The sequence below is a fragment of the Streptomyces sp. NPDC004126 genome, from assembly GCF_050275515.1.
Classification (GTDB): domain Bacteria; phylum Actinomycetota; class Actinomycetes; order Streptomycetales; family Streptomycetaceae; genus Streptomyces.
In genome coordinates this window covers 132573-173154 of the sequence record NZ_JBNNPF010000013.1, presented here as the reverse complement: position 1 = coordinate 173154, position 40582 = coordinate 132573, and the positions used below count along the sequence as shown (strand labels likewise).

The window sequence follows — 40582 nt, the reverse complement described above, 5'->3', positions numbered from 1 at the left end:
CCTACTTCGCGGCGGCCGCGGCGGGGGACGCGGCGGCCGGGGCCGCCTGGCCGGCGGCGTGGGCCGGGGCCGAGGCCACGGCGGTGCGCCGCAGGCCGAGGACCGACACGGCCGCGATGGCCGCGGAGAGGGCCGTGGTGAACCAGAAGGCGGCCTGGAACCCGCTCACCGGAATCGCCGCGGCGGTCCCGTGGACCACACCGGCCAGGGCCACGCCCAGCGCCAGGCAGAGGCCGACACCCAGCTGGCGGCTGGAGTTGAACAGGCCGGAGGCCAGACCCATCTGCGGCCCGGTGACGCCGCTGGTGCCGGCGATGGCGGTGGCGATCATCATGACCGTGACGCCGAGGCCGATCAGCACACCGCCGGGCAGTACGCCGAGCAGGTAGGAGCTGTCCGCCGTCACCTGGGCCAGCAGACCCGAGCCGAGGGCGAGCAGCAGACCGCCGGCGATCAGCACGTTGCGGGCGCCGAGCCGGTGGGTGAGCTTGACGACCGGCAGGCTGAACAGGAAGACCACGAACGCCTGCGGGAAGAAGCCCATGCTCGCCTTCAGCGCGGAGTACCCGAGCACCTGCTGCATGAACATGGTGATGAAGAAGGTCGACACCGACATCACGCCGCCGGACAGGAACGCGATCCCGTTGCCCGCGGACAGCGCGCGGTTGCGGAAGATGGACAGCGGGACGAGCGGCTGGGAGACCTTGGTCTGCACGATCAGGAAGGCGATCAGCAGGGCGGCGCCGCCGCCCAGCGAGGCGAGGACGGGGGTCGCGTCCCAGCCCTTGTCGGAGGCCGCGGTCAGCCCGTACGTCAGGGCGCACATCGCCGAGGTGACCAGGACCGCGCCGGGCAGGTCCAGGCGGGAGGAGCGGGTGGCGTTGTGGTCGGCGAGCAGCCGCTTGGCGGCCAGCGCCACGAGCACGATCCCGACCGGGACGTTGACGAGCATGACGGCACGCCAGGTGAGGTACTCGGTGAGCAGGCCGCCGGCCACGACACCGCCGGTGAACCCGGCCGAGGAGACCGCGCCGAAGACGCCCATGGCCTTCACGCGCTCCGGCCCCTCCGGGAAGCCGCCGGCGATCATCGCCAGGACCGCGGGGGAGACCGCCGCGGCCGAGAAGCCCTGGACGGCACGGGCGAGCACGAGCACCCACGGCTCGGAGGCGATGCCGCCGACGAGCGAGGCGAGGGTGAACACGGCCAGACCCGTCACGAACATGCGCTTGCGGCCGAAGACGTCACCGGCACGGCCGCCCAGCAGCAGGAATCCGCCGTAGAAGAGTGCGTACGCGCCCACCACCCACTGCAGACCGCCGGCCGAGAAGCCGAGGTCGCGCTGCATGGCCCCCAGGGCGACGTTCACGATGGCGAAGTCGAGGACGAGCATGAACTGTGCGGCACACAGCAGGAGGAGCGGCGGCCTGGCGCCGGCTGCGGCGTTGGTGCTGGTCATGAGTTTCCTTTCACAGGGGAGGGAACGCGAGCGGGGGATACCGGCGAATGCGGTTGGCCGGTAGGGTCTGGGGAATGGCCGAACCCAAGCGCGTACGTCAGCCCGGCGACCGTGAGGTGGCCCCCGGCCGGCTCGCGGTGGTCCAGTCCTTCGTCAACAGCGTCAATGTCGAGTTCGGGCCCGACGAGTTCGCGACCGGGGCCGGGCTCGTCGGGTGGATGGCGGGACACGGGTTCCCCCCGGGCGCCGCGGCCCCCTCCGGCGCCGACCGCGCGGAAGCGGTCGCCGTACGTGAGGCGCTGCGCGCCCTGATGCGGGAGAACAACGGTGCGGGGGCCGATCCGGGGGCCCGCGCCCTGGTCGAACGCGTCGCCGCGCAGTGCCCGCTGGTCCTGGCCTTCGACGGCACCGGAACCCCCGGACTGCGCCCCGCCGGCTCCGGCACCCGGGGCATGATCGCCCAGGTCCTGGCGATCGTCGTCGAGGCCGCCGTCGACGGCACCTGGCAGCGGCTGAAGGCCTGTCACGAGCACCGCTGCGAATGGGCCTTCTACGACCGGGCCCGCAACCGGAGCGGACGCTGGTGCTCCATGGCCGTCTGCGGAACGCGCTCCAAGATGCAGACCTACCGCCAGGGGCTGCGCACCGCGGCCGACGCCCGCTGACAGCAGGGCGGCCACGGACCGCACGGCGTCCGCCGACCGTAACGGCCCCGCCGGGCCCTCGGCGACCGGGGCCGTCACGGCGCGTACTCCTTGCCGAGCAGCAGCCGGGCCACGGTCAGCTTGGTGGCCGCCGCGGTGCCGTCCGCGAGCTGGAGGCCGATGACGTCACGCAGCCGCTGGGCGACCGGTCCGTCCTCGCTCCACCCCTGGTGGCCCATGGTCAGCAGAGCCTGGTGCACCGCCTCCACCGCCGCCTTGGGGGCCCACCACTTGGCCATGTTCGACGGGATCCGGGGGTCCTCGCCCCGGTCCGCCCGCCACAGGGCCTCGAAGCACACCAGCCGGGCCGCGTGCAGCAGGGTGGTGTGCTCCACCAGCGGGAACGCCACGGACTGGAAGCGGCTGATGGGCTGCCCGAACGCGGACCGCCGCGACGCGTGCGCGTACGCCTCCGCCAGCGCGGCGTCCCCGACTCCGATGGCCATCAGCGCGATCAGCGCCCGGGACACCCCGAAGCCGCGCATGACCGCGGTGAACCCGCCGCCCAGCGTTCCGACGAGGTCCTGCGGTCCGACCCGCAGCCCGTCGAAGACCAGCCGTCCGCGTCCGCCGGCCCGGCAGCCGAGGTCGGTCAGCCGCTCCTTGCGGACCCGGTCCGCGTCGAGCGGGGTGTAGAAGGCGCTGATGCCGTGAGCGCCGTCGCCACCGGTCCGCGCGAACACCAGCGCGTGGGTGGCGTACGCGGTCACCATGATCGAGGTCTTCTCACCGGAGAGCAGCCAGCCGTCGCCCTCGGGCTCGGCGCGCATCCCGATGCCCGCCGCGTCCGTGCCGTGACCGGGCTCGGTCAGCGCGAGCGCCACCAGTGCCCCGCCCCGCGCGATCGGCGGCAGCCAGCGCTCCAGCTGCTCCGGACTCCCGCTGGAGGCGAGGACCCCGCCGATCAGCGCGGCGTTGAGCACCGGGAAGCACACCGACAGATCGGCCGCGGCCAGCTTCTCCAGCGCGATGCCCGAGCTCACGGCGTCCAGACCGAGGCCGCCGTACTGCTCCGGCACCCGCAGGGCGAACAGCCCGGCCTCCGCCATCGCCTCCAGCTGCCCGTCGCGGTAGGCGCCGCGCCGGTCGTTCCCGAGGCGGTGCGGAGCCACCTGCTCGTCGGCGAACGCCGCGGTGCGCTTGCCGAGTTCCTCCTGTTCCGCGGTGAAGCCGAAGTTCATGAGACCATCCCTCCTTCCCGGGCCCGCAGCCGGTCCCGCAGCTCGAATTTCTGGATCTTTCCCGACGGGGTCCTCGGCAGCGAGGGCACCAGTTCCAGCCGCTCGGGCCAGTACGTGCGGGCCATGCCGAGCCCCGCCAGATGCGTGCGTACGTCCTCCAGGCCCGGCGCGTCACCCGTGGTGACCAGGAACGCGCAGGCGCGCTCCCCGAGCCGGCGGTCCGGGTACCCGACCACGGCCACGTCCTTGACCGCGTGGTGCCGCAGCAGCGCCGCCTCCACCTCCAGCACCGGGATGTTCTCGGCGCCCCGCATGATCACGTCCTTGACCCGGCCGGTGATCCGTATCCCGCCGTGGCCGTCGTCACGGGCCAGGTCGCCCGTGTCGAACCAGCCGTCGGCCGTCACCGAGGCCTCGTAGACCTCCTGCCGCCGGAAGTAGCCCAGGCACTGGGCGGAACCGCGCACCTGGAGCAGCCCGGGAGTCCCCGGCGCCACCGGCACGCCGTCCTCGCCGACGATCCGGACCTCCATGCCGGGCACGGGGGTGCCGTCGCTCTCGGCGGCGCGCAGCGCCGGCTGCCCGGGACGGGTGACCGTGACGCAGCCGTTCTCCGTCATGCCCCACAGCGCGTACACCCGGCAGCCGAGCACCTCGCGGGCGTCCTCCACCAGCAGCGGGGCTATCGGCGCGCTGCCGGTGGCGAAACTGCGCAGCGCCGACAGGTCGTGCGGGGTCCCGCGCTGGGCGTCGATCAGGTCGGAGAGGAAGGTCGGGGCCCCCATGAAGAAGGTCACCCGCTGCTCCTGGAGGGTGCGCAGCATCTGCCCGGCGTCCCAGCGGTCCACCTGGACGGCGGTCGCGCCGAGCAGCAGCGGCATCACGAAGTTCCAGGTGAAGCCCGCCTGATGGGTGGTGGGGGAGCCCATCGCGGTGACCTCGGAGCCGGTCAGGCCGAGGGTGCCGGCCTGCGCCCGGTTCATCGAGTACAGGGTGTTGTGGCTGTGCAGCACGCCCTTGGGCTCACCCGTGGTGCCGGAGGTGAACATCACCTGGGCGGCGTCGTCGGGTCCGGCCTCCAGCGCGTCCAGGGAGGCGAGCAGCTCCGGGTCGGGCTCCGGCCCGTAGAGGTCGCGTACGAAGTCCAGCGCGCCGTCGCCGTCCGCACCGGTCCCGCCGAGGAGCACCCGGTGGCGCAGCGTGGGCACGGCGGCGGCGACCTCCGCGCTCATCTGCGCGTAGGAGAACCCGCGGAACGCGGCGGCGGCGATGTAGACCGGGCTCTGCGTCAGCCGGGTCATGAACTCCACCTCGCGGCGGCGCATCACCGGGACCACCGGTCCCGCGACCGCCCCGACCCGGGCGGCGGCCAGGCAGAGCGCCACCAGCTCCCAGGAGTTGGGCAGTTGCAGGGTCACCACGTCGCCGGGGCGCACCCCGAGCCGGAGCAGCCCGACCGCCAGCCGGTCGACCCGGCGGGCGAGCTCGGCGTAGCCGACGGTCTCGTACGCGTCCCCCCGGTAGCAGACCAGGGCGGGCTTGTCGGGCTGCTCGCGGGCCCAGCGGCGCAGGTCGTGCAGTACGGTCCGGTCGCGCCACCAGCCGGCGGCGCGGTAGGTGTCGGCCGTGCTCAACGGGTGCCTCCCCGGCTCGTCCCGACGGAAGTCCGGGCGCGATCGGCGATCGCCCGGGCGCTGACCCCGCCCCGTTCGAGCAGGTGGCGCTGGCTGCCGGCGACGGGGACGAACTCGTCCGGGAGGGCCATCCGGTGCACCCGCACCGGGCGCACGTCGCTGAGCGCCTCGGCGACCGCCGAGCCGAACCCGCCGGACCGCCAGTGCTCCTCCACGGTGATCACCGTGTCCCGCACGCCCAGCGAGCCCAGCAGCGCCTGGGTGTCCAGCGGCTTGACGGTGTGCAGGTGCAGCACGTTCGCCGAGATTCCCTCGGACTCCAGGAGATCGGCCGCCTCCAGGGCCGCCAGGACCGGGTAGGGCCCGCAGGCGGCCAGGGTGACGTCCGTGCCGTGCCGCAGCTGCTGGGCCTTGCCGAGCCGCAGCGGCGGGCCGGCGGGCAGGTCGGGCGTGGCGCCCCGGCCGAGCCGGAAGTACACGGGGCCGCCCAGGGTGAGCGCCTGGCGCAGCAGTTCCCCGGTGCCGGCGGCGTCGCCCGGCACGACCACGGTCATGTGGGGCAGCGCCCGCATCACCGCGATGTCCTCCAGCGCGTGGTGGGTCGGGCCGAGGTGCCCGGCGGAGACGCCGCAGTGGGTGGCCGCGATCAGCACCGGCAGGTTGCCCATCGCGATGTCGATCTTCACGGCCTCCACGGCGCGCGAGGACGCGAAGGCCCCCATCGTGTTGACCAGCGGGATGCGCCCCTCCCGGGCGAGGCCGGCCGCAGCGCCCATCAGGGTGTGCTCGGCGATGCCCAGGTTGAGGTAGCGGTCGGCGGCGGAACCGAAGTCCACCCCGCCGAACAGTCCGGTGTCGCTGTCCAGGACGACGAGCCGGGGTTCGCCCGGCAGCAGCTCGGCCACCGTGTCGCGGTACACCTCGCGGGCGGACCGGGCCGGGGCGGGCGCGAGTGCCGTGCCCATCACCGGTCACCTCCCGCCGAGGCCCGGACGGCCTTGAGCGCCCGCAGGTACTGGCGGTCGCTCAGCCGCGCGTAGTGGCTGCGCGCCTGCCCCTCGATGAAGGGCACGCCCTTGCCCTTGACGGTGTGGGCGATGACCACCGTGGGACGCGCCGGGTCGGCGGGCCGGGTCAGCTCCCGGGTCAGGGCCCCGGCGTCGTGGCCGTCGGCCTCCAGGACCCGCCAGCCGAAGGCCTGCCAGCGGTCGGCCAGCGGCTCCAGGGAGTTGACGGTCTCGGTCCCGCCGGTGATCTGCAGGCCGTTGCGGTCCACGACCGCGGTGAGAGCGCCCAGCCGGTGCGCGGACGCCACCGAGGCGGCCTCCCACACGGAGCCCTCCTGGAGCTCGCCGTCGCCCATCACCACGAAGCAGCGGCGGTCCGATCCGTCCAGCCGGTTGGCCAGGGCGTAGCCGACACCGAGGGCCAGGCCGTGGCCGAGGGAGCCGGAGGCGATCTCCACGCCGGGGATCTCCGGGTGCGGGTGGGCCATGAAGTGGCTGTCGGGCCTGGCGTACTCCTCCAGCGCCCGCGCCGGGAAGTAGCCCGCCTCGCAGAGCGTGGCGAACAGGGCGATGCCGCCGTGTCCCTTGCTGAGCAGCAGGACGTCGCGTTCGGGCAGCCCGGGGAAGCGGGGGTCGTGCCGCATGACCCGGAAGTAGAGGACGGAGAGGATTTCGACGAGCGACATCGACCCGCCCAGGTGGCCGCCCTCGGGTCCGGCGCACATGGCGAGGACGTGCTCCCTGATCCGCCCGGCGATCACCGCGAGTTCCGCCGCGTCGGGGGCGGACCGGTCGGGGCCGGCTGGGCCGGCGGGGCCGGCGCCGTGCGGGCCGGTGCCGGTGGTGTCCGTGCGGGCGGGCGCGCCCCGCAGCAGTGGCGGGCTGCTCATGCCTGGTCCTTTCACTGGGTACGTGGTGGGTGGGGGCGGTCAGTTGGGGTGCAGGCCGGTGAACTCCAGGCCGCGTTCCTCGGGCTCCCCGAAGCGCACGTTCATGCACTGCACGGCGTTGCCCGCGCCGCCCTTGACCAGGTTGTCCAGCGCCGCGATCACGGTGACGGTGGAGGCGCCCCGGTCCAGGGCGAAGCCGATGTCGCAGAAGTTGGAGCCGGAGAGGATCTTGGCGTCGGGGAAGCGGTGCATCCCGCGCCGGGCGGCGACGATCCGTACGAACGGCTCGCCCGCGTACCGGCTCCGGTAGGCGGAGCGGATGGCCCGCTCGTCGACCCCCTCGGCGAGGTTCGCGCGGCTGAGCAGCTGCACGCCCCGCACCGCCTCGACCCCGGTCGCCGACATCCGCACGGTGTGCCCGGTGGCCTGGGATATCTCCGCCTCGTGCCGGTGCCGGGTGGGGGCGAACACCCGCAGCGCGCCGCTGCGTTCGGCGTGCAGGTTCTCCGAGCCGGCCTTGGCTCCGGAGCCGCTGGAGCCCGTCCTGGCGTCCACCGTGATGTCCCCGGTGATCAGCCCGGCCTCGGCCAGCGGCACCAGGGACAGGATCCCGGCGGCCGCCATGCAGCCCGGCACGGAGATCCGGTCCGCGGCGCGCAGCCGTTCGCGGTGGAGCTCGGGGAGCCCCTGGACGAAGCCGCCGATCAGCCCGGCGGCCTCGTGCGGGGTGCCGTAGTAGTCCTCGTAGACCGCCGGGTCGCTCAGCCGGAAGTCGCCGGACAGGTCGATGACCACACCGGCCTTCTCCACGAACTCCGGCATCCGGTGCATGGTCTCGCGGTGCGGGGTCGCCAGGAAGAGCACGTCGCAGCGGGTGAGCTGGTCCTCCGCCGAGAACGTCAGCTTCGTGCGGTGCCGCAGGTTGGGGTGGACGCCGTCGACCTGGCGTCCCTGGAGGGTGCGGGAGGTGGCGGCGACCACGTCGACCTGGGGATGGCCCACGAGCAGCCGGAGCAGTTCCCCGCCGATGTAGCCGGCCGCTCCCACCACTGCTGCGCGGATCATGACTCTGCCTTTGCCGTCAGGAGGGCGGCCAGGGCGTCCGCCACATCGAGGTCCGTTCCGTGTGCCGACTGCAGGCCCCGGAACTCGACCCGGTCGTTGACCTCCAGGACCGTGAGCCGGCCGCCCGGCTCCTCCAGGAGGTCCACCCCCGCCACGCAGGCGCCGACGGTGTCCGCCGCCGCCACCGCGAGGGCGGTGAGGTCGTCCGTCAGCGGGCAGCGTTCGCTGACCGCGCCGCGGGCCACGTTGGTGCGCCAGTCCTCGCTCCTGCGGTACGTCGCCCCGACCGCGCGGCCGTCCACCACGAGGACCCGGATGTCCCGGTCCGCCTTGGCGACCTCGCGCTGGACGTAGACGACGTGCGACTGGGGGGAGGGCAGGGCGGCGACGTGTTCGAGCACCGCCTCGGCCATCGCCCGGCCGGTGACCCGCGTCACCAGCCGGCCCCAGGACCCGACCAGGGGCTTGATGACCGCCGGGTAGCCCATCTCCTCCAGGGCCTTGAGGGCCGCCTCCGGGGTCAGGGCCAGGAGGGTCTCGGGGGTCGGCAGACCCGCGGCGACCAGGGCCGCCGAGGTCTGCCACTTGTCCCCGCAGACGGCGGTGGCGGCGGCGCTGTTGAGCACCGTCACCCCGGCCGACTCCAGTGCGGCAGCCGCGTACAGGGCGCGGTAGTGGCCCACCTCGCGGTTGAGTACGGTCCGCGGACCGTCCCAGGGCTCACCGGCCCGGACCGACAGGGTGCGGGGGTCGATGTGTTCGCATGCGACGCCGCGCCTCTCCAGCGCGGTCAGGATGTTCTTCTCCTCGAACCGGACCCGGGAGGCGAGGACACCGAGTCGCGCTGCCGCAGGGCTCATCAGGCTGATCTCCTTCTCGATTGCGGTGGCCGGCCCGTCTACTCGCCCCAGTCCTCCTCGACCTCGGGGGCGAGCAGCAGCCGCGGCGGCTCGACGGATTCGATTTCCAGTTCCAGCCGGCACTCGGGGCACTCGACTATTTCGCTGACCCGGGCGTCCGGCCCCAGGGAAACCTCGGCGTCGCACTCGGGGCATTCGGGGGCAATCAGTGTTTCCTGCACGGCGATTTCCTCAATTCTTCGGAGAGATGGCGAATCGGGAATTACTGTAGGGCCGCTTTTCCGTCCGTCCGGCCGGATCCGATGAATGCTCGGGATCGGAACGGGGGCGGACGCTTATGGGGTGGGGGAGCGGAGCGGGGGGAGGGGCGAGGGGGAGGGGCGTGGGGGGTGACGGCGTGACCGTCAGGCGAGGGCGCCCGCGAGCACGGGGCCCGCCTCGTCCGTGCTGCCGTCCGTGCTGCCGTCCGGGCGCTCGTTCCCGGGCCCGGCCCCGGCCGCCGCGGCCTGCGGCCCGGAGGCCGGAGGGGAGACGAGCGGGTAGGACCGCAGGGCCTGGCGGAACGCCTTCTCCGCCATGCCGGTGAAGCCCTCCGGTACGGCCCCGGCCGCCATCGCCATCGTGACCGGCAGCGGCGCGGGCGGTGACGGCAGTCCGGGGCGCACCGTCGGGGTCAGCCCCCACAGCTCGTCCCCGTTGGCGATCAGGCAGGTCATGCCGAGGCCGGCCTTGGCGGCCGACCGCAGCCCGATCAGCTCGCCGCTCTCGTAGGAGATCCGCCACGCGATGCCCGCCGCGTCGAGGGCGTCGCGCACCCGGCCGCGCAGGGTGCACGGCTCGGGGAAGAGCGCCAGCGGCAGGGCCTCGCGCTCGCCGTGGGCCGGCCGGCCGAACCAGGCCAGGCGCATCCGGCCCAGTTCGAGGCTGTCCGTGCCCGGTCCGGGCGGGTCGGCCTGGAGCAGCAGCGCCGCGTCGAGCTGACCGCCGGTCAGCTGCGCCGCCAGTTCCTCGCTCGCCCCGGTCCGCACGCTCAGCTGGACCTGGGGCATGCCCCGGTTCAGCACCCGCAGGAACTCCGGCAGCACCTCCGCGAGCTGGCTCGCCACGCCCACGGAGAGCATGACGTGGCCGGCCTGCGGGATGAACCGGTCGACCGCCTCGTCGTTGAGCGCCACCATGCGCCGGGCGTATCTGAGGAGCTCCTCGCCCCGCGGACTGAGCCGCAGGTTGCGTCCCGTGGAGGCGAACACGGGGCTCCTGATGAAACCGCTCAGCTGTCGTATCTGCTGGCTGACGGCGGGCTGGGTGATGTGCAGGGACTCCGCCGCCCGCCGGAAGCCGCCGAGTTCGACGACGGCGACCAGGGTCCTCAGCCTGTTGATCTGCAAGTCGTGATGCATGCTCCCACCCACATCGTCGGGGACGTTCCTGCCTCCGGGTTCCGCGGTGCGCTTTGCGTGCCGCGAGTTCCACGAGGTCTGCGATGCAGCGTAGGTCCGGGCCTTTCGGTGCCGCCACGGATGTGCTCACGGACCGGATGTGACATCGTCATACCGTTCGTGTGCACCGCTCAAGAACGGGGAATCAACCCGCCTTATTCGAGCTATAAACACACGCCATCGTATTTCTCCCCGGGAATTCCGGTGGGTGCCTAATGTGAATCACCCAACGAGTGATTTCATGGAAATCCGAGGAGACGTCATGCTGGCAGCCACCGCCGATTCCGCAGTGCAGCAGGGAGTGCAGATACAGCTGGCCGACCCCGCGCTCACCACCCGCAGCCCGGGCGAGGAGTTCGCCTGGTCGGTGCGGGCCGCCGGCCGGGACCAGGACCAGGTGGTGCCCTTCCGGGCCCATCTCCCGGCCGTCTTCCCGCTGTTCGCGACCCGGCCGCGGTACGCCGTCCGCCACCTGCTCAAGACCGCCTCGGTGGCCGACGCGCCGGTGACCTTCGTGCACGAGCCGCCCGCCGCCAAGCTGGCCGCCGCCGGCACCTCGTACCAGGCCACCCCCGAGGGCGCGTTCGCCCCGAGGCTGGAGCAGGCCGAGCTGACCGACCTGACGGTGCGCGTGCCGCTGCCCGACGGCCTGCTGGACCAGCCCGCGCTGCTCGCCTCCTTCGTCGACTACCGGGTGCTGGTGCGCCTCTCCGTGGTGGAGAACGAGACCCTGCTGCACGGCAGCGCGGACAAGGCGATCAGCGGCCTCCTGAACCTCCCGGAGATCCGCCGCGGCCGGCTCGGCGAGGACGTCCACGCCTCCATCACCGAGGCCGCGGCGGAGGTCGAGGAGACGGGCGGCTCCTGCGACGGGATCGTCGTCCACCCCTTCACGTACTGGGAACTGGTCCGGGCCGGCGTGCTGGGGCAGCTGGGCGCAGCCGGCATCACCGTCTCCCGCACCCGCATGATCCCGCGCGGCCAGGTCCTGCTGGGCGACTTCCGGGCCGCCGTCACCCTGCTCGTCCCGGGCGTGGCCTCGCTGACGCTCCGCCGGGGCGCGGGCCCCGGCGGCTCCGACGCCATCGAGGCGAGCAGCCGCATCGGTCTCGCCGTCCACCTGCCCCAGCACTTCCTGCTGCTGTCCCGCGACTGACGCGCGACCGACCCGGGACCGACCCGCCGCCGGCCGCGACGACCGCGCCGACGGCACCACGAAGGGACCCCACCACCATGACCGGCCCCTCCCCGGCAGACGGCCCCCCGCCGCGCGTCCTCTACATCACCGGATGGATGCGCAGCGGAAGCACCCTGCTCGGCAACGTCCTCAACGAGATCCCCGGCGTCCGGCACGTCGGGGAGCTGTACTACCTCTGGCGCAACGGCGTCCTCGGCGCCGGCACCAACTCCAGCTGCGGCTGCGGCCTGCCGGTCCGGGCGTGCCCGCTGTGGTCGGAGGTCCTCGCCGGGCTGCCCGAGGGCTCCGTCGAGGCCACCGCGCACCGGATGACCACCCTCCAGCAGGCACTGCTGCGCACCCGGCACACCCCGGCCCGGCTCGCCGAGGCCCGCGGCGAGCGGCCCACCGCCCCCGGCGTGGAGGAACTCATCGGCCGTTCGGCCGCCGTCTACCGGAAGGTGGCCGCCCTCGGCGGCGACCGCCTGATCGTGGACGGATCGAAGTACCCGGCGGAGGCGGCGGCCCTCCTCGGCCGCGGCGACCTGGACGTGCGGGTGCTGCACATCGTCCGGGACCCCCGGGCCACCGCCCTGTCCTACCGCAGCGCCAAGGACTACATCGACCCCATGTCCCCGGCCCGCAGCAGCGGTTACTGGACGGCCTTCAACCTGGCCTCCGAACTCGTCGGCCGCACGGCCGGCGGGCGCTACCTCCGCGTCCGCCACGAGGACCTGTCCCGCGGCCCGCGCGAAGTGACGTCCCGGGTGCTGCGGTTCGCCGGGCTCGACGACGACTCCCCGGTGGACACCTCCGGCCGGATCCCGCTCGGCGCCAACCACACCGTCACCGGCAATCCCGACCGGCTGCGCCGCGGCGTCACCCACATCCGGCCCGACGAACGGTGGCGCACCGCCCTGCCGGGCACGGCCATCGCCGCGGCCACGGCGGCGGCAGCCCCCCTGCTCTCCCGCTACGGCTACCCGCTGGCCCCCGTACGCCCCGCCCTCACGGGGGGATGGCCGTGAACCTGGGACTCACCGGACGGGCCGCGCTGGTCGCGGCGTCCAGCAGCGGAATCGGTCTCGCGGTGGCCCGCGTGCTGGCCGCGGAAGGCGCCGACGTGTCCATCTGCGGGCGCGATCCGCGACGGCTGGCCCGCGCCCACCGGGAGGTGGACGACTCCGGGGCAGGCCGGGTGCTGAGCACCGTGGTGGACCTGTGCGACGAGGACGCCGCGGCGGCCTGGGTGCGGCACACCGCCGAGGAGTTCGGCCGGCTGCACGTGGTGGTCACCAATTCCGGAGGGGTGCCCTTCGGCCCCGTGGAGGACTTCGACGTCGCCGAGTACCGGGAGGCCGTCAACGGGAACCTGCTGCCCCACGTGTCGCTGTCACTGGCCGCCTCGCCGTACCTGAGGGAGGCCGGCTGGGGCCGGATCGTCATGATCACCTCCGAGTCGGTGCGCCAGCCCCACCCGGGCAGCGGACTGTCCTCGGTGGCCCGGCTCGGCGTCCTCGGCTTCGCCAAGGGCCTGGTGCACGCCTTCGGCCCGGCCGGGGTCACCGTGAACGTGCTGGCGCCGGGCTTCCACCGCACCCCGATCCTCGACGTGCAGTACGGGGAGAAGGCCGAGGAGCGGCTGGCCGAGGTGGCCGCCGGGATCCCGCTCGGCCGGATCGGCCGTGCCGAGGACCTGGGCGCCCTGGTCGCCTTCCTCGCCAGCGAACAGGCCGCCTACGTCACCGGAGGGGTGCTGGTCGCCGACGGCGGCAACTCCCGCGGCATCGGCTGACCCGCTCCGCCCGCGCACGTCCGCCCGTACGCACCCCTCAGCGTGCCCGCCGCCCCACCGGCCCGCCCGCACACCGCCACCGTCCGAAGGAGTTCCGTACATGCAAGCCCTCGGGGAAGTCGCCAGTTCACGCGAGGCCGCGCTCTACGTGGTCAAGCTGGGCAGCGCCACTCTGCTCCACAGCCAGGTCTTCGACGAACTGCTCGAACTCAGCCGGCGCGGCGCGCGGCTGCTCGTCATCGCCGGGGGAGCAGCCGGCATCGCCGAGCACTACCGGCGCACCGGCCGCGAGATCCGCACCCTGGTCTCCCGCAACGGCGACGAGATCCGCTACTGCCCGCCGGAGGAGATGCGGCACATCGTCGCCGCGTACGAGGAGGTCACCCTCCCCCTGGTGGAGGAGGAGCTGACCCGCCGCGGACTCTCCGTCTTCGCCGCCGTCGCCCGCACCGGCGCCCTGGTCAAGGCCACCGCCAACGGCCCGATGCGGGTGCGGGAGGAGGGGCGGACGCGGCTGGTCCGCGACCACCGGGCGGGCACGGTCAGCTCCGTGGACGTGCCCCGGCTCAGCGGCCTGCTGGCCACCTTCGACGTGGTCTGTCTGTCCCCGCCGGTCGCCGACGCCGACGGCGGCACACCGCTCAACGTGGACGCCGACGTGCTCGCCGCCGAGGCCGCGCTGGCCCTGGACGCCGACCACCTGCGGCTGGTCACCGGCACCGCCGGACTGCTCAGCGACCCGGCCGACCCCGCCAGCAGCCTGCGGCACCTCACCGAGGGCGAGGGCCGGCACTACGCCAGGGGCCGGATGCGGCAGAAGGTCAGGGCGGCCGAGATCGCGCTGAAGGGCACCCCCGACACGGCCATCACCGGACCGCACACCCTCTCGGCGGCGGGCGCCACCTGGTTCTGGCGGGCCCCCGCCCCCGCCGCCGATCTCGAACTGCTCTCCCGCACCGTGGAGCTGTCCTCCGTCTCCCGCGACGAGCGCGAGATCGCGGAGTTCCTCGCCGGATGGTGCGCGGAGAACGGCATCAAGGCCGAGATCGACGCCGCGGACAACCTGGTCGCCACCAAGGGGGCCGGCAGCCGGCGGCTGCTGATGCTCGGCCACCTGGACACCGTCCCGCACCGCTGGCCGGCCCGCTGGGACGGCGAGGTGCTCTCCGGACGCGGCTCGGTGGACGCCAAGGGCAGCCTGGTCGCGTTCCTCCAGACACTGGCGGAGTTCGACCCGCCCGAGGGCGTCGAAGTACGGGTCATCGGCGCCGTCGAGGAGGAGATCACCGGCGCCGGCGCCTTCCACGTCCGCGACGCCCAGCCCGTCGCCGACGCGGTCATCGTGGGCGAGCCCAGCGGCGCCGAGGCCCTCACCCTCGGCTACTACGGACTGGTCAAGGTCCGGTACAGCGTGCGGGAGCCCACCGGGCACACAGCCGGCGAGGGCGTCCGCACCGCGGGCGACCGGATGGTCGAAACGCTCGCCGCACTGCCCGCCGCGGTGGCCGGACTGCACCCGGACGCCCTGACCGCCGTCCTCGGCGTACGGGCGCTCAACCAGGGCGACGCACAGGCCGGCGAGGCCGTCGTGGACGTCCGCGTGCCCCCGGGCCTGGACGTGGCCGAGACGGTGGAGGCCCTGCGGGCGCTCGCCGCCGCCCCGGTGCGGTTCGAGGTCCTGCGGGCCACCCCCGGAGTCTGCACCGGCCGCAGCAGCCCCCTGGTCAAGGCCTTCCAGCGGGCCTTCAGGGCCGGCCACGTCACCCCCCGGTACCTGATGAAGAAGGGCAGCAGCGACATGAACACGCTCGCCACCACCTGGCACGGCGTCCCCATGGTCGCCTACGGCCCGGGCGACGCGAAGCTGGACCACACCCCCGACGAACACCTGCACGCGGACGAATTCCGGCGGGCGCAGCGCCTGCTGACGGCCGCGGTCCGAGAATGGAGCTCGATGTGACCGTCATGACGGCCGCCCCCGGGCAGGACCTCGCGGCCCCTGCCGTCCACTGCACCTGCTACCCCGGATCCACCGTCTGGCTGACCGGACTGCCCAGCGCGGGCAAGACCACCCTCGCGTACGCCGCGGCGGACGTCCTGCGGGCGCGCGGCCGGCGCGTGGAGGTCCTCGACGGCGACGAGCTGCGCCAGACCTTCTCGTCCGGCCTCGGCTACTCCCGCACCGACCGGCGCAGCAACGTCGAACGCATCGGACGGGTCGCCCAGGTACTCGCCCGCAACGGCGTCACCGTCCTCGTGCCCGTGATCGCCCCCTACGCCGACGCCCGCGAACTGGTGCGCTCCTGGCACCGCGGCAGCGGCACCGACTTCCTGGAGGTGCACGTCGCCGCCCCCCTCTCCGTCTGCGCCCGTCGCGACGTCAAGGGCCTCTACGCCCGCCAGGCGGCCGGCGAGATCAGCGGCCTGACCGGCGTCGACGACCCCTACGAGGAGCCGGCCGCCCCCGACCTGCGGATCGCCTCTCACACCCAGACCGTCACCGAGTCCGCGCAGGAGCTGCTGGCCCTGCTGGCCGAAAGGGGGCTGGCATGACCGCCACCACCTTCACCGGGACGGCCGCGCCCGACGCCGCCGCACCGCCGTCCGCCCCCCGCCCCGGGAACGCCTACGGCCTCTCCCACCTCGACGCCGTCGAGTCCGAGGCGGTGCACATCTTCCGCGAGGTGGCGGGCGAGTTCGAGCGGCCGGTGATCCTGTTCTCCGGCGGCAAGGACTCCATCGTCATGCTCCACCTGGCCCTCAAGGCCTTCCGGCCCGCACCGCTGCCCTTCGCCCTGCTGCACGTGGACACCGGCCACAACTTCCCCGAGGTCCTCGCCTACCGCGACCGGGTGGCCGCCGAGCACGGCCTGAGGCTGCACGTCGCCCGGGTGCAGGACTTCATCGACGACGGCAGGCTCCGGGAACGCCCGGACGGCACCCGCAACCCGCTGCAGACCGTCCCCCTGCTCGACGCCATCACCACCGGCCGCTACGACGCGGTGTTCGGCGGCGGCCGGCGCGACGAGGAGAAGGCCCGCGCCAAGGAGCGGGTGTTCTCGCTGCGCGACGAGTTCGGCGCCTGGGACCCCCGCCGCCAGCGCCCCGAACTCTGGTCGCTGTACAACGGCCGGCACGCGCCCGGCGAACACGTCCGGGTCTTCCCGCTGTCCAACTGGACCGAGCTCGACGTCTGGCAGTACATCCAGCGGGAGGACATCGCCCTCCCGGAGATCTACTACGCCCACCACCGCGAGGTCTTCGCCCGTGACGGCATGTGGCTGGCACCCGGGGAGTGGGGCGGCCCGCGCGGAACGGAACGGACGGAGACCCGCCTGGTCCGCTACCGCACCGTCGGGGACATGTCCTGCACCGGAGCGGTCGACTCCGCCGCCGCCACCGTCGAGGAGGTGATCGCGGAGATCGCCGCCTCACGGCTCACCGAACGCGGCGCCACCCGCGCCGACGACAAGCTCTCGGAAGCCGCCATGGAAGACCGCAAACGCGAAGGGTACTTCTAGCCGTGAACACCGCCGAAGCACCGAACACCGGACCCCGCACCGCGCCGTACGGCCCGGGCACCACGGTGGACACCCTGCGGTTCGCCACCGCCGGCTCCGTGGACGACGGCAAGTCCACCCTCGTGGGACGTCTCCTGCACGACTCCAAGTCGGTCCTCGCCGACCAGCTGGAGGCCGTGGAACACGCCTCCCGGCGGCGCGGCCAGGACGCCCCCGACCTGTCGCTCCTCACCGACGGGCTGCGGGCCGAGCGCGAGCAGGGCATCACCATCGACGTGGCCTACCGCTACTTCGCCACCGCCCGCCGCCGGTTCATCCTCGCCGACACCCCCGGCCACGTGCAGTACACCCGCAACATGGTCACCGGCGCCTCCACCGCCGACCTGGCCCTCGTCCTCGTCGACGCCCGCAACGGGGTCGTGGAGCAGACGCGCCGGCACCTCGCCGTCGCCGCCCTGCTGCGCATCCGCCACGTGACCCTCGTGGTCAACAAGATGGACCTGGTGGACTGTTCGGAGGAGGTCTTCGCCCGGACCGCCGCCGCGTTCGCCGAGTGCGCCGCCGCCCTCGGCGTCGAGCGGGTCACCGCCATCCCGATCTCGGCCCTGGCCGGGGACAACGTGGTGCGCCCCTCCGAGCGCATGGACTGGTACGCCGGACCCACGGTCCTCGAACATCTGGAATCGGTGCCGGTGGGCGCCGACCCGCACACCGAGTCGGCCCGGCTGCCCGTCCAGTACGTCATCCGGCCGGCCACCGCCGCACACCCCGACTACCGGGGCTACGCGGGACAGATCACCTCGGGCGTGCTGCGGGTCGGCGAGCGGATCACGGCCCTCCCCTCGGGGGCGGTCAGCACCGTCGTGGGCATCGACACCCTGGACGGAACCACCACCGACACCGCCTGGGCGCCCCAGTCGGTGACCGTACGGCTGGCCGACGACCTCGACATCGCCCGGGGTGACCTGCTGGCCCCGGCGGCCACCGCGCCGATCGCCGTCCGGCGGTTCACCGCCACCGTCTGCCACCTCGGCGAGCAGCCGCTCCGCACCGGCCGCCAGGTGCTGCTGCGGCACACCACCCGCACCGTGCGGGCGGTGGTCACGGAGATCTCCTCACGGCTCGACGTGCAGGACCTCTCCGAGCGGCCCGGCCCCGACGCGCTCGGCGTCAACGACATCGGCCGGATCACGGTGCGCACCGCCGAACCCGTCCCACTGGACGGCTACGCGGACTTCCGCCGCACCGGATCGTTCCTGCTGATCGACCCCTCCGACGGCAGCACCCTCACCGCCGGCATGGCCGACGCTCCGGCCGACCGGGAGGGAGCGTGACGCCTTCGCGCGATGACCATGAGAACTTCATGCCCGCCCGGTGACACAGGCACTGTCGGCCCTTCGCGCGGCGCAGCAGACTCTTTCCCGTCAGCAAGCCGAAACCCATCGGGAAGGGCCGACATGAACCTCGACATCGCCGCCACCGCCGTCATCGCCGCAGCCGAGGACCTGGTCATCGAGGACTTCTGCGGACCGGCCGCCGAGGCGTACCAGCCCGGCACCTGCATCTGCTGGACGGGTGACGTGTCCGCCGAGTAGTCCCGCACGGCACCCCGCACGGCACCCCGCACGGCACCCCGCACCCCCCCGCACACGGCACCGGCACCGCACGACGCGCTCCCGAGCAAGGTCCACAGGCCGCACACCAGACAGGAGGAAACGGTGGCACAGCGCCAGGGCACCACGCACGGACTCGGATTCAAGCCGCATCTGAAGGCCGAAGTCGTCCCCGAGGAAGGTGTGTTCCTCATATCCGAACGCGGAGTGACCGCGCTGCGCGGATCGTGCGTCACCACCCTGGCCCCCCTGCTCGACGGCACCCGCAGCCTCGACCGGCTGGTCGCCGACGCCGGCTCCCTCCCCGCCGACCAGGTGAAGGAGGTCGTCAGCCGGCTGCTGGGCTCCGGCCTCCTCACCCATCGGGCCCCGGGCGCCGCCGGCGCCGCCGGCGAGGCGTTCTGGGAACTCGCCGGAGTGGACGGGGACGAGGCGGCCCGCCGCACCGGCAGCGGAACCGTCGCCGGCACCGGACGCGGCAGCGAGGCGGGCGCCGGCTCCGAGGAACTGCTCGCCGCGCTGGGCGCCGCCGGCCTGCGCATCCACCGGGCCGGCCAGGACACCGGGACCCCGGGGCTGGCCCTCGTCCTCTGCGACACCTACCTCGACCCCGCGCTGGCCGAACTGGACGCCGCCTACCGCGCCTCCGGCACCCCCTGGCTGCCCGTCCGCCTGACCGGCGAACAGCCCTGGATCGGCCCGGTGTTCCAGCCCGGCGACGGCCCCTGCTGGCACTGCCTGGCCGAGCCGCTGCGCCGCAACCGCCCGGCGGAGGCCTACCTGGGCCGGGCCCTCGGCCGTCCCGTCAGCGTCCCGCCCTCCGGCCTGGCGGCGGGCCGCGCCGTCGGACTCCACCTGGCCTGCCTCGAAGCCGTCAAATGGATGGCGGGCCACCGCCACCCGGGCCAGAACGCCCTGTGGACCATGGACACGCTGACCCTGGCCGGCCGCCACCACCCCGTCCGCCGCCGCCCCCAGTGCCCGTCCTGCGGCGACCCCGGCGTGACGGCCCGCCGCATCTGGGCACCCGTCCGTCCCGCCAGCCGGCCCAAGTCCGCCACCGGCACCGGCGAGCGCTCACTGACCCCCGAGGAGATGCTGGAGCGGTACGAGCACCTCGTCGACGAACTGACCGGCGTGGTCAAGGAGGTCCGCCGCGACCGGCGTGACCCCGGCTTCCTCAACTGCTACCACTCCGGACACAACCCGGCCTCTTCGCCCACCGGACTCGCCGCGGTGCGCGCCGGACTGCGCAGCCACAGCTCCGGCAAGGGCACCACCCCCCTCCAGGCCCGGGTCAGCGCCCTGTGCGAGGCCGTCGAACGGCACTGCGGCTACCGCCAGGGCGACGAGCCCACCCTGCGGGCCACCTACCGCGAGGTCGCCGACCGCGCCGTCCACCCCGACACCGTCCAGCTCTTCCACCCCCGCCAGTTCGGCCACCGGGCGGCCTGGAACGCCGAACACGCCCCGGCCCACCGGATCTGCGCGCCCTTCGACGAGGACACCCCCGTCGACTGGACCCCGGTGTGGTCCCTGACCGCCGGCCGGCACCGGCTGCTGCCCACCTCCATGCTCTACTACGACGCCCCCTGCCCCTCGGGCTTCTTCTCGGCCCACTCCAACGGCACCGCCGCCGGCAGCTCCCGCGAGGACGCCATCGTCCAGGGCTTCCTGGAACTCGTCGAACGCGACGCCGTCGCCCTGTGGTGGTACAACCGCACCCGCCAGCCCGGCGTGGACCTGCCCTCCTTCGGCGACCCCTGGATCGAGGAGATGAGACAGGCCCACCGGGGCCTGGACCGGGAGCTCTGGGTCCTGGACCTGACCAGCGACCTCGGCATCCCCGTGTTCGCCGCCCTCTCCCGGCGCACCGACAAGCCGGCCCAGGACATCACCCTCGGCTTCGGCGCCCACTTCGACCCCCGCGTGGCGCTGCGCCGGGCCGTGGCCGAACTCAACCAGATGCTCCCGCCGGTCGTCGCCGCCACGGCCGACGGCGACGGCTACACCTGCGACGACCCGGTCCCGCTGTACTGGTGGCAGACCGCCACCACGGCCAACCAGCCCTACCTGCTGCCCGACCGGGACGGCCCGCGCCGCACCGCCGCCGACTTCCCGTACACGCCCCGCGCCGACCTGGCCGCGGACGTGGCGGCGGCCGAGGAGCTGGCCCGAGGCCTCGGCAGCGAACTCCTCGTCCTCGACCAGACCAGAGCCGACGTGGGCCTGCCCGTCGTCAAGGTGATCGTGCCCGGACTGCGCACCTTCTGGACCCGGTTCGCCCCCGGCCGGCTGTACGACGTCCCGGTACGCCTGGGCCGCCTGGCCGCCCCCACCCGCTACGAGGACCTCAACCCGGTCCCGCTCTTCCTGTGACACCGTCGTCGTACCATCCGTGAGGTCCCGGCCATGAAGTCATCCGCCCCGCCCGCGCCGCAGGAAACCCGCCTGATCGAACTCTGGTCGCTCCGTGAGGACACCACGGTGCGGACGGCGGCTGACGCGGCCGGGACCGGCCTCGTCAGCACCCTCTGGGAGGACATCCGGCTGCCGATGACCGACCCGGTCGTCCCCCGGGCGCTGGAGCGCATGACCTACGGTCCGGTGTCGCTGGACAACGTCCTGCCCGGCTTCAGCGGCGCCGACGCCGTCCCCGGAGATCCGCGCCGCGCCGCACTGCGCTCCATGCTGGAGGCGGTCCGGCACGCCGTCATCCGCACCCTGGCGCTGACCGACGGCACCGAACAGGTGTCGGTGGTCCCGATCATGCCCGAGGCCCGCTTCACCCCCCGCATGCCCCCCGCGGACACCGTGCACCGGCTGTCCCGGTTCGCCACCCTGCGCCTCGGCACCCGGGACATGGTCCTCGAATCCCCGCTGAGCACGCACCGGGTGCTGCTGCACACCCCGCACGCCATGTGGCTGGTCGGCTGCTACGTCCGGCCCGCCTCCGTCCGCGAGACGGCCCGGCTGCTGGACGTCCCGCTGGAGGTGGTGCGCAAGGCGGTCGGCTACCTGGAGGCGTCCGGCATGCTGGTCCCCGGATCCGGCGGCCCGGAAGCCGGCCCGCCCTCCTTCGCCGAGGACCGGGACCCCGCACTGGAGCACTGGTCGCCGCGCGAGCTGATGCTGCACAACCGCAGCCGGCCCGGACTCCACGACGAACCGCTCGGCCTGGCCCGCCGGTCCACCGAGGACCCGGGCGACCCGGGCGACCCGGGCGAGCCGCGCCCGTGGGCCGACGGCACCCCCCTCGCCCTGCCGGTGCCCGACCTCGACCGGGTCCTCGCCGCCGACCCGCGCCTGACCACCGCGCTCGAAGCCCGCCGCTCGGTCCGCGCGGACGGCGGGCTGCCGCTGTCCCCGGCCCAGCTGGGCGAGCTGCTGTACCGCTCCGCCCGGGCCCGGCCCACGGCCGGCCGGCCCTATCCGAGCGTCGGCGGCGTCTACCCGCTGGAGCTGTACGTCACCCTGGCCGGCCCCGGCGAACCGAAGCGCGGCTGCTACCACTACGACCCGTCCGCGCACACCCTCCACCGGCTGGGCACCCGGCCGGCCCTGGTGGACGCCCTGCTGGCGGAGGCGGGCGCCGCCGCGGGACTGAGCGCGGAACCGCCCGTGCTGATCAGCATGACCGCGCGCTTCCGGCGGATCGGCGCCGCCTACCCGGGCATCGCCTACAGCGCGCTGCTCAAGGAGGTCGGCGCCCTCCAGCAGACCCTCTACCTGGTGGCCACGGCCATGGGGATCGGACCCTGCGCCCTGGCCTTCGGCGACACCGAGGCCTCGGCCCGCGCCTTCGGCCTCGACTGGCGCGCGGAGTCGGGCGTCGGGGAGTTCGTGCTCGCCGCGCTGCCGGGCGGGGCGCCGCCCGCCGGGCACGGCCGGAACAGCCACCCCTGAACGACAAATACCGAACGCTCACCGCTGCCCCTATGCTGCACACCACTCCGTGCCGCACCGCAGTCGAGTAGGGGAGCTCCCGTGGGATGGTCTCGGTCCGCAGATCCAGGCGCAGTTCGCGCGCACCGCCCAGTCGAGGGAGGCGATCTGGCACCGAGGGTCGCCGGCACCATCACCCTCGTCGTGATCCTCTGCTTCTTCGGTGTGGGCCTGACCTACGCCGTCGGCGCGGGGATGGGAGCGGGCCAGCTCGCCCTCTGCGGCGCGCTGATGCTGACGCTGCTGGTCCTCCAGCTCAGCCACTCCCTGCCGCTGTGGATACCCAGGGCGGCCCGCCACCGGGGGCTGACCCTGTCGCTCCAGGCGGTGCTCACTTTCGTGCCCTTCACCCTGTTCGGCGCCGCCTGGCTCGGCATGCCGGGGTTCCTCGCCGCCTCCGCGCTGCTCGTCCTGGGAGCGGCCCGGGGATGGACCGCCTTCGCCGGGGTGGCCGTCGCGACCGGCTTCGTGCAGTTCGCCGTGGGCTACGGGGTGGGCCAGCTCGCCTACAACAGCCTGGCCACCGTGCTGACCGGCCTGGTCGTGTACGGCCTCAGCCGGCTGTCCGGCCTGGTCCGGGAAGTGCAGATGGCCCGGGAGGAACTGGTCCGGCTCGCCGTGACCCAAGAACGCCTCCGCTTCGCCCGCGACCTGCACGACCTGCTCGGCTTCAGCCTCTCCACCATCACCCTGAAGTGCGAACTCGCCCACCGGCTGATGCGGGTCCAGCCGGAGCGCGCCGAGATGGAACTCACCGAGATCGTCCAGACCGCCCGCCAGGCGCTCACCGACGTCCGCTCCGTGGCCAGCAGTTACGTCCACATGACCCTGAACCGGGAGGTGGTGTCCGCCGCCTCGCTGCTCCGCGCGGTCGGCATCCGCACCGACATCCGGGTCACCAGGGCCCCGTTGCACGCCTCCGTGGACACGGTCCTCGCGACGGTGCTGCGCGAGGGCGTGACCAACCTGCTGCGCCACAGCAAGGCGCAGCACTGCGTGGTCACCGCGGACACCGGCGAGGACACCGTCCGGTTCTGCATCGCCAACGACGGTCTGAGCGAGAAGGACTCGGTCCACTGCGACACCGACCGCACCGGCGTCCCGGGCGGAGTGGGCCTGCGCAGCCTGACCATCCGCGCCGAGGCGCTCGGCGGCCGGCTCAGCTGGCGGGTACGCCCGGACGGCTGGTTCGAACTCGTCGCCGAACTCCCGCTCCAGCCGGCCACCGACACCCCCCAGGACCCCGACGGCGCCGTCACCCCGGCGTAGCCGGCCTCACAGCCAGCCGGCGTCCCGGGCGATCCGTACGGCGTCCATCCGGTTGCGGGCGTTGAGCTTGGTCACCACCGTGGTCAGGTAGTTGCGTACGGTGCCCGCGGACAGGAACAGCTTCAGGGCGATCTCGGGGGCGTCCAGGCCCTGGGCCGCCAGCCGCAGCACCTCGCTCTCCCGGGCGCTCAGCGGGCTGCTGCCGGCCTGCAGCGTGGCCAGCGCGAGCTGCGGGTCCACGACCTGTTCCCCGGCGACCACCTGGCGGATCGCGGCGGCGAGCCGGGTGGGGTCGGTGTCCTTCAGCAGGAAGCCGGACACCCGGGCCTCCAGCGCCCTGCGCAGGTTCCCCGGCCTGCCCAGACTGGTCAGAATGATCGTCCGGCACTCGGGAAGCTCCCGGCTGAGCAGTTCCGCCGCCCGGATGCCGTCGATGCCGGGCATGTCGATGTCCAGGACCGCCACGTCAGGCCGGGTGTCCAGGGCGACGGGGAGCACCTGGTCGCCGTCGCTGGCCTCGCCCACCACCTCCAGGTCCTCCTCCAGCTCCAGCAGCGAGACCAAGGCCCGCCGGAGCATCAGCATGTCGTCCGCGAGGATCACTCGGATCACTGTCGTCCCCCCTGACGCGCCCTCACGCGGGGCCCGTCCGCCAGTGAATATTACTGGCGGTAAAGCGAGTTGGAAGGTGATCGGCGCTCGCGCGCGGCCTCGGACGGCCCGCCGGCCAGGTCCGGCGCGACCGCCACGGCCGCGGCGTACCCGGAGGGTGCCGCGACGTCCGACAGCCTCCAGCCGTCCGGTCCCGGAGCCGGTGCGGGACCCGTGCCCACGTAGTCCAGGGAGGCCGAGCGCCCCAGTCCGGTTCCGATTCCCTTCAGGTACGCCTCCTTGCGCGTCCAGGCGCGGGCGAAGGCCGCCGGCCGCAGGGCCGCGTCCAGCGCGGCCAGCTCCGTGCGCTCCCGCGGATGCAGCGCCGGCGCCGTCTCCGCGGCTGCGGCCGGCTCCGGTACCCGCTCGACGTCCACGCCGAGCGGTACGGGCCCGATGCCCAGCAGCACCAGCGAACCGCTGTGCGACAGCGAGAAGTGGACCCCGCCGCCCAGGACCACCGGACGGCCGTGCGGCCCGCCGCAGCACGGGCACGCGGCCCGGCCCAGGCGGACCGCCTCCGGCGCCAGCCCCAGCCGGGCACCCAGCAGGGTCCGCAGCAGCACCCGGGCGACCAGGTGGTTGCGCCGGTCCCCGGTGCGCCGCAGCGAGTCCGCGCGGCGCAGCTCCCCGGCGTCCAGCAGCCGGGGAGCGAGCCGTCCGGCCCAGCCGGCCAAGGGCTCCGCCTCGACCAGCCGCACCGCCGTCCCCGACACCCGCCGGCCGGGCGGCGCGGACGGAGCGGAGGCCACGGAGGTCACGGACGCTTCCGGGGCCCGTTCGGCGGATCGCCGGCCGCCAGGCGGTCCACGTACACGGCGATCCTGCGCGCCCGGGTCTCCGGCTTCACCGCCTTCTCCACGTTGAGCAGGATCTGGTACCTGTTGCTCCGGCTCAACGCCTCGTACGCGGCCGCCGCGGCGGGGGAGGCGTCGAGTGCCGCCCGCAGATCGGGCGGCACCTCCGCCGTGCTCTGCGGGGCGTACGCGGCGTCCCAGCGTCCGTCGGACCTGGCCTGCTCGATCTGGGCGAATCCGGGGGGCCGCATCCGGCCGGCGGCGATCAGCTTCTCGACCTTGGCGCAGTTGATCTTCGACCAGGGGCTGCGCCGGGTGCGGGGCGAGAACCGCTGGGCCCACCAGCCCTCCGGCACGTTCCCGGAGTAGGCCTTGCCGTCGATCCAGCCGAAGCACAGGGCGACGTCCAGGGCCTCGTCCCGGGTGAGGGAGGGCACCGGTGTGCCCTTCTTCGGCAGGGCGATCCACACCTCGGACGCGGTCTCGTGGTGCGCGTCCATCCAGGAGACGAACTCCTCCACGGAGACGCAGTGCAGATTGCCGTTCGTCATCGTCCCGCTTCCGCTCATGCGGCCGTCTCCACTTCCACCGGCCCGGCGGCCGGCGCGCCCGAACGGGCGGGCTCGGCGTCGCGCACCCGGACCGGGGGCCGGTTCTCCCGTTCGGCGGCGGCCTTGACGCGCTCCAGGGTGGTGCGGATGCCGTCGCGCAGCTCCTGCGTGTGGTTCTCGAAGCCGCCCAGCACCGAGTTGGCGAAGGAGGCGGTCCGCTTGCGCTGGCCGGTGTTCTGCCCGGAGACGTCCCACACCTCGGTGAGCAGGGTGCCGCCGGTGCCGTCCGGTTCCAGCCGGTAGCCCCAGCGCACCCCGTTGGTGGTGGTGTGGAAGGCGAAGGACTTGCCGCGTTCGGCCTGCTCCACCGTGTTGGAGGTGATCCACCAGACCCAGCCGCGGCGGTTGAACCCGATGAAGCGCGCACCGGCCCCGCGGCCGGCACCGCGCCAGCGGCAGCTGCGGCACTCCGGGCTCCACTCGCCCATCCGCGTCACATCGCTGATGAGGTCCCAGACGGCCTCGGGGGAGGCGTCGATCCGGATCGACATCTCCTCCGGGCCCGGGACGGCCGTCGTCCCGGGCGCCTCCCTGCCCGCCTTGCGTGCCAGTCTGGCCCCCTCGCGCCGGGCGCCCCGCAGCTCGGCCAGGTACGGGTAGTGGTCCACCTGCATGGTGTGGCGCTTGGACGTCACGTACCGCTTGGCGAGCTTCTCCTTGTACCGCGTGATCTCCCGGAGCATCGCCTCCTTCGGGGGCAGCGCGGCCTTGCCCTGGAGCAGGTCGGCCACCCAGTGGGACTGGGCCTCGGCCAGCACCGTGGTCGCGCCCAGGGGCTGGAAGAGGCCCACGAAGTACAGCCCGGCGTGGTGGGGGTCGGCCACCCGGTGGAACAGGGAGACGTCGTTGTCCGTCGGGGCGATCACCGACTCGTCCAGGAACGGGAAGCTGATCTTGTAGCCGGTGCTGTAGACGACCGCGTCGACGGCCTCGCTGCTGCCGTCGGTGAAGTGCACCGTGCCGCCGTCGAAGCGGGAGACGTTCGGCTTGACGGTGATGCCCCCGTGGCCGAGGCGCGGCAGCAGGGTCTCCGAGACGGTCGGGTGGGAGTTGAACAGCTTGGCGCCCGGCTCCGGCAGACCGAAGTCCGTGACCTTGCCGATCGTCATCCGCAGCAGGGCCGCCATCACCCAGCGCTGCGTCTCACGCGGCATCACCCGGGTGATGAACGGGCTGATCATGTCGTCGCCGGGCTTCCCGAACATGAACTTGGGGAACACGTACCCGCCGGTGCGCACGGACAGGAAGGTGCGCTCGGACACGGCGGAGGTCTCCACCGCGATGTCCGAAGCCGAGTTGCCGAAGCCGAGCACGAGGACCCGCTTGCCGGCGTACTCCTCGGGGACCCGGTAGTGGTGCGAGTGGATCTGCGTGCCGGTGAAGGTGTCGGCGCCGGGGAAGGCCGGCTCGGGGTCCCGGGGGTCCCAGTGGTGGCCGTTGGCCACGATCACGGATCCGTAGTGGCGGGTGGTCTCCTCGCCGGTGTCGCGGTGGCGCGCGGTCACGTTCCAGCCGCCGCCCGGGGCCGGTTCGACATGGGTCACCATGGACCGGAAGGTGATGGACCCCCGGAAGCCGAAGTGGTCGACGTAGTCGTCGAGGTAGCGGGCGATCTCGGCGTGTCCGGGGTAGTGCGGGTAGTCGGACGGCATGGGGTAGGCGCGGTACTCGGACAGCTTCTTCGACGTGTTGATGTGCAGGGACCGGTATCCCGAGGACATGCCGTTGTCGTTGAGGTAGCGCCAGTTGCCGCCGACCTCGGAGCCGGCCTCGTGGCAGTCGAAGTCGATGCCGCGTTCGTGCAGGACCTGGCAGGCGGCCAGCCCCGACCAGCCCGCTCCGATGATGCAGACGTTCTCCATGGTGTGCTTCTCCTTGTGGGGATGCTCAGGGCTGCCGGACGTACTCGGACGGGTCGCCCAGCCAGTGGCCGCCGGCGGTGACGCGCACCTCGCCCCCCGCCACGGCGGAGAGGAGCCGGTGCGCGCTGCGGACCAGGACGACCCCGACGGCGGAGTCGATCGCGCCGGCCAGGTGGGGGACGCTCGTGCTGTAGCCGACCTTGAAGACGATCTCGCTGCCGCCGGGCACATCGGTGGCCGTCCAGCTGCCGTCGAGGTGCCGGAAATCCCCGCTGACCTGCTCGAACCCGATGCGGTGGGGGGTCTGCTCGGCGCCGTCGCCCGTCCGCTCGGTGCGCTGCGTCCAGCGGGCCGTGCCGCCGCGGAAGGCGATCACCCAGGCCTGGTGCCCGTCGCAGGTGCCGGACACGGACAGGATGTCCTCGGCGTGGGCGGGGAACGTCCGGCCGTCCGTGAGGTGGTCGATCACCTCGGCGGCCGGTGCCGGGACCACGGCCTTCAACACGCGGGTCGTCATGACGTGTGCTCCTTGTCGGCGGCCGGGCGCAGGATGCTGACGGCCTGGAGCCGGGTGGTGCGCAGCATGGGGTGGCTCGCCTCCCCGAACGCGCCGCCGGTGAGGCCGGGTCCGCCCTGGTTGGGCAGGAAGGGGAGGAAGCCGCTGTGCGAGTCGTTGATCTTGAGGTTGCCGGCGTTGGTGACCCCCTCCAGGAACCGGTCGGCCGTCCCGGTGTCCCGGGTCCAGACGGAGTTGCGCAGTCCGTACGCGTTGGAGTTCACGAAGGCGAGCACCGTCTCCAGGAGGTCGTCGTCACCGGCTCCGGCCTCGGGCACGATGACCGGCAGCAGCGGGAAGAAGGTCTCGTCGCGGACGACGGAGAGCGAACGGGCGTCCTTCAGCCCCTCGACGCGGACGATGCTCGGCTCGACGAAGAACCCGGTCTCCGAGGGCGTTCCGTCGACTTCGAGCCGGCGTCCGCCGTGGACGAGCTTGGCGCCCTTGGCGAGCGCCTCGCCGAGGCAGCCGTAGAACCAGTCGATGCCGAGGACGGGGGTGAGGACGACACCGGGCTCGTCGGGGTATCCGGGCTTGATCTCGCGGGTGGCGGCGACGAGCCGCTCGATGAGCTCGTCGGCGATGGCGGGGTGGGCGACGACCTGGTTGGGCACGTTGCAGATCTGGCCGGAGTTCAGGAAGAACTGGGCGATGGTCTCCACGGCGGCGTCCAGGTCGGCGTCGTGCCACACCACGCAGCAGTCGTTGCCGGCCAGTTCGAGGATCGGCTTCTTGCCCGCGGCGATCGCGTCGGCCTCGAACTCCAGGCCCTTCTTGCTGCCGCCGAAGTAGAGGACGTCGTCGACGTGCTCACTGGCCAGCCAGGTCTCCAGCATGGGCGGCCCGCAGAACGCGTTGACCGTCCCGGCGGGCGCGCCCATCTCCACCAGGACCGGGGCCACCACCTCCCGCATCGCGTACATGCAGCTGAGCGCGACCCCGCGGGGTGCCCGCACCACGACGGTGTTCCCGGCGAGCAGGGCGGTGAGCCCGTTCAGCGCGTTCACGGTCGCCGCGTTCTGCGGTGGATTGATGCACACGACCCCGTCGGGAACGCGGCGCAGGATCAATTCGCGCTCGCCGTCCGTGCGCCGGAATTCCAGCTGTTCGGCGCACCATTCGATGGTTTCCCGGCTCCAGCTGGTGAACGGAATTCCCGTGATCATTCCCTCGGCCGCGGACCGGGGCGTTCCCTCGGCCACCAGGATCTCGACGAGCGGCTCCCGGTGCTCCAGCAGCCGTTCCCCGATCCGCCGCCCGGCCTCCACGCGCTGGGCGAGGGGCACCCGCCGCCACTCGTCGGCGGCCCGGGCGGCCGCCTCCAGGGCGAGGGCCGCCATCTCCTCGTCGGCGACGACGCAGGCCCCGACGACGCTGTCCCCGGCCGTGTCCGGATCGACGGCACCGCGATCGAGATCCTGTTTGAGCCGCAGACCGGTGAAGGTGTTCTCGATGAGGGAACGGGCGGTGATGGTGTGCACGTACTGCGGATCGTCGCCGGTGATGTCCCGGCCGCCGATGTAGGCCGGATAAACCCCGAACTTCATTTCGCCCCCTTCGGTCAGTCCGAAACACGGCTGACGTGTGTCCCCACACGCTAGGGCGGCGATTTCCCGCGAACCATGAGCCGGCGATCGAACCTGCTTATCGGAGCCATGCCGGGCCGCGCCGTACGCGGCCGTGCCGGCCGGATAGCCTGGGCGGATGCTGTCCGAAGTGATCGCGACCCGTTACGTCACGCCCTTGCGTGAGGGCGGCTCGCTCCCGGGGATCGTCGAGGCCGACGATCTCGGTACCTACGTCATGAAATTCACCGGAGCCGGCCAGGGCCGCAAGACCCTGGTCGCCGAAGTCGTCTGCGGGCGCCTCGCCCAGCGGCTGGGCCTGCGGGTCCCGCGGCTGGTGCAGATGCAGCTCGACCCCGTCATCGGGCTCGCCGAGCCCGACCAGGAGGTCCAGGAGCTGCTCAAGGCCAGCGGCGGGCTCAACCTCGGCATGGACTACCTGCCCGGCTCGATCGGCTTCGACCCCCTCGCGTACCGGACCGACCCGGTCGAGGCGGGACGCGTCGTCTGGTTCGACGCGCTGATCAACAACGTCGACCGGTCCTGGCGCAACCCGAACATGCTGGTCTGGCACGGGGACCTGTGGCTCATCGACCACGGCGCCACCATGATCTGGCACCACAACTGGCCCACCGCCCAGGCCGCCGCCGCCAAGCCCTACAACGCCTCGGACCACGTCCTGGCCCCCGTCGGCCCGGACATCGCGGCGGCCGCCGCCGAGCTGGCCCCGCTGGTCACCGAGGAACTGCTCACCGAGGTCACCGCCGACGTCCCCGACGAGTGGCTCGTCGACGAGCCGGGCTTCGACTCCACCGACGCGGTGCGCCGCGCCTATGTGGAGGCACTTCTGCCGCGCGCCGCCACGATCCACGAGAGGATCACCATGGAGGCCGAGGTCAGGCAGCGGTCCGGTCCTCCGGGCTGGCTCGCCGAGCGCCTCCCTCCCCAGTCGGACAAGAACAAGCAGAAGAGCGGCGACGAGTGACCAAGCGGGACGTGTTCGAATACGCGCTGGTGCGCGTGGTGCCCCGGATGGAGCGCGGCGAGTGCTTCAACGCCGGAGTCGTCGTCTACTGCCGGGCGCACTCCTACGTCGCCGCGCGCACCCACCTGGACGAGGCGAAGCTCCTCGCCCTGGACCCCGGGGCCGACGTGGCCGGGGTGCGGGCCGCGCTGCGCGCGGTCGAGGGGCTGTGCGCGGGCGGCGAGGAGGCCGGGCAGGCGGCGGGCGACGACCCGGGGCGCAGGTTCCGCTGGCTGATCGCCCCCCGCAGCACGGTGGTGCAGCCGGGTCCGGTGCACACCGGCCTGACGGCCGATCCCGCCGCCGAGCTGGAACGCCTGCTGGAGCTGCTGGTCCGCTGATTTCCGGGCAGCTCCGCGCCGCTGCCGCCGGGAGCCGTTGACACGGGGTGTCAGGGCTCCTAGCGTCTCCTCAGCTGAGGCTACTAAGCGGTTGCTCACCTCCGGGCGGCCGCCTCTCAAGGGCGAGGAGAACAGCATGTCCACCACCGAGCAGCGCGTCGCCATCGTGACCGGGGCGGCCCGGGGCATCGGCGCGGCCACCGCGATCCGGCTGGCCGCCGAAGGCCGGGCGGTCGCCGTGCTCGACCTCGACGAGGCCGCCTGCAAGGACACCGTCGAGGCGATCACGGCGGCCGGCGGCCGGGCCCTCGCGGTCGGCTGCGACGTCTCCGACGCCGCTCAGGTGGAGGCGGCCGTCGAGCGGGTCGCCGCCGCCCTCGGCGCCCCGACGGTCCTCGTCAACAACGCGGGCGTGCTCCGCGACAACCTGCTCTTCAAGATGAGCGACACCGACTGGGACACCGTCATGAACGTGCACCTGCGCGGTGCGTTCCTGATGGCGAGGGCCTGTCAGAAGTACATGGTGGAGGCCAAGTTCGGCCGCGTCGTGAACCTCTCCAGCAGCTCGGCGCTCGGCAACCGCGGCCAGGCCAACTACGCTGCCGCCAAGGCCGGCCTGCAGGGCTTCACCAAGACCCTGGCCATCGAACTCGGCAAGTTCGGCGTCACCGCCAACGCCGTCGCCCCGGGCTTCATCGTGACCGAGATGACCGCGCAGACCGCCGCCCGCGTCGGCATGGGCTTCGAGGAGTTCCAGCTGGCCGCCGCCTCCCAGATCCCGGTGCAGCGGGTGGGCCGTCCCGACGACATCGCCAATGCCATCGCCTTCTTCACGGGCGAGGACGCCGGCTTCGTCTCCGGCCAGGTCCTGTACGTGGCCGGCGGCCCGCTCAACTGACGGTCCCACGAGAGGCGGGTGCACGACATGACGGACATCGGCACGGACAGCGGTACCGACAGCGGCGACAGCGGTGTCGACAGCGGCAAGGTCGCCCTGGTCACCGGGGCGAGCCGGGGCATCGGCTACGGGATCGCCGAGGCGCTCGTCGCCCGGGGAGACCGGGTGGTGATCACCGGGCGCAACGAGGACGCGCTCAAGGAGGCCGTGGAGCGGCTCGGCGCGGACCGGGTGATCGGCGTGGCCGGGAAGGCGCACGACGAGGCCCACCAGGCCCTCGCCGTGGAGCGGGCGATGGAGGCCTTCGGCCGCGTCGACTTCCTGGTGAACAACGCGGGCACCAATCCGGTGTTCGGCCCGATCGCCGACCTGGACCTCGGGGTGGCGCGCAAGGTCTTCGAGACCAACGTGATCTCGGCGCTCGGCTTCGCCCAGCGGACCTGGCACGCCTGGCAGAAGGACCACGGCGGGGCGATCGTGAACATCGCCTCCATCGCCGGCGTCTCCGCCTCGCCCTTCATCGGGGCGTACGGGATGAGCAAGGCCGCGATGATCAACCTGACCCTCCAGCTCGCGCACGAGATGGCGCCGGCGGTCCGGGTCAACGCGATCGCCCCCGCGGTGGTCAAGACCAGGTTCGCGCAGGCGCTCTACGAGGGCCGTGAACAGGAGGCCGCGGCCGCCTATCCGCTCGGCCGGCTGGGGGTCCCGGAGGACATCGGCGGGGCCGCCGCATTCCTGACATCTGCACAAGCGGAATGGATCACCGGACAAACTCTCGTCGTCGACGGGGGAATGTTCCTCAATGCCGGTGTGCACTGAGCGATAACCGGACGCATTTGCCTCCAAACAGGAGGCAAATGCGTACCGAATCGGGCCGAAATCGGTCAAGTGCCTCACGAAACCTACCCATTGGATTCGTGATGCACTGCGGTAGGGTCTGCCGCACCCCTGGCTGATCGAGGAGCGTGCACGTGTTCAACCGGACCAGATGCCTGCAGATCGCTGCGGCCGTTGCGTCCATATCCCTGCTGGCAGGCTGCGGCCTGTTCTCGGACGACGATGACGCGGCCGCGAAGCGCATCACCGTCGGCACCATGAGCGCGCCCAGCACCCTCGACCCGGCCGCGGCCTGGGACGGCTCCTGGGAGCTGTACCGCAACGTCTACCAGACCCTGCTGGCCTTCCCCACGGGAAGCACCAAGCCCCAGCCGGACGCGGCCCAGAGCTGCGAGTTCACCGACGCGGCGAACACCGCCTACCGCTGCATCCTGCGCAAGGGCCTGAAGTTCTCCGACGGCGAGGTGCTGGACGCCAAGGCGGTCAAGCACTCCCTCGACCGGATCAGGACGATCAACCACAAGTCCGGTCCCGCCGGCCTCTTCAACAGCCTGGACAAGATCGAGGCGCCGGACGCGCTCACGGTCGTCTTCCACCTGAAGACCCCCGACGCGACCTTCCCGTACGTCCTGGGCTCCCCGGCGGCCTCCCTGGTCGCGCCGAAGGAGTACCCGGCCAACAAGGTCCGCCAGGACAACAAGGTCATCGGCTCCGGCCCCTACGTCCTCACCTCGTACACGGAGGGCGGCGAGGCGGTCCTCGGCCGCAACGAGAGCTACACCGGCTTCGCCAACCGCCAGAACGACGGCGTGACGATCCGCTACTTCTCCGACTCGAAGAAGATGATCGCGGCCCTCAAGGACAAGGAGATCGACGCCACCTACCGCGGCCTCTCCGCCGCGGAGATCAAGGACCTCCAGACCCCCGCCTCGCACGCCCAGGGCGTCCAGGTCGTGGAGAACGTCGGCGCCGAGATCCGCTACCTGGTCTTCAACCCGAACGACCCGCAGGTCAACAAGCTCGCCGTGCGCCAGGCCATCGCCCAGGTCATCGACCGCGGCGCGATCGTCTCCAAGGTCTACCAGGGCACCGCCGAGCCGCTGTACTCGATGGTCCCCAAGGGCGTCGTCGGCCACAAGACGCCGTTCTACGACATGTACGGCAACCCCGACGTCGCCAAGGCCAAGAAGATCCTCACGGCCGCCGGGATCACCCAGAAGGTGGAGCTGACCTTCTGGTACACCACCGACCGCTACGGCGCCTCCACCGCCGACGAGTTCACCGAGATCAAGCGGCAGCTCGACGAGAGCGACCTCTTCAAGATCAACCTGCGCGGCCAGCCGTGGAAGACCTTCCAGGAGGGCTACCAGAACGGCCAGTACCCGGTCTTCGGCCGAGGCTGGTTCCCCGACTTCCCGGACCCCGACAACTTCATCGCGCCGTTCGTCGGCAAGGAGAACGCGGTCGGCACCCCGTACGAGCCGGCGAAGATCCAGAACGAGCTCCTGCCCAAGTCCCGCCGCGAGGGCGACCGCTCCGCCGGTGTGCGGGAGTTCGAGGAGGCCCAGCAGATCTTCGCCCAGGACGTCCGGCTGCTGCCGCTGTGGCAGGGCAAGCTGTACGTCGGCGCGCGCGAGGACATCGCCGGCGCCGAGCGGGCCCTGGACCCGCAGACCGCCATGCAGATGTGGGAGCTGCGCCGCAAGACCAGCTGGTGATCCCGGCGCGGTGCCCGGGTGGCGGCGTTGTCAGTGGTCCCCGGTAGGTTCGGATCAGTTGCACGAAGCAGTTGCACGAACTTGTACCGGAGGTTGTCGACGTGACCCAGATGCTGCCCGAGTCCTGGCTCCCCGTCCTCGGCGGGGAGCTGGACCAGCCCTACTTCAAGGAACTCACCGAGTTCGTCGAGAAGGAGCGGGCGAACGGGCCGGTCTACCCGCCCCGCGAGCAGGTCTTCGCGGCCCTGGAGGCCACGCCCTTCGACAAGGTGAAGGTCCTGGTCCTCGGCCAGGACCCCTACCACGGCGCCGGCCAGGGACACGGCCTGTGCTTCTCCGTGCAGCCCGGGGTCAAGACCCCGCCCTCGCTGCGCAACATCTACAAGGAGATGAAGGAGGAGCTCGGCCTGCCGGTCCCGGACAACGGGTACCTGATGCCGTGGGCCGAGCAGGGCGTCCTGCTGCTCAACGCCGTCCTCACGGTCCGCGAGGCCGAGCCCAACTCCCACAAGGGCAAGGGCTGGGAGAAGTTCACCGACGCCGTGATCCGCGCCGTGTCCGAGCGCCCCGACCCGGTCGTCTTCGTGCTCTGGGGCGCCTACGCCCAGAAGAAGATCCCGCTCATCGACGAGGAGCGCCACGTGATCGTCAAGGGCGCCCACCCCTCGCCGCTGTCGGCGAAGAAGTTCTTCGGCTCCCGGCCCTTCACGCAGATCAACGAGGCCGTCGCCGCCCAGGGCCATGAGCCGATCGACTGGCGGATCCCGGACCTCGGCTGACACCACCCCGCGCCTCGGCGCCAGAGCCGGTGCCTCCGGCTAGCTTCTTGATGACCGGACCGGACCAGGTCCGGCGGAGCGAGTCGGAGGCCCCGTTGAGGGAGCAGCAGCAGGAGGCGTCGGAGGACGCCGTCATGACCAGGATCGGCCAGGCCGTCATCCTGCTGCACGCCGGGGACCGCGAGGAGGCCCGCAACCGGCTCGGCGAGATCTGGTCCGAGATCGGCGAGGACGGCCACTCCCTCCACCGCTGCACCCTCGCGCACTACCTGGCCGACGCCCAGGACGACCCCGCCGACGAACTGGCCTGGGACCTGCGCGCGCTGACCGCCGCCGACTGCCTCGGCGAACGGCTCGGGGAGGCCCTGCCCGGGCGGGCCGAGCCGCACCCGGCCGTGCGGGTGTTCTACCCGTCGCTGCACCTCAGCCTCGCCGCCGACTACGCCAAGCTGCGCCGGCCCGACGAGGCCCGGGTCCACCTCGCGCGGGCCCGGGCGGCCACCGGGGCGCTGTCCGACGACGGGTACGGGAACGGGGTGCGGGCCGCCATCGCCCGCCTGGAGCGCCGGCTGGCGGCGGAGGCGGGCCCGCGACCCGGGCCGTTCCCCGAGCAGGCGTAGGCCCGCCACGAGCGGCGCCTGCGCCTCCGGTGTCCGTACGGGGGGCTCTGGCGGTCTCTGCGCCGCCCGGCGGGACGGGCGGTGCCTCCGCCGCCGCGTACCGGCGGGACGGGCAGGGCCCCCGCCGCCGGGTGCGGCCGCCGCGGGCAGGGCCTGCGCCGTCCGGTCGTCCGTACGGGGCGTTCCGCCGGGCCTCAGCCGGTCCCGGCGCTCTCGACGCCCGCGCAGATGCGGGCCTCGGGGCCGTCCGGCTCCCAGTTCCCGTGCCGGCGGCCCAGCGCGCACACGTCCGCCGGCCGGACCGGCAGCTCCCGGGCCAGCCCGGGCGGCAGCTCGGCATGCTGCCCCGCGCCGTGCGCACGCCCCCGCGGGTCCCCCTCGCCCTCGCCGCCAGGCTCCGCCGGCACCGGGATGTCGGGCACCCCGGCGGCGGCCCCCGCCGCCTCCGCGTCCCCGGTCCGCGGCCCCGGCACCGCGCGCGCCGCGCCCCGGCCCGCCGCCGTCGGGGCCGACGGGCGCACGCCCTCCCGGGGCACCGCCTTCAGCGCCTCCAGGGCGGGCGCCTGGACGACCACGGGCAGCGCTCCCGGCCCGCCGCGCGGCTCGTGCCGGGGCGGCGGCCCGTCGGCGGGGGCCGCCGCCGGGACCGGCTGGGCGGGGTTGACGCTCACGCAGCCGGAGACGGCCGAGACGGCACAGGCGGCGCCGAGGAGCAGCTTCGTCGAGGTTCGGGTTGGATGCACCCGCGCAACTCTGCTGTGCGAGCACCCCGTTGTGAAAACCCTGGGCCGATATTCACCCCGCACGGGTGACGGGGAGGGGGTGTCCGGCGGACACCGGCCCGGGCCCGGCTACTCGCCGGTGGCGCCGTCGATGTGCTCGCGCAGCAGGTCCGCGTGCCCGTTGTGGCGCGCGTACTCCTCGATCATGTGGGTGTAGATCCAGCGCAGGCTGAAGACCTCCCCGCGGTGGTGGCTCCCAGCGTCCGACAGTGCTTCCAGGGAGCGGTCCGCGGCCGCCTGGCGGGCCAGTTCGACCTCGGTCTTCCAGACCTGCTCGGACGAGGCCCAGGTGTCCGCGTCGGTGAAGTCGAAGTCGCCGTCCCGGTTTTCCCGGGTGCTGTACAGGTCGGGCAGGTCCGCGCCGAGGGCGATCTCCCGGAACCAGTAGCGCTCCACCTCCGCCATGTGCCGCACCAGGCCCATCAGGCTCAGCGTGGAAGGGGCGAGCGGGGTGAGGCGCAGCTGCTCCTCGGAGAGGCCCTCGCACTTCCAGGCGAGGGTGGAGCGGTGGTAGTCGAGCCAGCCGTCCAGCATCTCCCGCTCGCCGGCGGTGGTGGAGGGTTCGGTGCGGTGCGATCCGTTCGAGGTCATGGTCCACATCCTGGACGAACGCGCCCCCTCCCACCAGGGATTAAGCTGCCGCTGTCCCATACGGCACATACCAGGAGGCTCCCGGTGAAGGTCGGCGTCATCGGACTCGGCGACATCGCGCAGAAGGCGTACCTGCCCGTCCTCACCACCCGTCCCGGGATCGAGCTGCACCTGCAGACCCGTACCCCGGCCACCCTCGAACGGATCGGCGAGGTCCACCGCGTACCGCGCGAGCGCCGCCACACCACGCTGGACTCCCTGCTCGCCGAAGGCCTCGACGCGGCCTTCGTGCACGCCCCGACCGACACCCATCCGGCGATCGTGGAAAGGCTGTTGGAAGCGGGCGTGGCCACCTTCGTGGACAAGCCGCTGGCCTACGAGCTGGCCGACTCGCGGCGCCTGGTGGAACGCGCCGAGGCGCTCGGGGTCGGGCTCTTCGTCGGCTTCAACCGCCGCCACGCGCCCGGCTACACGCTGTGCGCCGACCACCCGCGCGATCTGATCGTCATGCAGAAGAACCGGGTCGGGCTGCCCGAGGACCCCCGCACCCTGGTCCTGGACGACTTCATCCACGTCGTCGACACCCTGCGCTTCCTGCTGCCCGGCGAGGCCGACCACGTCGACGTCCGGGCCGTGGTGCGCGAGGGGCTGATGTCCCAGGTGGTGCTCCAGATGTCCGGCGAGGGCTTCACCGCCCTGGGGATCATGAACCGGCGGTCCGGGTCCGCCGAGGAGGTCCTGGAGGTGTCCGGCCAGGACTCCAAGCGCCAGGTGGTCAACCTCGCCGAGGTCGTCGACCACCGGGGCCAGCCCACCGTGCGCCGCCGGGGGGACTGGGTCTCCGTGGCCCGCCAGCGCGGCATCGAGCAGGCCGTGGACACCTTCCTGGAGGCCGTGGAGGGCGGCAGGGTGCTCAGCGCCCGGGACGCCCTGCTCACCCACGAGCTGTGCGAGCGGGTGGTGCTGACGGCTCTGGAGCAGGCCTCCCGAGCCTGACCACCCGCACGCCCCTGACCGCGCAGTAGAGCCCGAGCACGGCCAGGGAGGCACCCGCGGGCCAGTTCCCGAAGCGGACGAAGGGGGTCGTGCCCCGGGCGAGCGGCACCTCGTACACGGCCGCCGTGCTCGCCGAGGTGGACAGGGCGGGCCCGACCCGGCCGCCCGCGGGCCCGTACACGGTGCTCACACCGGTCAGGGTCGCGTGCACCACCGGGCGGCCCGTCTCGGCGGCGCGCAGGGCCGCCAGGGAGGCGTGCTGGGCCGGCGCCCAGCTGTCCTGGAAGGTCGAGGTCGCCGACTGCGCGACCAGCACCCCGGCCCCCTCGCGGACCAGGTGCCGGCTCATGTCGGGGAAGGCCGACTCGAAGCACACCAGCGGGCCCAGCCGCACCCCGCCGGGCAGGTCCATCACCACCGGGGCGGCGCCGCGCATCCGGTCCTCGCCCGCCGCCTTGCCGACCGAGGTGGCCCAGCCCAGCACCGAGCGGGCCGGCACGTACTCGCCGAAGGGGACCAGCCGCATCTTGTCGTACCGGTCGCCGGTGGGCCCCTCCGGGCCGACCAGCACCGAGCTCTTGTAGATCCCGGGCCGGTCCGAGCGCCGGGCGTCCACGTTGACCAGCAGCGGGGCGCCGAGCTCCGCCGACAGGGCCGCCAGCCGCCGCGACAGGTCGGGCCGCGCCGCCAGGTCCGCGCCGACACTGCTCTCGCCCCACACCACCAGGCCGGGGTGCGTCCCCGCCAGGCCCCGCGTGAGGCGCTCCTCGACGTCGAACCGCTGCTCCGCACCGTCCGCCCCGCCCACCAGGCCGGGCTGTACGACGGCCACCCGCAGCCCGCCCGACACCTCGGGCCGTGGCAGCCAGAGCCACACCACCCCGGTCAGCACCGCGCACCCCGCCACCGAGGCCACCGCCGGGGCCCGCGCCCCCGGCACCGCCACCAGCAGCACCACCGCACAGTTCACCGCCACCACCAGCAGGCTCACCAGCCACACCCCGCCCACCGAGGCCAGCCGCAGGGCCGGCGGCACCTGCCACTGACTGGCCCCGAGCAGCCCCCACGGCCCGCCCAGCCCCTGCCAGGAGCGGGCCAGCTCCGACAGCAGCCAGCCCGCCGGCACGAGGACCAGCCCGGCCGCCGCCCGGCGCGGGCCGGGCACACCGCCGAACAGCTCCCGCACCAGCAGTGCCCAGGGGATCCAGAGCAGCCCCAGCAGCCCGGCGAGGGGGACCAGGAACACGTGCAGGCTCGGCAGCAGCCAGTGGTGCACCGCCACGATGAACCCGGCACCGCCGAGCCAGCCCTCCAGCGCGGCGCGCCGCCCGGTGGGGGCGGAGCGCAGCAGCAGCATCCAGGGCACGAGGACGAGGTACGCGGACCACCACAGCCCCGGCGCGGGGAAGGCGAGGCAGGGCAGCGCGCCGGCGGCGACCGCGGCCGCCGCACGCCACCGCCGGGTCCGCTTCGCGAGCAGCATCACGCGCCTCCGCTTCCAGTGTGGGACCGCCCCCGGCCGGGCGCGGCCCGGGGCCCAGGGGGGGGCGGCTCAGGCCGGCATGTGGCGCCACTTCTCGTGGACCGTGACCCCCGTGAGACGCCAGCCGTCCGGGGTGCGGGCGAGGGCGAAGGAGTAGCGCCCGGCCGCGACGAAGTTGGGGGCCGTGCCCGCGTCGTCGGGGCCGGCCAGCCGCATCGGGTTCAGGAAGTCCGCCCGGACCCCCGCCGAGTCCCCGGGCCAGCCGCCCCGGTCCTCCAGCCGGATCACCCGGTTGACGATCAGGTGCTGGCGCACCGGGAACAGCTTCATGGTCTCCGCGAGCCAGGCGGCGACCTCCGCCGCCGGGCCCTCGACCCCGCCCGCCGAGCTGTAGTCGGCCCGTCCGGACGGCGTGAACAGGGCCCGGTAGGCGGCCCAGTCCCCGTCGTCGACGGCCGCCGCGTACCCCGAGACCACCTCGTCGATGGCGAGGCGGTCCATCACCGTCGCCAGGTCCACACGCTGCGTCATCGGGTCAGTGTGGGGCTGCGGGGCGACGAGGCCAAGGGGCGTGCGGACACTGGTCCGCACAGCGCGGACTCAGTGACCGGAATGTGCCTCCCGCTGCCGGATCACGACCAGGAACGCGTCGGTGGCCAGGTCCATCACCACCTCCGCCGGCACGCCCTCGCGCATCCGCTGCGCCGCGTACTCCTCCGCGGGCCAGCTCCCGCGCGGACTTCCCGCCGGGAAACGCTCCAGTACCACGCGGCCCATGGGACACCCCCTGCTGTTCGGTTCCGGCTCTCTGCGGGGACAACGACGCGGGGGCCGCGCCCTGGTGCTCGTACGACGGCAGGTACACCTTGCCGTTGCCGACGACCATGTTCGAGCACTGCTCGACCTCGG

40 protein-coding genes are annotated in these 40582 nt (G+C 73.2%); 20 read left to right on the top strand and 20 right to left on the bottom strand.

What is annotated here, in order from left to right; translation table 11 throughout:
- Position 1: 1 nt before the first annotated feature.
- On the bottom strand, positions 2–1459 hold the full coding sequence (locus ACQKM2_RS15435; RefSeq protein WP_427709922.1) for an MFS transporter: 1458 nt from the start codon (positions 1457–1459) through the stop codon (positions 2–4).
- A gap of 74 nt (positions 1460–1533) precedes the next feature.
- On the opposite strand from ACQKM2_RS15435, the gene ACQKM2_RS15430 reads away from it, so the two are divergent.
- Positions 1534–2124 (top strand): CGNR zinc finger domain-containing protein, encoded by a 591-nt coding sequence (locus ACQKM2_RS15430; protein WP_427709920.1) that lies wholly within the window; start codon positions 1534–1536, stop codon positions 2122–2124.
- Positions 2125–2198: 74 nt separating this feature from the next.
- Here ACQKM2_RS15430 and ACQKM2_RS15425 read toward each other — a convergent pair whose 3' ends face one another.
- The 8 genes from ACQKM2_RS15425 to ACQKM2_RS15390 all read right to left on the bottom strand — a co-directional run bounded on the left by ACQKM2_RS15425 (position 2199) and on the right by ACQKM2_RS15390 (position 10200).
- Positions 2199–3344: an acyl-CoA dehydrogenase family protein gene (locus ACQKM2_RS15425; protein WP_427709918.1), complete on the bottom strand. Its 1146-nt coding sequence runs from the start codon at positions 3342–3344 to the stop codon at positions 2199–2201.
- On the bottom strand, positions 3341–4978 hold the full coding sequence (locus tag ACQKM2_RS15420; protein ID WP_427709916.1) for an AMP-binding protein: 1638 nt from the start codon (positions 4976–4978) through the stop codon (positions 3341–3343). The genes ACQKM2_RS15425 and ACQKM2_RS15420 overlap by 4 nt, the downstream gene beginning before the upstream one ends.
- Entirely contained in the window at positions 4975–5943 is a 969-nt protein-coding gene (locus ACQKM2_RS15415) for a transketolase family protein (protein ID WP_427709914.1), read from the bottom strand. The genes ACQKM2_RS15420 and ACQKM2_RS15415 overlap by 4 nt, the downstream gene beginning before the upstream one ends.
- Positions 5943–6875 (bottom strand): transketolase, encoded by a 933-nt coding sequence (locus ACQKM2_RS15410; RefSeq protein ID WP_427709912.1) that lies wholly within the window; start codon positions 6873–6875, stop codon positions 5943–5945. The genes ACQKM2_RS15415 and ACQKM2_RS15410 overlap by 1 nt, the downstream gene beginning before the upstream one ends.
- Before the next feature lie 39 nt (positions 6876–6914).
- Positions 6915–7940 (bottom strand): N-acetyl-gamma-glutamyl-phosphate reductase, encoded by a 1026-nt coding sequence (argC, locus tag ACQKM2_RS15405; protein ID WP_427709910.1) that lies wholly within the window; start codon positions 7938–7940, stop codon positions 6915–6917.
- Positions 7937–8800, bottom strand: coding sequence for a RimK family alpha-L-glutamate ligase (locus ACQKM2_RS15400; RefSeq protein WP_427709908.1), 864 nt, complete (start codon positions 8798–8800; stop codon positions 7937–7939). The genes argC and ACQKM2_RS15400 overlap by 4 nt, the downstream gene beginning before the upstream one ends.
- A 38-nt stretch (positions 8801–8838) precedes the next feature.
- On the bottom strand, positions 8839–9021 hold the full coding sequence (locus ACQKM2_RS15395) for a lysine biosynthesis protein LysW (RefSeq protein WP_427709906.1): 183 nt from the start codon (positions 9019–9021) through the stop codon (positions 8839–8841).
- A gap of 183 nt (positions 9022–9204) precedes the next feature.
- Entirely contained in the window at positions 9205–10200 is a 996-nt protein-coding gene (locus ACQKM2_RS15390; RefSeq protein WP_427709904.1) for a LysR family transcriptional regulator, read from the bottom strand.
- Between the two features lie 301 nt (positions 10201–10501).
- Between ACQKM2_RS15390 and ACQKM2_RS15385 the strand changes: the two genes are divergently transcribed.
- The 11 genes from ACQKM2_RS15385 to ACQKM2_RS15335 all read left to right on the top strand — a co-directional run bounded on the left by ACQKM2_RS15385 (position 10502) and on the right by ACQKM2_RS15335 (position 23559).
- A complete protein-coding gene (locus ACQKM2_RS15385) occupies positions 10502–11395 on the top strand; it encodes a family 3 encapsulin nanocompartment shell protein (RefSeq protein WP_427709902.1) in 894 nt (297 codons plus the stop codon).
- Positions 11396–11472: 77 nt separating this feature from the next.
- Positions 11473–12444, top strand: coding sequence for a sulfotransferase (locus tag ACQKM2_RS15380; RefSeq protein ID WP_427709900.1), 972 nt, complete (start codon positions 11473–11475; stop codon positions 12442–12444).
- The gene (locus ACQKM2_RS15375) at positions 12441–13211 is read left to right on the top strand and encodes an SDR family NAD(P)-dependent oxidoreductase (protein ID WP_427709898.1); all 771 of its coding nucleotides are present in this window, start codon (positions 12441–12443) and stop codon (positions 13209–13211) included. Before ACQKM2_RS15380 ends, ACQKM2_RS15375 begins: the two co-directional genes overlap by 4 nt.
- A gap of 100 nt (positions 13212–13311) precedes the next feature.
- Positions 13312–15171, top strand: a complete 1860-nt coding sequence (locus tag ACQKM2_RS15370) for a M20/M25/M40 family metallo-hydrolase (RefSeq protein ID WP_427709896.1) — start codon at positions 13312–13314, stop codon at positions 15169–15171.
- Between the two features lie 5 nt (positions 15172–15176).
- Entirely contained in the window at positions 15177–15764 is a 588-nt protein-coding gene (gene cysC, locus ACQKM2_RS15365; RefSeq protein ID WP_427709942.1) for an adenylyl-sulfate kinase, read from the top strand.
- Positions 15761–16732, top strand: coding sequence for a sulfate adenylyltransferase subunit CysD (gene cysD / locus ACQKM2_RS15360; protein ID WP_427709894.1), 972 nt, complete (start codon positions 15761–15763; stop codon positions 16730–16732). Before cysC ends, cysD begins: the two co-directional genes overlap by 4 nt.
- 65 nt (positions 16733–16797) lie before the next feature.
- The gene (locus tag ACQKM2_RS15355; protein WP_427709940.1) at positions 16798–18066 is read left to right on the top strand and encodes a sulfate adenylyltransferase subunit 1; all 1269 of its coding nucleotides are present in this window, start codon (positions 16798–16800) and stop codon (positions 18064–18066) included.
- A gap of 123 nt (positions 18067–18189) precedes the next feature.
- Positions 18190–18327, top strand: coding sequence for a hypothetical protein (locus ACQKM2_RS15350; RefSeq protein WP_427709892.1), 138 nt, complete (start codon positions 18190–18192; stop codon positions 18325–18327).
- A 123-nt stretch (positions 18328–18450) separates the two neighbouring features.
- Entirely contained in the window at positions 18451–20724 is a 2274-nt protein-coding gene (locus tag ACQKM2_RS15345; RefSeq protein ID WP_427709890.1) for a TOMM precursor leader peptide-binding protein, read from the top strand.
- Between the two features lie 33 nt (positions 20725–20757).
- Positions 20758–22251, top strand: a complete 1494-nt coding sequence (locus tag ACQKM2_RS15340; protein ID WP_427709888.1) for a SagB family peptide dehydrogenase — start codon at positions 20758–20760, stop codon at positions 22249–22251.
- Positions 22252–22434: 183 nt separating this feature from the next.
- A complete protein-coding gene (locus tag ACQKM2_RS15335) occupies positions 22435–23559 on the top strand; it encodes a sensor histidine kinase (protein ID WP_427709886.1) in 1125 nt (374 codons plus the stop codon).
- Between the two features lie 6 nt (positions 23560–23565).
- On the opposite strand, the gene ACQKM2_RS15330 is transcribed toward ACQKM2_RS15335, so the two are convergent.
- Genes ACQKM2_RS15330 through ACQKM2_RS15305 form a run of 6 tightly spaced genes read right to left on the bottom strand, consistent with a single transcriptional unit; the run spans position 23566 to position 29583 of the window.
- A complete protein-coding gene (locus ACQKM2_RS15330; RefSeq protein ID WP_427709884.1) occupies positions 23566–24171 on the bottom strand; it encodes a response regulator transcription factor in 606 nt (201 codons plus the stop codon).
- Between the two features lie 50 nt (positions 24172–24221).
- Positions 24222–24971: a 4'-phosphopantetheinyl transferase family protein gene (locus ACQKM2_RS15325; RefSeq protein WP_427709882.1), complete on the bottom strand. Its 750-nt coding sequence runs from the start codon at positions 24969–24971 to the stop codon at positions 24222–24224.
- Positions 24968–25576 carry a YdeI/OmpD-associated family protein gene (locus tag ACQKM2_RS15320; protein WP_427709880.1) on the bottom strand — a complete coding sequence of 203 codons (609 nt, stop codon included), beginning with the start codon at positions 25574–25576 and terminating at the stop codon, positions 24968–24970. Before ACQKM2_RS15320 ends, ACQKM2_RS15325 begins: the two co-directional genes overlap by 4 nt.
- Positions 25573–27480, bottom strand: coding sequence for an NAD(P)-binding domain-containing protein (locus ACQKM2_RS15315; RefSeq protein WP_427709878.1), 1908 nt, complete (start codon positions 27478–27480; stop codon positions 25573–25575). Before ACQKM2_RS15315 ends, ACQKM2_RS15320 begins: the two co-directional genes overlap by 4 nt.
- A 25-nt stretch (positions 27481–27505) precedes the next feature.
- Positions 27506–27997 carry a type II toxin-antitoxin system RatA family toxin gene (locus ACQKM2_RS15310; protein ID WP_427709876.1) on the bottom strand — a complete coding sequence of 164 codons (492 nt, stop codon included), beginning with the start codon at positions 27995–27997 and terminating at the stop codon, positions 27506–27508.
- Complete coding sequence (locus tag ACQKM2_RS15305) at positions 27994–29583, bottom strand: aldehyde dehydrogenase family protein (protein WP_427709874.1); 1590 nt, start codon at positions 29581–29583, stop codon at positions 27994–27996. Before ACQKM2_RS15305 ends, ACQKM2_RS15310 begins: the two co-directional genes overlap by 4 nt.
- A 157-nt stretch (positions 29584–29740) precedes the next feature.
- Between ACQKM2_RS15305 and ACQKM2_RS15300 the strand changes: the two genes are divergently transcribed.
- The 7 genes from ACQKM2_RS15300 to ACQKM2_RS15270 all read left to right on the top strand — a co-directional run bounded on the left by ACQKM2_RS15300 (position 29741) and on the right by ACQKM2_RS15270 (position 35821).
- A complete protein-coding gene (locus tag ACQKM2_RS15300) occupies positions 29741–30586 on the top strand; it encodes a HipA family kinase (RefSeq protein ID WP_427709872.1) in 846 nt (281 codons plus the stop codon).
- Entirely contained in the window at positions 30583–30966 is a 384-nt protein-coding gene (locus tag ACQKM2_RS15295; RefSeq protein ID WP_427709870.1) for a DUF3037 domain-containing protein, read from the top strand. Before ACQKM2_RS15300 ends, ACQKM2_RS15295 begins: the two co-directional genes overlap by 4 nt.
- Positions 30967–31102: 136 nt before the next feature.
- A complete protein-coding gene (gene fabG, locus ACQKM2_RS15290; protein ID WP_427709868.1) occupies positions 31103–31864 on the top strand; it encodes a 3-oxoacyl-ACP reductase FabG in 762 nt (253 codons plus the stop codon).
- A gap of 27 nt (positions 31865–31891) precedes the next feature.
- Positions 31892–32686 (top strand): SDR family oxidoreductase, encoded by a 795-nt coding sequence (locus tag ACQKM2_RS15285; protein WP_427709866.1) that lies wholly within the window; start codon positions 31892–31894, stop codon positions 32684–32686.
- Positions 32687–32838: 152 nt separating this feature from the next.
- Positions 32839–34422, top strand: a complete 1584-nt coding sequence (locus tag ACQKM2_RS15280; protein ID WP_427709864.1) for an ABC transporter substrate-binding protein — start codon at positions 32839–32841, stop codon at positions 34420–34422.
- Between the two features lie 110 nt (positions 34423–34532).
- A complete protein-coding gene (locus tag ACQKM2_RS15275; RefSeq protein WP_362472730.1) occupies positions 34533–35201 on the top strand; it encodes a uracil-DNA glycosylase in 669 nt (222 codons plus the stop codon).
- A gap of 50 nt (positions 35202–35251) precedes the next feature.
- Positions 35252–35821, top strand: a complete 570-nt coding sequence (locus ACQKM2_RS15270) for a hypothetical protein (RefSeq protein WP_427709862.1) — start codon at positions 35252–35254, stop codon at positions 35819–35821.
- A 194-nt stretch (positions 35822–36015) separates the two neighbouring features.
- Here the strand turns inward: ACQKM2_RS15270 and ACQKM2_RS15265 are convergent, their stop codons facing one another.
- Positions 36016–36564, bottom strand: a complete 549-nt coding sequence (locus ACQKM2_RS15265; protein ID WP_427709860.1) for a hypothetical protein — start codon at positions 36562–36564, stop codon at positions 36016–36018.
- 108 nt (positions 36565–36672) lie between these two features.
- Positions 36673–37194 carry a DinB family protein gene (locus ACQKM2_RS15260; RefSeq protein ID WP_427709858.1) on the bottom strand — a complete coding sequence of 174 codons (522 nt, stop codon included), beginning with the start codon at positions 37192–37194 and terminating at the stop codon, positions 36673–36675.
- A gap of 84 nt (positions 37195–37278) precedes the next feature.
- Between ACQKM2_RS15260 and ACQKM2_RS15255 the strand changes: the two genes are divergently transcribed.
- A complete protein-coding gene (locus ACQKM2_RS15255; RefSeq protein ID WP_427709856.1) occupies positions 37279–38190 on the top strand; it encodes a Gfo/Idh/MocA family protein in 912 nt (303 codons plus the stop codon).
- Here the strand turns inward: ACQKM2_RS15255 and lnt are convergent.
- The 3 genes from lnt to ACQKM2_RS15240 form a co-directional block, all read right to left on the bottom strand.
- Positions 38129–39673, bottom strand: coding sequence for an apolipoprotein N-acyltransferase (lnt, locus tag ACQKM2_RS15250; protein WP_427709854.1), 1545 nt, complete (start codon positions 39671–39673; stop codon positions 38129–38131). The two genes, ACQKM2_RS15255 and lnt, sit on opposite strands and share 62 nt — an antisense overlap.
- A gap of 69 nt (positions 39674–39742) precedes the next feature.
- Positions 39743–40204, bottom strand: coding sequence for a nuclear transport factor 2 family protein (locus ACQKM2_RS15245; protein ID WP_427709853.1), 462 nt, complete (start codon positions 40202–40204; stop codon positions 39743–39745).
- Positions 40205–40273: 69 nt separating this feature from the next.
- A complete protein-coding gene (locus ACQKM2_RS15240; RefSeq protein WP_362472667.1) occupies positions 40274–40450 on the bottom strand; it encodes a hypothetical protein in 177 nt (58 codons plus the stop codon).
- Between the last annotated feature and the right edge of the window lie 132 nt (positions 40451–40582).

What these genes read in the sequence shown, in the direction of transcription:
- ACQKM2_RS15435 (WP_427709922.1), bottom strand. Translation starts at nt 1,459, where the DNA reads ATGACCAGCACCAACGCCGCAGCCGGCGCCAGGCCGCCGCTCCTCCTG.
- ACQKM2_RS15430 (WP_427709920.1), top strand. Translation starts at nt 1,534, where the DNA reads ATGGCCGAACCCAAGCGCGTACGTCAGCCCGGCGACCGTGAGGTGGCC.
- ACQKM2_RS15425 (WP_427709918.1), bottom strand. Translation starts at nt 3,344, where the DNA reads ATGAACTTCGGCTTCACCGCGGAACAGGAGGAACTCGGCAAGCGCACC.
- ACQKM2_RS15415 (WP_427709914.1), bottom strand. Translation starts at nt 5,943, where the DNA reads ATGGGCACGGCACTCGCGCCCGCCCCGGCCCGGTCCGCCCGCGAGGTG.
- ACQKM2_RS15410 (WP_427709912.1), bottom strand. Translation starts at nt 6,875, where the DNA reads ATGAGCAGCCCGCCACTGCTGCGGGGCGCGCCCGCCCGCACGGACACC.
- argC (WP_427709910.1), bottom strand. Translation starts at nt 7,940, where the DNA reads ATGATCCGCGCAGCAGTGGTGGGAGCGGCCGGCTACATCGGCGGGGAA.
- ACQKM2_RS15400 (WP_427709908.1), bottom strand. Translation starts at nt 8,800, where the DNA reads ATGAGCCCTGCGGCAGCGCGACTCGGTGTCCTCGCCTCCCGGGTCCGG.
- ACQKM2_RS15390 (WP_427709904.1), bottom strand. Translation starts at nt 10,200, where the DNA reads ATGCATCACGACTTGCAGATCAACAGGCTGAGGACCCTGGTCGCCGTC.
- ACQKM2_RS15385 (WP_427709902.1), top strand. Translation starts at nt 10,502, where the DNA reads ATGCTGGCAGCCACCGCCGATTCCGCAGTGCAGCAGGGAGTGCAGATA.
- ACQKM2_RS15380 (WP_427709900.1), top strand. Translation starts at nt 11,473, where the DNA reads ATGACCGGCCCCTCCCCGGCAGACGGCCCCCCGCCGCGCGTCCTCTAC.
- ACQKM2_RS15370 (WP_427709896.1), top strand. Translation starts at nt 13,312, where the DNA reads ATGCAAGCCCTCGGGGAAGTCGCCAGTTCACGCGAGGCCGCGCTCTAC.
- cysC (WP_427709942.1), top strand. Translation starts at nt 15,177, where the DNA reads ATGACGGCCGCCCCCGGGCAGGACCTCGCGGCCCCTGCCGTCCACTGC.
- cysD (WP_427709894.1), top strand. Translation starts at nt 15,761, where the DNA reads ATGACCGCCACCACCTTCACCGGGACGGCCGCGCCCGACGCCGCCGCA.
- ACQKM2_RS15350 (WP_427709892.1), top strand. Translation starts at nt 18,190, where the DNA reads ATGAACCTCGACATCGCCGCCACCGCCGTCATCGCCGCAGCCGAGGAC.
- ACQKM2_RS15340 (WP_427709888.1), top strand. Translation starts at nt 20,758, where the DNA reads ATGAAGTCATCCGCCCCGCCCGCGCCGCAGGAAACCCGCCTGATCGAA.
- ACQKM2_RS15320 (WP_427709880.1), bottom strand. Translation starts at nt 25,576, where the DNA reads ATGAGCGGAAGCGGGACGATGACGAACGGCAATCTGCACTGCGTCTCC.
- ACQKM2_RS15315 (WP_427709878.1), bottom strand. Translation starts at nt 27,480, where the DNA reads ATGGAGAACGTCTGCATCATCGGAGCGGGCTGGTCGGGGCTGGCCGCC.
- ACQKM2_RS15310 (WP_427709876.1), bottom strand. Translation starts at nt 27,997, where the DNA reads ATGACGACCCGCGTGTTGAAGGCCGTGGTCCCGGCACCGGCCGCCGAG.
- ACQKM2_RS15305 (WP_427709874.1), bottom strand. Translation starts at nt 29,583, where the DNA reads ATGAAGTTCGGGGTTTATCCGGCCTACATCGGCGGCCGGGACATCACC.
- ACQKM2_RS15300 (WP_427709872.1), top strand. Translation starts at nt 29,741, where the DNA reads ATGCTGTCCGAAGTGATCGCGACCCGTTACGTCACGCCCTTGCGTGAG.
- fabG (WP_427709868.1), top strand. Translation starts at nt 31,103, where the DNA reads ATGTCCACCACCGAGCAGCGCGTCGCCATCGTGACCGGGGCGGCCCGG.
- ACQKM2_RS15285 (WP_427709866.1), top strand. Translation starts at nt 31,892, where the DNA reads ATGACGGACATCGGCACGGACAGCGGTACCGACAGCGGCGACAGCGGT.
- ACQKM2_RS15275 (WP_362472730.1), top strand. Translation starts at nt 34,533, where the DNA reads ATGCTGCCCGAGTCCTGGCTCCCCGTCCTCGGCGGGGAGCTGGACCAG.
- ACQKM2_RS15270 (WP_427709862.1), top strand. Translation starts at nt 35,252, where the DNA reads ATGACCGGACCGGACCAGGTCCGGCGGAGCGAGTCGGAGGCCCCGTTG.
- ACQKM2_RS15260 (WP_427709858.1), bottom strand. Translation starts at nt 37,194, where the DNA reads ATGACCTCGAACGGATCGCACCGCACCGAACCCTCCACCACCGCCGGC.
- lnt (WP_427709854.1), bottom strand. Translation starts at nt 39,673, where the DNA reads ATGCTGCTCGCGAAGCGGACCCGGCGGTGGCGTGCGGCGGCCGCGGTC.
- ACQKM2_RS15245 (WP_427709853.1), bottom strand. Translation starts at nt 40,204, where the DNA reads ATGACGCAGCGTGTGGACCTGGCGACGGTGATGGACCGCCTCGCCATC.
- ACQKM2_RS15240 (WP_362472667.1), bottom strand. Translation starts at nt 40,450, where the DNA reads ATGGGCCGCGTGGTACTGGAGCGTTTCCCGGCGGGAAGTCCGCGCGGG.